Origin of the sequence: Gordonia paraffinivorans (assembly GCF_900683595.1) — a bacterium.
Lineage (GTDB): Bacteria > Actinomycetota > Actinomycetes > Mycobacteriales > Mycobacteriaceae > Gordonia > Gordonia paraffinivorans.
The window spans coordinates 57,672-115,342 of sequence record NZ_CAACYD010000005.1 but is presented as its reverse complement, the minus strand read 5'-3'; the positions used below and the strand labels follow the sequence as shown (position 1 = coordinate 115,342).

The following is a 57,671-nucleotide window of genomic DNA, read 5'->3' as shown; positions in this document are numbered from 1 at the left end:
CGATGGAGTACACGAACTCGCGCTCGCCGAGGAAGCCGAGCGCCTCGAGCATCCGGTTGCAGAAGGTGTGGGTGGTCGCGATGGTCGACGCGTCGAAGTCACTCAGCGCTCGGGACAGGTTGCGCCGGCGGGTCGCCACAGCATCCGAGGGGCCGTCGGCCAGTTGCCGCAGCAGGAGATCGCCGGTCCGCTCCGCCGTGGTGAGTGCGTCGGCGGGGTCGGCGAGGGCACCGACGAGCTCACGCACCCGCGAACGCATGCGCTCGCGCAGCTCGGCGGTCGCCGCACGGCTGAAGGTCACCAGCAGCATCTGGGAGATCGGCACCCCCTCGGCGAGGTGACGCGCGGCGAGACCGACGATCGCGTACGTCTTGCCGGTGCCGGCCGACGCCTCGAGCACGGTGGTGTGTTCGGGCAGGTCGGCGGTGATGTCGAAGGGTTCGGGCTGTCTCATGTCGCCTCCCGATGCGCCCCGACCGGGGCCCAGATGGTGCGCGCCAGCCCGGCGAACAGCGAGTCGCCGTCGGAGAGCGCGAGATCCACGCCGGCGAGGGACCGGCCGGCCGGTGGCGTGACGGCGAGGATCTCGTCGAAGCCGACCTCGGCGAGCACGTCGCCGCCGAAGGCGAACCGGACGTAGGGGCTCGTCCCCGGGCCGAACCGATCCTCGAACGTCCGGCGCGCACTGGTGAGGGCCCACTGGGCGCGGCGGCCCGGACCGTCGTTGTCGGCGAACGCGAGCGCGGGATCGAGCGGCAGCGGGAGCGGGCGGCGCAGCCCCTCGTCGCGGAGTCGCACGAGGTCGTACAACAGCGACAGCGCATCGTCGGGCCGGCGCAGCGTGACCGTCGCGGTCCCGCCTCCCCGCGGCGCCCGGCCGACGAAGACCCCGGCGCCGACCCGCTGGGCCGAGTTGTTCCCCTGGTCGCCCGCGGCCGCGACCGCCAGCAGCGTGATCCACAGTGTCAGTTGCTGTTTGGCCTTGAGACGGGAGTAGGTCGCCCGCACGATCCGGGCACGGCCGTCGTCACCGGTGAACACGTCGCCGACGGTTCCGTGGACGCGACGGCCGTCGGGCAGGGTGACGAGGACGTCGAGCGTCTGCGGCGTTCCCGGACGCAGCGGCGCCACGACACCGTGCAGACGCGTCACCGCCGACGAGATGGCCTGCAGTTCGCGGGTGCCGAAGGCGAAGGGCGGCAACGTGCCCCGGCGCAGCTCCGCGGCCTCGCAGTCGGCGAGCGAGACCCCCGACAGCATGCGGGTGAGGAAGCGGTCGCCGATCCCCCACTTGTCGAGGGGCTCGAGTTCGACGTCGAGCTGGTCGTCGTGGGGGGTCTCGTCGTCCGGGATGCGTGCGCCGAGTCGCTGCCGGACGAAGGCCGCGATCGGATCGACGTGGAAGTCCACGAGGGTCGACAGGTCGATGTCGGCGTCGTCGGGTGCGGTCGCGGGTTCGGGTAGCTCCTGCCGGGCCGCGGGCACGATCGGCTCGACCGGTCCGCGCAGCGCCTTGGCACCGTCGAGCAGGGAGGCGTCGTGGCTGAAGGGACCGGGGATGCCGGGCACACCGCCGTCGACGAAGTTCCGGGCGTCGAAGCCGTGGAGGGTGTGCCGGCGCACGATCGAGGAATCGCCGGTGAGCGCGGTGAGCGTGTCGACGAGTTCGCTGACGACCACGGCCGGCGGGATCGGCCGGCCCGACACCGGATCGGCGCCGCTGTAGAAGACGAGCAGCGCGTCGCGGGCGGCGCCGATCGCGTCGAGGAAGCACTGGCGGTCCTCGTCGCGCGGATTGCGTTCGCCCACGAGCGGATCGACGCCGAGGATGTCGTCGCCGTCGATGCGTTGCACACGCGGGAAGACCTCGGCGTCGATGCCGAGCAGCACGATGACCCGATGGGGCACCGACCGCATCGGCACCATCGTGCACACCGTCAGCTCGCCGGTGCGGAAGTTCGACCGGGTGGGGCGTCCGGCGACGAGCGCCGACAGCAGGTCCCGCACGTCGGCGAGGCGCAGTGTCTCCTCGGCGGCCCCGAAGGCGTCCTCGAGCATGCGGATCGCCTGCGCGCGCTGCCAGTCCTCGGTGGGCGCGGTGGCGGTCAGGGAGTCCACCGCCTCGACCAGGGTCCGCGACCAGTGCTGCGCGGGAGCCGGTGCGTCGAGCGCGGCGAGGGTGCGACCGAGCCGGTCCAGGAACTCGTCGAGGCGTCCGACCAGGTCGATACCCGTGCTCTCGACGCCCGCGAGGGGCAGTGCGGTGCCGAGCCATTCGTCGTCGGTCTCCTCGGCAACGACCCCGAGGGCGATCCGGTCGAGGCCGGCGTCGAAAGTGCCCTGCCGGAAGCGTTCGAGCCCGAAGCGGGCCCGTTCGGCGGTGCCCAGACCCCATCGGACGTTGCTGTTGGCCAGCCACTCCCGCACCAGTTCGAGATCGTCGTCGGTGAAGCCGAACCGGGCACGCACGGGCGGCGCGGAGAGCAGGTTGAGGACGTCGCCCGCGGTGACGCGTCCGGCCGCGAGTTCGACGATCGCGACGATCGTGTCGACGATCGGGTTGACGTGCCGCAGGCCGCGGTCGGCGAGGCGGACCCGCAGCTCGAAGGCGGGATGGGGCAATCCCGTCTGGCCGAACGCGCCCCGGATCAGCGGTGCGAATGTCTCGACGTCCGGGCACATGACGAGCACGTCGCGGGGTTCGAGCGTCGGATCGGCGTCGAACAGGTGCAGCAGCCGGTCGCGCAGCACCTCGACCTGGCGTTCGGGGCCATGGCAGGCGTGGACCTCGACCGAGCCGTCGTCGGCGACCGGTTCGGGCGGACGGCCGGCGGTGTCGTCGCGGATACCGGCCTGCAACGCCCCGAGGAGGGTGTCGGACCGCGGCGGGTCCACCGGCTCGTGGTGGAAGTCGGTGTCGACGATCCCGTCGAGTCGCAGCTGCAGCTCCTGCACGTCACGCGAGAGTGCGGCCAGCAGCGGGTTGTCCGGCTCCGGGGCCGGCCGGTCACGACGCCGCGGCGGCACGCCCGGCCCGGCCGGGGCCGCCTCGAGCGCGCGCAGGTCCGCCCACAGCCGCGGGCTCGGGTGCGGCACGAACAGATGCACGTCGTGATGTGCGGCGACCGCGGCGATGATCCTGCGGAACGACTCGGTGATCCGCGTGGGGCCGAACACCGACAGGCGTTCGGGAAGATCGGCCGCCTCCGGGTCGGCGCGCAGGCGATCACACACCTCGTCGAGCCGTTCCGCCGGATGCGGCCGGCCGATCTCGGCGCGCACGGCGCGCCAGAAGTCCGCCTGCCAGGCGAGGTCCTCGCGCAACGCGTCACCTGCCCCGTCCAGGTCGCGGCCGGCCGCCCAGTCGGCGATCATCGACGGGCGCGAACGGCCGTACCGCTCGAACAACTCGGCGATGAACCGGGCCGTGGCGTAACGCCGCCCGGCGTTCGGGGAGTCCTCCTCGCCGAAGCCGAGGTGCCGGGCGATCACGGTCAGCGCCGGGTCGGCGACCCGCTCGTCGAGCACCCGCAGCACCGGCCAGGTGAGTTCCGCGGCACGCCACGGGTTCTCCGCCGACACCGGGGTGCCGGTGTCGAGACGCCGGCCGTCGAGCACGGCGTCGGCGATCGCGTCGGCGAGTCGGCCCGGGCCGGTGAAGTCGATGTTCGCGGCGATGCCGTCGGCGCCGAGGCGGCCGGCGCCGAGGCGGCAGGCGAGATGCTGGGCGATCCAGCGTTCGACCCCCGCTGCGGGGACCGAGACGATCTCGGTCCGCATCGGGTCACGCAGCGGCGTCGACAGGACCTCGGCCAGGGCGTCGGCGAGGGTGTCGGTCCGTTCCGCCCGGTGCAGGATCAGCATGCGGACCGCTCGGTGTCAGCCCGCGGAGCCCCGCCGGCCGCCGAACTCCACCGGCCGGCCGAGACTGTTGGTGAGGACCTCGCGCAGGGGACTCTGGATCGGGGCGGGACGACCGGCCACCGGGTCGACGACCACCATGGTCGTCTCCGCGGACGCGCAGTGGACCCCTTCCTTGTCGAAGAGTCGCAGTGCCATGGTGAACGACGAGTTCCCGACCCGGCCGACGCACGACGTCACCGTCACCGGGTGTGTCGAGTAGTGGACCGGGGCGTGGAACTCGATGTCCTGACGGACCACCAGGAACGAGAAGTTGCGGGGCGCGTCGGCGATCCACGTGTGGAACGAGCGCACTCGCGCCTCTTCGAAGAGTCGCGCGATCTGCACGTTGTTGATGTGGTTGTTGATGTCCATGTCGCCCCACCGCAGGTGGATGGGGATCTCGAGGGAGTAGTCGGCTGCCGCGGATTCTGATGCCACGGACCAACCTTATCGGCGTGACACGCACGCGCCGAAGCGCGGTCCGCCGCAGGTCGAGACCGTAGACTCGCGACCGGGGAACCGAAGACCACCGGCGAGAACCGGGGTGCGTCGCCGCCATGCGGACGACGCCGACGCGAGCGACCGCAGTGAGGGGCCAGGGGTGAACATCGACACGGCGCGGGCACGGTTGCGCCCGGTGTCCGCGTCCGACATCGACGACCTGGTGCATCTCGACAGCGATCCGGAGGTCATGCGCTATGTCAGCGGCGGCGTGCCGACGCCGCGCGCGGTCATCGAGGAGTGGGTGCTCCCCCGCGCCGAGGCCGAACGACGCCGGTACGGGACGGGCACGTGGGCGCTGTGCGACCCGGCCACCGGCGCATTCCTCGGCTGGGCGTCGCTGCGGACGCCGCGACACAGCAGCCGCACCGAGCTCGAACTCAGTTACCGGTTGCGCCGCACGGTGTGGCGACGCGGCCTGGGCACCGAGGCGGCTCTCGCGCTCGTCGCCTTCGCCTTCGACCACCTCGGGACCGAGCGGGTGTTCGCGAGCACGCTCGCGAGCAACATCCCGTCGCGACGCGTGATGGAGAAGATCGGTATGAGCCTGACCGGCATCCACCTGTGCGACGACTCCGACCTGTGCGGCACCCCCGACGCGCCCGGGCACGCGGTCGACACGCGCACCGCTCCCTACGACCCCGATCGGTACGAGGTCGAGTACGAGATCCTGCAGACGGAATGGCGCCGGCGTTCTCTGCGCTGGTCATCGATGCGGCATCACAGCGCGTGAGGGGTTCGGGACTGCCCGATCGGTCCGCCTGCCGCCTGCTCGATGTGCCGGACAACACCACACTGGCCGCGCCGTGCTCGGAGTCATTGACTACCGTTGTGGGCATGTACGGTTTTCGTCGGCCCGCACGCCGATACGGTGAGACCGTGACGGTCTGATCCGCCGAGGCCGAACCCACTCGGGACCGACGCCGAACCGTCCCCAATCGAGCGAGAAGGAGATGTCTGGAGATGAGCAGCCCCGCCGCCCAGGCCCCCGCACTTGCGGGCAAGGACCGCCGCAAAGTGGTCATCATCGGCTCCGGCTTCGGCGGATTGTTCGCCGCCCAGCGTCTTGCCAAGGCAGACGTCGACGTGACGCTGATCGCCAAGACCACCCACCATCTCTTCCAGCCGATGCTCTACCAGGTCGCGACCGGCATCGTCGCCGAGGGTGAGATCGCGCCGGCCACCCGCGTGGTGCTGCGCAAGCAGAAGAACACCCAGGTGCTCCTCGGCAACGTGTTCGACATCGACCTCGAGGCCAGGACCGTCACCTCGCGCTTCCTCGAGCGCATCACGGTGACCCCGTACGACGACCTGATCGTGGCCGCCGGCGCCGACCAGTCGTACTTCGGCAACGACCACTTCGCCGAGTACGCCCCCGGCATGAAGACCATCGACCACGCCCTCGAGCTCCGCGGCCGCATCCTCGGTGCCTTCGAGCAGGCCGAGCTGTCCCACGACCCGGCCGAGCGCGCCAAGCTGCTGACGTTCGTCGTCGTCGGCGCGGGCCCGACCGGTGTGGAGCTCGCCGGCCAGATCGCGGAGATGAGCGACAAGACGCTCAAGGGCGCCTTCCGCAACATCGACCCGACCGAGGCTCGGGTCATCCTCCTCGACGCGGCGCCGTCGGTGCTGCCGCCGTTCGGCCCGAAGCTCGGGCAGAAGGCCGCGGCCCGCCTGGAGAAGCTGGGCGTGGAGATCCAGCTCAACGCGATGGTCGTCGACGTCGACTACGACGGCCTCGTGGTCAAGGAGAAGGACGGCACCACCCGCCGGATCGAGTCCCAGTGCAAGGTCTGGTCGGCAGGCGTCCAGGCCAGCCCGCTCGGCAAGCTGCTCTCCGACCAGTCCGGCGCCGAACTCGACCGGGCCGGCCGCGTGAAGGTCCTGCCCGACCTGACGATCCCGGGCCACCCGGAGGTCTTCGTGGTCGGCGACATGATGGCGGTCGACGGTGTGCCCGGCGTCGCGCAGGGCGCGATCCAGGGCGGCCGCTACGCCGCGGACGCGATCAAGGCGTCGATGAAGGGCCAGACGCCGGACCAGCGCAAGCCGTTCAGCTACTTCGACAAGGGCTCGATGGCGACCATCTCGCGGTACTCCGCGGTGATGCAGGTCCCGATCCCGGGCACCAAGAAGAAGTTCGAGACCGAGGGCTACTTCGCGTGGCTCGGCTGGCTCGCCCTGCACCTCGTGTACCTGGTCGGCTTCCGCAACCGCCTGAACACGCTGATCAACTGGTTCTTCGCGTTCACCACCCGCGGACGCTCGCAGCTCGCGGTGACCGAGCAGCAGGTCTACGCGCGCACCGCGATGTCGGCGCTGGAGAAGCAGAACGCCGAGATCGAGGAGGCGGCGAGAAAGCGGGCGAAGTCCGGGGCGGCCGCCGCAACCGACCCGGGGACGGTGTCATCGGACGAGACCCCCGCGACCGGATCGGTGCCGACGGAGGGCGACAAGTCCAAGGAGAAGGAGCCCGAGGCCAGTTGACGGCACGACCGACGCCGTAGATTCTCGACCGCAGCCCTGGTCCCTCAGTGGGGGACCAGGGCTGCGGCGTCGAGTGAGTCGGCGAGGCGCCGGGTACCCGCGACCGACGTGCCGAGGGCACTCGTCAGGGTCGCCGCGCCCGCCAGACGCAGCCGGGCGGCGAAGGCCGTCGGGTGGACGTCCTCGGGACGGTCGTCGGGGTGGCGGAAGACACTGCTCATGGCCCGGTGTCCGGCGGTCGCCGCCGGCGTCCGATCGCCGAGCGCCACGCGATGCGCCAGCAGCACCTCCCCCCCGACCTCGACGCGCAGACCGCCCGTCCACCGGCCGGCGCGGTCCCGCCGGTTCCGGTCGGGATCGCCGCTGCTCGACGCGCGGCCGATCTGCACGTGTTCGTGAAGGTCCAGAGTGGCCGTGGGATCGAGGTCGACGACGATGTCCGAGGTGTGGAACGCACCGCCGGCGACGATCGTCGGTTGCGGGTCGACGCGCAGCCGCCCGCCGGCCCCGACCGTGATCTCCCACCGCGCACGCGAGTCGGCGCGATCGTGTGCCGGCAGTGCGATGGCGGCCGCCACGCTACCGAGGTGGAGATATGCGCCGGGTTCCACGGTGACCCGCACGACGATCTCGTCGCCGCCGAGCGGCGTGGCCGCGGTTCCGATCAGTTGCGCGTGGCCGGGCGCGGTCACCCGGACGGCGAGACCGCCTGTCGCCCTGTGCCGCACCCCGCGGCCGGCGGTCGCGACGATCTCGACGAGGGTGTCCACCGCTATCCGGCCGTCACGGGTGCCGCGAGCTGTTCACGCACCCACGCCAGCACGTCGGTGGCGGCCGGATTCTCGGTCAGCGAGATCATCGCGGTCGGCCGGCCCTCGCGCACCTTCTCGGCATCGCGGCGCATGACGTCGAGGTCGGCGCCGACACGCTCGGCGAGATCGGTCTTGTTGATCACCAGCAGATCCGAGAAGGTCACGCCCGGGCCGCCCTTGCGCGGCACCTTGTCCCCGCCCGCGACGTCGATGACGAAGATCTGCACGTCGATGAGGCCGGTCGAGAACGTCGCGGTGAGGTTGTCGCCGCCGGACTCGACGAGGATCAGGTCCAGGGGCGGATTCGCCTCGATGAGGTCGTCGATGGCGTCGAGGTTGGCGGTGATGTCGTCGCGGATCGCGGTGTGCGGGCAGCCGCCGGTCTGCACCGCGGTGATCCGCTCGTCGGGCAGGACCGCGTTGCGGCGCAGGAAGTCCGCGTCCTCGGTGGTGTAGATGTCGTTGGTCAGGACCGCGACCGACAGCTCGTCGCGCAACTGGCGGCAGAGGGCGGCGACGAGCGCGGTCTTGCCGGAGCCGACGGGGCCGCCGACGCCGATCCGCAGCGGCTCGCCCGGTGCACGCTTGCGGCGGGGCCGGTCGTGGTCATGGGCGTGCGGCTGCCCGTCGATGAGATGCGGGGGCATCGGTGACTCCTCTCGGTGGGGCTGTGCTCTCGGTGGGTTCGGCGTCCGGTCGGTGGGGACTGCATCCGAGCGCCGGCGCGCTCAGGACATGAACAGCGGCATCGGTTGCCGCTCGTGGCGTTCGGCGAAGACGTCGAGAATCGGATCCGACAGGTCGGCGAGCCCGACCGCGGCCTGTGCCGCGACGCGTTCGCACTCGGCGCCGAGCTCGGCGATCATGATCGCCACATCGGCCGGGTCGAGCGCGAGCAGTCGCTGCCCTGCGGTCGCCGAGCCGCTCATCGTCGTGTAGACGAGGACCAGCGCGGTATGGAAGCCCGACAACGACGACGCGGCGCCGATCGACCCGCTGATCACCGGCAGGTGCGTCGCCGGGCGGTGCGCCGACCAGTCGTGGTCGGCGAACATCCTCCGGGCGAGGCGGACCATCCCCCTCCCCTGCGCCAGCGAGGCCTTGCGCGCCGCGGCCGACGGGGTGCGTGCATCGGTCTCCCGTTGCGCAGCGGCGACGTCGAGCCTGCCGTCGGCGACGGCGGCCGCGATCGACCCCGTCACCAGACCGCTGGTGGTGACCCGGCGGTAGAGGAAGCCTGCGAGCTCGTCTGCGGTGCGGATGAATCCGTCGGCGATGGCCTGCTCGACGCCGCCCGAGTGGACGTGACCGCCCACCGGCAGCCGGGAGTCGGCCAGCGACAGCATCATCGCCAGCGGGGCATGCGCGGGCGACTGCGTCCCCGGCGCCGGGCCGGCGGGTTCCGGTCGGTCGGACATCAGAACAGGAAGTATCTCTGTGCCATGGGCAGTTCGGCGACCGGCTCGGCGTCCCAGACCTCGCCGTCGACCGTGACCGTGAACGTGTCCGGGTCGACCTCGATGGTCGGGCAGGCGTCGTTGTTCACCATGTCGGCCTTGCCGACCTTCCGCGTGTTCTTGACCGGGACGAGCCGGCGGTCGACGCCGATCCGCCCGGCGAGGTCCGGATCGGCGCCGGGCGCGACGAAGCCGACCGACGTCGCGGACGCGAGTTTCGGCGCGGCGCCGAACATCGGCCGCGGCAGGACCGGCTGCGGCGTGGGGATGGATGCGTTCGCGTCGCCCATCGCCGCCCAGGCGATCGCCCCGCCCTTGATGACGAGGTCGGGACGGACGCCGAAGAACGCGGGGTCCCACACCACGAGGTCGGCCAGCTTGCCGACCTCCACCGAGCCGATCTCGTCGTCGAATCCGTGCGCGACCGCGGGGCAGATCGTGTACTTCGCGACATAGCGCCGGGCGCGGTTGTTGTCGGCCCGCCCATCGCCCGGCAGCGAGCCGCGCTTGCGTTTCATGACGTGGGCGGTCTGCCAGGTCCGGAGCACGACCTCGCCGATGCGGCCCATGGCCTGCGAGTCCGACCCGATCATCGAGATCGCGCCCAGGTCGTGCAGCAGGTCCTCCGCGGCGATCGTCGACGGCCGGATGCGGCTCTCCGCGAAGGCGAGGTCCTCGGGGACCGTCGGGTTGAGGTGGTGGCACACCATGAGCATGTCGAGGTGCTCGTCGAGGGTGTTGACGGTGTGCGGACGCGTCGGATTGGTCGACGAGGGAAGCACATTCGGGTACGCGGCCACGGTGATGATGTCGGGCGCGTGCCCGCCGCCGGCCCCCTCGGTGTGGTACGCGTGGATGCTCCGGCCGCCGATGGCGCCGAGGGTCGACTCGACGAAGCCCGCCTCGTTGAGCGTGTCGGAGTGCAGGGCCACCTGGACGCCGGTCTCGTCGGCGACCCGCAGGCACGCGTCGATCGCCGCCGGGGTGCTCCCCCAGTCCTCGTGGAGTTTGAATCCGGATGCGCCGGCGCGGATCTGCTCGTGCATCGCCTCGGCGCTGACGGTGTTGCCCTTGCCGAGCAGGGCGATGTTCATCGGCCAGTGATCGGTCGCGGCGAGGATCGACGCGAGATGCCAGGCGCCCGGGGTCACGGTCGTGGCCTTGCTGCCCTCGGCCGGTCCGGTGCCGCCGCCGATCAGCGTGGTGACGCCGTTGCCGAGCGCCTCGTCGAGGATCTGCGGGCAGATGAAGTGGACGTGGCAGTCGATGGCGCCGGCGGTGACGATCTTGCCGTTGCCCGCGAGGATCTCGGTGGTCGGCCCGATGACGAGGTCCGGGTGGACGCCGTCCATGGTGTCGGGGTTGCCGGCCTTGCCGAGCGCGACGATGCGTCCGTCGCGAATCCCGAGGTCGGCCTTGACGACTCCCCAGTGGTCGAGCACGACGACACCGGTGATGACGGTGTCGGGGGCGCCGTCGGCGCGGGTCGCGCGGCTCTGCCCCATGGATTCGCGGATCACCTTGCCGCCGCCGAAGACGGCCTCGTCCCCGGCGCGCCCCGGTCCGCCCGAGAGGTCGTCGGTGATCTCGATGAGCAGGTCGGTGTCGGCGAGGCGGATGAGGTCGCCGGTCGTCGGGCCGAAGAGCTGTGCATACCGGTCGCGTCCCAGGATCGCCATCACGGCCTCCCGTCGGCGGCGTCGGCCACCGGGCCGAGCGCGCCCGGCGGGTCCAGCGAGATCCCGTGCACCTCACGGGATCCGCCCAGCGGGACGAGCGCGACGGTCATCTCGATCCCCGGCTCGAACCGCACCGCGGTCCCCGCGGGGATGTCCAGACGCCGCCCGCGCGCGAGTGCGCGATCGAACTCGAGCGCCGCGTTGGCCTGGGGGAAGTGGACGTGGCTGCCCACCTGCACGGGCCGGTCGCCGGAGTTGACCACGGTCACCTCGACGACCTCAGCGCCGGCGTTCAGCTCGATCGTGCCCCCGGCGGCGATGATCTCGCCGGGGACCACGGACGACCTCGTCGATGTGGTTGGCGTTCCCGACATCTCGGCCTTTCTCGGTTGCGTCAGCGGCTTCGGGTGGTGCGGTACTACGAGATCGGGTCGTGGACGGTCACCAGCTTGGTGCCGTCCTGGAAGGTCGCCTCGACCTGCACGTCGTGCAGCATCTCGGGCACCCCGTCCATGACGTCCTCGCGGCGGAGCACCTCACGGCCGGAGGCCATGAGCTCGGCCACCGAACGACCGTCGCGCGCGCCCTCGAGCACGTGGTCGGTGATGATCGCCACCGCCTCGGGGTGATTCAGCTTGAGCCCGCGGGCCTGTCGTCGTCGAGCGAGTTCGGCCGCGTAGGAGATCAACAGCCGTTCCTGTTCATGCGGCGACAGTCGCACCGGGTTCACTCCTCAGCAGTTCGCCGACCGTGGGTCGTATCTGGTGTCGGTGACGGGTCTTTCGGTGACAAGCCGACATCCTGCCACGCACCGGCGTCATCGGCGCGGCGACGACGAGCGCAAGGGCCGAAGACCGAGGTCAGTCCCCGAGGCTCCCGCCGGCCGACCGCAACTCGTCGAGCCACGCCGCGGTGACGAGCGGCGCGATCGCGGCGACCTCGTCGTGGGTGAACGCCCCGGCGTGGACCCCGCGCCGGATGACCAGAGCGAGCGACATCGCGGTGGCCGGTTCGTCCATCACGTCCGAGCCGGTGCGCTCGGCATACGCCTGCAGGCGCCGGGCCGCGACGGGCATCGCCGACCGGTAGAACCCGGCGACCGCGAGCCAGCGCGTGACGAGATGGCCCGGATGCATGTCCCAGCCCTGATAGAACCCCCGCTCGAGGGATCGCACGACCAGGCCGTGGTGGCGCCGGACCGCGGCCTCGACGGCGTCGGGCGGCCCGACGGGCACGACCTGTGTCGAGCCGTCGCTGACCCAGACCCCGGTCTGGGCGGCCGCGCCCTGCATGACGGCCTTCGCGTGGTCGGCGACCGGATGCGCGAGCGACTGTTGCGCCGAGACGATGCCGCACGCCGCGCTGTAGTCGTAGGTTCCGTAGTGCAGTGCGCGCACCCGCGGCCGGCCACGATGGATCGCCTCGGCCACGGTCGCCCGGCCGTCGGCGCCGAGCACCGCCTGTGGGATCTCGACCTGCAGTTCGTAGCCGAGAGCGCCCTCGTCGAGACCGTGGACGCGTTCGAACTCGGCGCAGATGAGGTTGACCGCGTCGACCTGCCGGGCGTCGCGCAGCTTCGGGACGGTGAAGACGAATCCGTCCGGCACGCCGCCGGCCGCGTCGAGGACCAGCTCGAGGGTGCGCAGGCCTCGGCGGCGTTCGCCGGCGCCGAGGCCCTTGGCCCGGACCCCGGCCATGCGCGGGGCGGCCGGACGCATCGACGTCCACGCCGCGAGCACCTCGCCGGCGTGACGAGCGTGACGATCCTCGACGGCGTCGTCGCGCCGGCCGTAGCCGTCCTCGAGGTCGATGCGCAGGTCCTCGATCGGGTTGGTCCGCAACCTGCTCAGCGCGACCGCGAGCGCCTCCTCGCCGCCGAGGTCGGCCAGCACCGGACGGACGTCGGCGGCGAGTTCCAGGGCTCGCCGGCCCCACTGCGCCGGCGTGTCGACCTCGACGTCGGCGGCGCTGACGTAGACGGTGTGCACCGGCTGCGGTTCGGCCCGGTCACCCGGGAACCCCGCGGCGAGGTCGGCGTCGACCGCGCCGAGGATCTCCTCGATCCGTGACGTGGTCTCGGGGTTCACCGACCCCTCACTCGCCCTCGAGGTTCTGGAGGCGGACCTGGGTCTTGGCGACCAGCCGGCCACTCTCGTCGACCATGTCGACCGCCCACAGCTGCTGGCGACGACCACGGTGGATCGGCGTGGAGGTCGCGGTGATCGTGCCGGAGGAGACCGAGCGCAGGAAGTCGGTGTTGTTGTTGACGCCGACCGCGTGACCGCCGATGCCCGTCTCGTGCAGCCAGAGGAATCCACTCATGCTCGCGACGCTCTCCCCGACCGCGCAGTACACGCCGCCGTGGACGATGCCGAACGGCTGGTGGTGCTTCTCGGTGATCTCCATGGTCGCGACGATCCGATCGGGCCCCGCCTCGACGACCTCGAGGCCGAGAACGCCGTCGAGTCCCTTTCCGGCCGAACCCCGGAGGATGTCATCCACACTGTTCGCTGTCATGGCGTCAACATTCGCATGAGCGCCCGCGGTTCGCGATCCCACCCCGGGAACCCCACCCCGGGAACACAGTCGCCGCGCGCGGGAACACAGACGCCGCGCGCGTCGTTGACACCGCACACGAACGAACCGGAAGGCCCCGCACCTCGGGGAGATGCGGGGCCTTCCGTGATGTGGACCGGGGGTCTCTGCAGCCCTCAGGACACTCGCGCGGTCCGACGACAATTAATGTAGGCTAGCCTTACCAACGTGTCAAGGGCGCGAGAAGACGCCACGCGAGAGGCGTGGCCACCCGTGCCGAACCACAACGAGGTGGAGCGCGACGGGCCGGCGGACAGACAGAGGAAGGCACGGCAGTACAATGCGAAAGATGAATGGGCTCGGCGACCTCGAACGCGCGGTCATGGACACGCTGTGGGCGAGCGCGGAACCGCAGACCGTGCGACAGGTGCACGAAACGCTGTCGCGCGATCGCTCCCTCGCGTACACCACGGTGATGACCGTCCTGCAGCGTCTCGCCAAGAAGAATCTGGTCACCCAGATCCGCGACGACCGCGCCCACAAATACGTCCCCACCCACCCGCGTGAGGATCTGGTGGCAAGCCTGATGGTCGACGCCCTCAGCGAGGCCGATGCGCCCGGATCGCGTCACGCCGCGCTGGTCTCCTTCGTCGGCCGCGTCGGCGCAGACGAGGCCGCCGCACTCCGCCACGCACTGGATGAACTCGAAGCAGCACGAGGAACTCGCGAAAAGGGATAGATTCTCCGCACGCCCCCACAGCCGACCCTGAGGAAGACACCGGATGACCGCCCTGCTCTTCGGCATCGTCAGCCTGGTGCTCGCCGGACCCGTACCCGAGGCCTTGTCCCGGGCCAAGTGGCCGATCCGAGCCCCACGCGCGGCGATGACGCTGTGGCAGGCCATCGCACTCGCCGCGGTCCTCTCGGCATTCAGTTGCGGCCTGGCGATCGCGTCCAATCTCCTCGTCATCGGCCCCGACGGCACCCCCTCGGCCAATCCGCTGCGCGAGATCGACCGCCTCGGCCTGCCGCTGTGGCTCACGTGTGTCGCGGTCTTCGTGCTCACGCTGCTGATCGGCGCCCGCCTCTTCTACACCACGATCCGCGTGGGACTGCGCACCCGCGCCCGCCGCAAGGCCCATCGCCAGCTCATCGACATCCTCGACCGCTGCGACCGCAGCGACGCCGACGATCCGCTCTATGCCCGCGACGTCCGGATGATCGACGTCGAGCAGCCCCTCGCCTACTGCCTCCCCGGACTCCGGCAGCGGGTCGTCGTCAGCGAGGGCGTCGTACACCGGCTCACCCGTGACGAACTCGTCGCGGTGCTCGCCCACGAACGGGCCCACCTGCGCGCTCGACACGATCTCGTCCTCGAGGCCTTCATCGCGCTGCACGAGGCCTTCCCGCGTTTCGTGCGCTCGCAGTCGGCGCTCGGCGCCGCGGAGCTGCTCGTCGAGGCACTCGCCGACGACCAGGCCGTCCGCAAGACCACACCCACCACGCTCGGCCGTGCGCTCGTCGCCTGCGCCGACGCGGTGGCCCCGCGCGGGGCGATGGCGGTCGGCGGCCCCACCACCCTCACCCGGGTCCACCGCCTGCGCGACAACCGCCCGGCCCGGTGCATCGCGGCGACCGCCTACACCGCGGCCGCGGCCATCCTCGTCGTGCCGACGCTGGCCGTCGCGATCCCCTGGCTCACCGAGCTCAACCGCCTCATGTCGGCCTTCTGACGCGCGAGCCGCACCCGACCCCCGTCCACAGGGTGATCGCCCGTCGGACAAGTACATCGGGAGAGCCGATCGCGTGATCGGGCCGTCAGGCAATAGGCTGTCCGCATGAACAACGTCGAGGCTTCGTCATCGTCCGGAAAAGCGCAGATCGGTGTCACCGGTCTGGCCGTCATGGGTTCCAACATCGCGCGTAACTTCGCGCGTCACGGGTACACCGTCGCGCTGCACAACCGCAGCATCGCCAAGACCGACGCCCTGATCGCCAACCACGGCGACGAGGGGAACTTCATCCGCACCGAGACGATCGCCGAGTTCGTCGCCGCCCTCGAACGTCCCCGCCGCGTGCTGATCATGGTCAAGGCCGGCGCCCCGACCGACGCGGTCATCGAGGAACTCGCCGATGCGATGGAACCCGGCGACATCATCATCGACGGCGGCAACTCCCTCTACACCGACACCATCCGACGCGAGGCCGCCATGTCGGCCCGCGGACTCAACTTCGTCGGAGCCGGCATCTCCGGCGGCGAAGAGGGCGCCCTCAACGGCCCCGCGATCATGCCCGGCGGCCCAGCCGAGTCGTACGAGTCGCTCGGTCCGATGCTCGAGTCGATCGCCGCGCAGGTCGACGGCGAACCGTGCTGCACGCACATCGGCCCCGACGGCAGCGGCCACTTCGTCAAGATGGTCCACAACGGCATCGAGTACGCCGACATGCAGCTCATCGGCGAGGCCTACGACCTGATGCGCAAGGCACTCGACCTGCCGGTCGCCGAGATCGCCGACGTCTTCCGCGAGTGGAACACCACCGAACTCGAGAGCTACCTGATCGAGATCACCGCCGAGGTCCTCAGCCAGGTCGACGCCGAGACCGGCAAGCCGCTCGTCGACGTCATCGTCGACGCCGCCGGCCAGAAGGGCACCGGCCGCTGGACCGTGAAGTCCGCGCTGGATCTGGGCATCCCCACCACCGGCATCGCCGAGGCCGTCTTCGCACGCGCTCTGTCCAGCTCCACCGACCAGCGCCTCGCCGCCCGCGGGCTGAAGGCCGGCGCGCTCGGCGAGGCCCCCGCCGACAAGGCCCGGTTCATCGAGGACATCAAGGCCGCGCTGTACGCCTCGAAGGTCGTCGCCTACGCCCAGGGCTTCGACCAGATCGCCGCCGGCAGCGCCGAGTACGGCTGGGACGTCGACCGCGGCGCGCTCGCCACCATCTGGCGCGGCGGCTGCATCATCCGCGCGCAGTTCCTCAACCGCATCCGCGAGGCCTACGCCGACGACCCCGCACTGCCCAGCCTGCTGCTGGCCCCCTACTTCCGCGACGCGGTCGAGGCCGGCATCGACAGCTGGCGGCGCGTGGTCTCCACCGCCACCCTGCTCGGCATCCCGGTGCCCGCCTTCGCCTCCTCGCTGTCCTATTACGACGCCCTGCGCGCCGAGCGCCTGCCCGCCGCCCTCACCCAGGGCCTGCGCGACTACTTCGGCGCCCACACCTACCAGCGCGTCGACAAGGAGGGCACCTTCCACACACTGTGGAGCGGCGACCGCTCCGAGGTCGCCGAATAAGGAGCCTGCGAGCAACCGGTGCGATTCATCGAAGGCCATCGGCCGACCCACGATCTGACCTACGACGATGTGTTCATCGTCCCGGGTAGGTCCGATGTCACCTCGCGCTTCGACGTCGACCTGTCGACCGCGGACGGCACGGGATGCACCATCCCGATCGTCGTCGCGAACATGACCGCGGTCGCGGGCAAGCGCATGGCCGAGACGGTCGCACGCCGCGGCGGCCTCGTGGTCCTGCCACAGGACCTGCCCATCGAGGCCGCCGCGGCATCGATCGCCTACGTGAAGTCGCGCCACCTCGTCGCCGACACCCCGGTGACCCTGAGCCCGTCGGACTCGGTGACCGATGCGGTCGCCCTCATCCCCAAACGGGCTCACGGCCTGGCCGTGGTGGTGGAGGACGGCAGGCCCGTCGGGGTCGTCACCGAGCGACGCTGCCGCGACATCGACCGGTTCGCCCGGGTCCGGGAGGTCCTCGACCCCGACATCGTCACCCTGCCGGTCGCCACCCCGCCGCGCGAGGTGTTCGACGCGCTGGGCGACCTCCATCTCGGGCTGGCCATCCTCGTCGACGACGACGGCCGACTGGCCGGCGTCCTCACCCGTCGCGGAGCACTGCGCCACGCCATCTACCGACCCAACGTCGACGCGACGGGCCGGCTCCGCATCGCCGCCGCCGTCGGCATCAACGGCGACGTCGTGGGCAAGGCCCGCGCGCTCGTGGGCGCCGGGGCAGACCTGCTGGTCATCGACACCGCCCACGGGCACCAGGAGAAGATGCTCTCCGTGCTGAGGGCGGTCGCCGACGCCGATCTCGGCGTTCCGATCGCGGCCGGCAACGTGGTGTCGGCGGAGGGCACACTCGACCTGATCGCGGCCGGGGCGTCCATCGTGAAGGTCGGCGTCGGGCCGGGCGCCATGTGCACGACCCGCATGATGACCGGCGTCGGGCGTCCGCAGTTCTCCGCGGTCGCCGAATGTGCCGCCGTGGCAGCAGGTCACGGGGCCTCGGTCTGGGCCGACGGCGGTGTGCGGCATCCCCGCGACGTCGCACTGGCCCTCGCGGCCGGTGCGTCGAACGTCATGATCGGGTCGTGGTTCGCCGGCACGCACGAGTCGCCCGGCGACCTGCTCGAGGACGAGAACGGCCCCTACAAGGTGAGTTTCGGGATGGCGTCCAAGCGCGCGGTGGCCGCCCGGTCGAGCGGCGACAGCGCCTATGACCGGGCCCGCAAGGCCCTGTTCGAGGAAGGGATCTCGAGTTCGCGCATCCGCATCGATCCCGACCGCCCCGGTGTGGAGGACCTCATCGACCACATCTGCTCCGGCGTGCGCAGCACCGCGACCTACACGGGCGCCCGCAACCTCAGGGAACTGCACGACCGGGTGGTTCTCGGCGTCCAATCGTCCGCCGGCTTCGCCGAAGGGCGTCCCCTGCCGGGCGGGTGGTGACGTGGAGGTCTTCCTTCTCGTCGCCGGCCTCGTCGGCTTCGTCGCACTGACCCTCGGCACGGCGCTGTTCGTGGCGGCCGAGTTCTCCCTGACCGCGCTGGAGCGCTCGACGATCGCCGCCGACGTCGCCGCGCGCGGGGACCGCCGGTCCCGCCTGGTCCAGCGGGCGCACTCGACACTGTCGTTCCAGCTCTCCGGTGCCCAGCTCGGCATCACCATCACCACCCTGATCACCGGCTACATCGCCGAACCCGTGCTGGCCCGGATCATCAAGCCGCCGATGACCGCGCTCGGCGTCAGCGAATCGGTGGCCTCGGGGACGTCGCTGGCGCTCGCGCTCATCATCGCGACGTCGTTGTCGATGGTGCTCGGCGAGCTGATACCCAAGAACCTCGCCATCGCCAAGGCCCTCGCCGTCGCCCGGGCCACCGCCGGCCCGATGACGGTCTTCTCGGCCGTGTTCCGCTGGGCGATCAACGGACTCAACGGCACCGCCAACTGGATCGTGCGGCGGTTCGGCATCGAGCCGACCGACGAGCTCGCCTCCGCCCGTTCGCCCCAGGAGCTGGTCTCGCTGGTGCGCAACTCGGCCCGGCGGGGCGCGATGGACGAGCAGACGGCGACCCTGGTCGACCGTTCCCTGCGCTTCGGCGAGCTCACCGCCGAGGATCTGATGACCCCGCGCGTCACCATCGACACCCTCGATCGCGACGACACCGTCCGCGATCTGGTCATCGCCTCGTCGCGCACCGGCCACTCACGGTTCCCGGTGGTCGTCGACGGCGACCTCGACGACCTCGTGGGCGTCGTGCACATCAAGCAGGCGTTCATGATCCCGCCCGAACTGCAGGCGACGACGCCGGTCACCTCGATCGCCCGGGCCGTGCCCCGGGTCCCGGCCAGCCTGGACGGCGACGCGCTCATGGAGCGGATCCGCGCCGACGGCATGGAACTGTGCGTGGTCATCGACGAGTACGGCGGGACCGCGGGGATCGTCACCACCGAGGACCTCATCGAGGAGATCCTCGGCGACGTCACCGACGAACACGACTACGAGCGGGCCGACGTGGCCGTCGACGGCAACGGCTACATGTGCTCGGGGCTGCTGCGGATCGACGAGCTCTACGACGCCACCGGCTACCACGCCCCGGACGGGCCGTACGACACCCTCGGCGGGCTCGTCATGTACTGCCTCGGGCGCATCCCGGAGGTGAACGACGTGGTCGACCTGCCGCACCGCTCCCCGGTCAGCGAGGGCGACGACGACTCGCCGGAGACCCCCGACACCGGACCCGAGGTCACGTGGCGCGCGACGGTGACCCACATGGACGGCCGCCGGGTGGACGTGGTCGCCCTGCGCCCGGCGCCCGCCGACGCCCCCCGACAGCCGGAGGCCCTCGATGGGTGACCTGTGGGCGGTCCTGCTCGCCGTCGTGCTCCTCGCGGGCAACGCCTTCTTCGTCGGCGCGGAGTTCTCGCTCATCTCCGCGCGGCGCGATCGTCTCGAGGCGCTCGCCGACAGCGGCAAGAAGCGTGCCCGCACCGTCATCCACGCGGGCGAGCACCTGTCGCTGATGCTGGCCGGCGCGCAACTGGGCATCACGATCTGCTCGATCCTGCTCGGCCGCGTCGGCGAGCCGGCCGTCGCGCACCTGATCGAGAAGCCGCTCGACCTGCTGCACGTGCCCCACGCCCTGCTGCACCCGATCTCGTTCGCGATCGCGTTGTCGCTGGTCGTCGTGCTCCATATCCTGCTCGGCGAGATGGTCCCGAAGAACATCGCCCTCGCCGGGCCGGAGGCCGCCGCGATGCTGCTGGTGCCGGCGCACCTGGTGTTCATCAAGCTGGTGCGGCCGCTGATCGCGTTCTACAACTGGATCGCCAACATCGGGCTGCGCCTGATGCGGGTCGAGCCCAAGGACGAACTCGAGTCGACCGTGTCGCTGGGCGAACTCGCGCAGATGCTCGGCGAGTCCAAGCAGGAGGGACTCATCGACGCCGAGGAGCACGAGCGCCTGACGCGCGCCCTGCAGTCGGTCGGCCGCAAGGTCACCGAGGTGATGATCCCGCTCGAGGCGATGCGCAGCGTCAAGGTCCAGGTGTCGGCGACCGGCGGCATCGGTCCGACGCTGGGCGCCGTCGAGAAGGCGGTGAGCGAGACCGGGTTCTCGCGGTTCCCCGTCCGTGGGACCGACGGCACCTTCACCGGGTATCTCCACCTGAAGGACGTGCTCGACGAGATCCTCGACGAGCACATCGGACCGGACACCATCATCGGCGTGGACAAGATCCGGCCGCTGCCGGTGATCGCCTCGACCACCCCGCTCGACGAGGCGACGACCATCCTGCGGCGGACGAGTTCGCACCTGGGCGCCGTGGTCGACGAGACCGGTCGTACGATCGGCATCGTCGCGCTGGCCGACCTCGTGGAGGAGTTCGTCGGCAACGTCCGCGACGAGACCCACCGGGTGTGACCACAGTGACCGTTCGACTCGAATCGCCGACCCTGCTGACCGGAGAGCAGTGGCGTGCGCGCCGCGACGCCCACCGCCGCCGCGTCGACGCCCTGATCGGCCCGTACCTCGCCGCGCGTCGTCGCGGACTCAAGCACCCGGTCATCGACTTCCTGTTCACCTACTACTCGTCGCGGCCCTCCCATGTGCTGCGGTGGCATCCGGGTTACGGGGTGACGCTCGCCGACGCCGCCGAGTACCTGCAGCTCCGCGGCTACGAGTCCGCCGACGGCGGCGTACGGGTCGGCGCGGAGTACCTCCGGCGCCGGCTCGACTCCATCGAGTCGACCATCGCGCTGCTGCGGGCGACGGCCTCGCGCCCGGCGCGGCTGGGCTGCTTCGGGCTGCACGAATGGGCGATGGTCTACCGCACCGACGAGACCCGACACGACATCCCGCTGCGGCTCGGACGGGAGGGGACCGACCGCGTCGTCGAACAGATGCCGCTGCGCTGCACCCACTTCGACGCCTTCCGCTTCTTCACCGGGCCGGCGCGTCCGCTCAACGAGAACCAGCTCACCCGCGACACCCAGATCGACCACGAGCAGCCCGGGTGCCTGCACGCAACGATGGATCTGTACCGCCACTGCTTCGGTCTCGCACCGCTGCTTCCGGCCGAGCTGACCGTCGACTGCTTCGAGCTCGCGCTCCGCGCCCGCGACCTCGACATGCGGGCGAGTCCCTACGACCTCCGCGACCTCGGCTACGAGCCCGTCGCCATCGAGACCCCGGCGGGGCGAGCCGAATACGTGCGGCGGCAATCGGCCATCGCGGAGGCCGGAACAGAACTCCGCGCGCAGGTGTTGGAGAGGTGCGCGCACCTGGCCGAGATCGCGCGCCGCGCCTAAACAGGACGCCTGTACGGTTCAGTCTTACCGGCTAGTAGCATAGGGGCGTCTTCATTCGCTCGAGAAAGGCAATCATGTCGGACCGGATCACCGTCAACGGGTTGCAGGTCGCTTCCGTCCTGTACGACTTCATCAACAACGAGGCGCTGCCCGGCACCGGTGTAGAGGCCGACGCCTTCTGGTCCGGTGCGGCATCGGTGATCGCCGACCTCGCGCCGCGCAACCGCGAGCTGCTGAGGGTTCGCGACGAGCTGCAGGCCAAGATCGATGCCTGGCACCGTGACCACAAGGGCGCCGACCTCACCCCTGGCACCGCGGACTTCGACGCCTACAAGTCCTTCCTCACCGAGATCGGCTACCTCGCCGAGGTCCCCGCCGACTTCCAGATCACCACCGACAACGTCGACCGCGAGATCTCCGAGACCGCCGGTCCGCAGCTGGTGGTGCCCGTCCTCAACGCCCGCTTCGCGCTCAACGCGGCGAACGCCCGCTGGGGTTCGCTCTACGACGCGCTGTACGGCACCGACGCCATCCCGGAGACCGACGGCGCCGAGAAGGGCTCGTCGTACAACAAGGTCCGCGGCGACAAGGTCATCGCCTACGCCAAGGACTTCCTGGACAAGGCCGTCCCGCTCGAGGGCGGCAGCTACACCGACGCCCGCGGTTTCGCCGTGGTCGACGGCGCCCTGCAGGTGACCCTCGACGGTGGCGCGACCACCACGCTCGCCGACCCGTCGGCCTTCGTCGGCTACCGCGGCGACGCCTCCGCGCCGTCGAGCGTGCTGCTGCGCCACAACGGCCTGCACCTCGACATCGAGATCGACCCGTCCTCGCCGATCGGTTCGACCGACCCGGCCGGCATCAAGGACGTCGTCGTCGAGTCCGCGATCACCACGATCATGGACTTCGAGGACTCGGTCGCCGCGGTCGACGCCGACGACAAGGTCGTCGGGTACCGCAACTGGCTGGGCCTCAACAAGGGCGATCTGGCCGAAGAGGTCAGCAAGAACGGCAAGACCTTCACCCGCGTGCTCAACGGCGACCGCGAGTACACCGCTCCGGACGGCTCGACCTTCGCGCTGCACGGCCGCTCCCTGCTGTTCGTTCGCAACGTCGGCCACCTGATGACCAACGACGCGGTCCTCGACGCCGATGGCAACGAGGTCCCCGAGGGCATCCTCGACGGCCTGGTCACCTCGCTGATCGGCATCCACGGACTCAGCACCGAGGGTCTGCAGAACTCCCGCACCGGCTCGATCTACATCGTGAAGCCGAAGATGCACGGACCCGAGGAGGTCGCCTTCACCGTCGAGCTGTTCGGCCGTGTCGAGCAGGTCCTCGGACTCCCGAAGAACACCCTCAAGGTCGGCATCATGGACGAGGAGCGCCGCACCACGGTCAACCTCAAGGCCTGCATCAAGGCCGCCTCCGAGCGCGTGGTCTTCATCAACACCGGCTTCCTCGACCGCACCGGCGACGAGATCCACACCTCGATGGAGGCCGGCGCGATGGTGCGCAAGGCCGAGATGAAGAAGCAGAAGTGGATCGCGGCGTACGAGGACTTCAACGTCGACACCGGCCTGCACGCGGGTCTGCAGCACAAGGCCCAGATCGGCAAGGGCATGTGGGCCATGCCCGACCTGATGGCAGACATGCTCGAGCAGAAGATCGGCCACCCGAAGTCCGGCGCCACCACCGCGTGGGTCCCGTCGCCGACCGCCGCGACCCTGCATGCGCTGCACTACCACTACGTCGACGTGTTCGAGCGTCAGGACGAGATCGCCAAGCGCGAGCCGGCCTCGGTCGACGACATCCTGACCATCCCGCTGGCCAAGAACACCGACTGGTCCGACGAGGAGAAGCAGGAAGAGCTCGACAACAACTGCCAGTCGATCCTGGGCTACGTCGTCCGCTGGATCGATCAGGGCGTCGGCTGCTCGAAGGTGCCCGACATCCACGACGTCGCGCTGATGGAGGACCGCGCCACCCTGCGCATCTCCAGCCAGCTGCTGGCCAACTGGCTGCGCCACGGCATCGTCTCCGAGGCCGACATCGTCGCCTCGCTCGAGCGGATGGCGCCGGTCGTCGACCGCCAGAACGCCGGTGACGCGAAGTACCGTCCGATGGCGCCCGACTTCGACTCCAGCATCGCCTTCCAGGCGGCCAAGGAGCTCATCCTCGAGGGCGGCAAGCAGCCGAACGGCTACACCGAGCCGATCCTGCACCGCCGTCGCCGCGAGTTCAAGGCCGCCAACCCGGCCGGCTGACCGACCGCAAGACACGCTCTGATACGACCGTGCCGGACCTTCGTGGTCCGGCACGGCGTATCGTCGTACCCTGCGCCGCACCACACGCGACGTGGCGCGGCGTGTTGTTTTGCGCACCAGTGCAGGGAGGGCAACGGCGTTGGCACATCATCGCAGTGGCGGCGGGCAGAGCATCCGCAACCGAGGCGTCAGCCGTGGAGTCGTGGCCGCCCTCCTGTCGGCCGTGCTGATCGCAGCCGTCGTGGTCGTCTGGTTCGATCTCGGCGACACCATCGACAGGCAGGCCGACGACGCCGCGGCGCAGTGCGTCGAGGGGCCGGCGACCGTGCCGATCATCGCCGACCCGGACATCGCCCCGGGCCTCACCGCGATCGCCGAGGCGTTCGCCGCGACGAAACCCGTGATCCGCGATCACTGCGTCACCATCGCGGTCCGCCCGGGTGACGCGAAGATCACCCTCGACGGCCTCACCGGCACATGGGAGACCGAGTCGATGGGCGACTACCCGGCCGCGTGGGTCCCGCAGTCGTCGGTGTGGTCGGCCGACCTCGCCGCGGCCGAGCCGGGTCTGATCGAGGGCAACCCGCGCTCGCTGGTCTCGACCCCGGTCGTCCTCGCCGTCTCCCCCGACCTCGCGCGCGCCGTCGGCGACCGCCTCGACTGGTCTGCGGTCCCGACACTGCAGCGGCGCGACGCGTCGCTGACCGACTTCGACCTGCAGGGTTGGGGCTCGCTGCGCATGGCGATGCCGGTCGGCGCCCAGTCGGACGCCAGTGCCCTCGCCGCCCAGGCGGTCGCCACCAGCGTCACCCGCACGACCGGTCCACTCACCACCGCCGACGCCGAGTCCCCGCGCGTCACCTCGACCGTGCGAGCGATGCTCGAGGGGGCGCCGGTTTCGCCCGACGGCACGCCGCAGGGCGCGGCGACGGTCATCGCCGACGCACCCGATCCCGCGCGCTCCCGAATCCACGTCGTGCCGATCACCGAACAGCGGCTTTACCAGATGACCAAGTCGGACACGACGGCACGCCTCGCCGAACTGGTGCCGGGAGGGCCGACGCCGATCGCCGACTACCCGATCATCCGGCTCTCCGGCGAGCAGGTCAGCGACGTCGCCGCCGACGCGGTGTCGGAGTTCACCGCCTTCGCCTCCGAACCCGATCAGCTGCAGCGGCTGACCGAGCTCGGGTTCCGCGGCGACGCCCCGCTGCCGGAGCCGACCGCGACCGTCGCCTTCCCGCGGACCCCGAGTCCGATGCCCACCCCGGAGAACGGCGCGATCGTGGCGATCAACCGCGTCGTGTACGGAACCGCCGCCGCGCCCACCGGTCCGACCGGAGCACCGGCGCCGTCGGGGGCCGGAGGCTAGGACCCGCCGAGCCCGCGAAGACAGCCGCGACGACGAAGGCGCCCCTCGACCCCGACACACCGGGCGAGGGGCGCCTGTCATGAGGCTGCCGGGCTCGTCAGCTGCTGTAGGCCTCGATCGGCGCGCAGCTGCACACCAGGTTGCGGTCGCCGTACGCGCCGTCGATGCGACGCACGGCCGGCCACACCTTGGTGCGGCCACCGGCCGACGGCAGGCCCGTCGGGTACACCGCGACCTCCCGCGAGTACGGGTGGTCCCACTCGCCCACCAGGCACTCCGGGGTGTGCGGGGCGCCGCGCAGCGGGTTGTCGTCCACCGGCCACTCACCGCGTCCGACGCGGTCGATCTCCTCGCGGATGGCGATCATGGCGTCGCAGAAGGCGTCGATCTCGTCGAGGTTCTCGCTCTCGGTGGGTTCGACCATCAGGGTGCCGGCCACCGGGAAGCTCATCGTCGGCGCGTGGAAGCCGTAGTCCGCGAGACGCTTCGCCACGTCGTCGACGGTCACGCCGGTCTCCTTGGTGATGGCGCGCAGGTCGAGGATGCACTCGTGCGCGACGAACCCGCCCTCGCCGGTGTACAGCACCGGGTAGTGGTCGCCGAGCCGCTTGGCGACGTAGTTGGCGGCGGTGATCGCCGACAGGGTCGCCTTCCGCAGGCCGTCGGCCCCCATCATCGCGATGTAGGCGTAGGTGATCGGCAGGATGGTCGCCGAACCGTACGGCGCCGCGGAGACGGTCACGGGTCCCGGCAGCTCGTCGGCGAGCGGATGGCCCGGCAGGAACGGCGCCAGGTGCTCGCGCACCGCGACCGGCCCCACGCCGGGACCGCCGCCGCCGTGCGGGATGCAGAAGGTCTTGTGCAGGTTCAGGTGGCTGACGTCGCCGCCGAAGTGGCCGGGGCGGGCGACGCCCACCAGCGCGTTGAGGTTCGCCCCGTCGACGTAGACCTGGCCGCCGGCCTCGTGGACGGCCGCGCAGATCTCGGCGATGTCGTGCTCGAACACGCCGTGCGTCGACGGGTAGGTGATCATGATCGCCGCGATCCGACCGGGGTTCGCCTCGATCTTGGCGCGCAGGTCCTCGAGGTCGACGTCGCCGTTCTCGCGGCAACCGACCACGACGACGCGCATGCCGGCCATCACCGCCGACGCGGCGTTGGTTCCGTGGGCGCTCGACGGGATGAGGCACACGTCGCGGTCGTGCTCGCCGCGGCTGCGGTGGTAACCGCGAATCGCGAGCAGGCCGGCGAACTCACCCTGGGATCCGGCGTTGGGCTGCAAGCTGATCCGGTCGTAGCCGGTGACCGCGACCAGCCACTCCTCCAGCGTCGAGATCAGCTCGCGGAACCCGATCGAGTCCTCCGCCGGCGCGAACGGGTGCAGTTCGGCGAACCCCGGCCAGGTGATGGGCTCCATCTCGGTGGTGGCGTTGAGCTTCATCGTGCACGAGCCCAGCGGGATCATGCTGCGGTCGAGCGCGATGTCCTTGTCCGACAGCGCACGCAGGTAGCGCAGCATCGCGGTCTCGGTGCGGTAGCGGTTGAACGCCGGGTGCGTCAGGTACTCGCTGGTGCGGTTCTCGATCGGCTGCGCGAAGTCGGCCGGTTCCACGTCGGCGACGCCGAATGCCCCCAGCACGGTGCGGACGTCGGCGTCGGTGGTGGTCTCGTCGCAGGCGATGGAGACGGTGTCGGCGTCGACGCGGCGGAGGTTGACGCCCTCCTGCCGCGCCGCGGCGACGATCTCGTCGGCCCGGCCGGGCGCCGCGACCTCCACGGTGTCGAAGAACGACGCGTGCGCGACGGCGAGGCCAGCGGCGACCAGGGAGTTCGCGAGTGTCACGGCGGCGTCGTGGGTGCGGCGCGCGATCGCGCGCAGGCCCTCGGGACCGTGGTACGAGGCGTACATCGCCGCCATCACGGCCAACAGGACCTGGGCGGTGCAGATGTTGCTGGTGGCCTTCTCACGCCGGATGTGCTGCTCGCGTGTCTGCAGGGCGAGACGGTACGCCAGGTTGCCGTCCGCATCCTTGGAGACGCCGACCAGGCGTCCGGGCAGCTGACGGGTGTGCTTGGTGTTGACCGCGAGGTACCCGGCGTGCGGCCCGCCGAAGCCCATCGGGACCCCGAACCGCTGCGTGGTGCCGAAGCAGGCGTCGGCACCCTGCTCACCGGGCGGGGTGATCAGGGTGAGTGCGAGTAGGTCGGCACCGACCGCGACCAGTGCGCCGCGCTCGTGCGCGGCCTCGATGATCGGCGCGACGTCGACGATCCGTCCCGAGGCGCCGGGCACCTGGACAATCACGCCGAAGAACTCGCCGTCGGGCAGGCCGTGCCCCGGCGCAGCCGGGTCCAGGGTCGCCTCGACCACCTCGATCCCGAGCGGCTCCGCCCGGGTCTCGATGACGGCGTGGGTCTGCGGGAAGAGGTCGGTGTCGACGACGACGCGCGGCGACTTCGACTTGCCCGCGCGGCGCAGGAGGGTCATCGCCTCGGCGGCGGCGGTGGCCTCGTCGAGCATCGACGCGTTGGCCACCTCCATGCCGGTGAGGTCGGCGACCATGGTCTGGAAGTTGAGGAGCGCCTCGAGGCGTCCCTGGCTGATCTCCGGCTGGTAGGGCGTGTACGCGGTGTACCAGGCCGGGTTCTCGAGCACGTTGCGCAGGATGACGCCGGGCGTGTGGGTGCCGTAGTAGCCGAGGCCGATCATCGACCGCTTGACCGAGTTCTTCGCGGCGAGTCCGGCCAGCCGGTCGAGCACCTCGCGCTCGCCGATCGGCTCGGGCAACGCTCCGAGCACGTCCGAGTCGAGTTCGTCGGCGATGACCGCGGGGATGACGCGGTGCGCGAGCTCGTCGAGTGAGGACACCCCGATCACCGACAGCATGCGCTGCAGTTCTTCGGGATCGGGACCGATGTGACGGTCCACGAAGCCGGCGGGGGCGGGCGACCGATCGGCTGAGGACATGGAGGGCACCTCTCGCAGGCGCCGGCTGCGTGAGCCGGCGGGCGGGCCTCCCCCTCTGTCATGTCACCGGCGGATGCCGGCAGACGCCTGAGAGATTCGGTTGCCGCGCGGCCTCGCGTGGCGACCTTTCACCGTGGGCGGACGAACGGTTCGTCACTTTCCAGAGACGTCGTCACCACCACGGTCCCGGGTGCCTGAGAGTTTGGCGGAGAGGTGTTGCTCCTTCGGCGGCCGCCGTGAGGCGGCTCTCTCCCGTGGCGTAGCGACGCGCGTGCCAGTGTACGCAGGTCACCGGCCCGATGGGACCGGTGACGCGGCGAGAGTCATGAGGATCACGTGCGGGCCGACCCGCACGTGGCTATCCGGTGCGGCGGGCGCGGTTCTTGCGGCGGGCGGCCAGTTCGTCCTCGGGCGCCGCCTCGCTCACGCCGCCGTCGGCCCGTTCACCCGGGAAGTCGGCGATGGTGCCGGTCAGTTCCCGCATCGCTCCGCTGACGGCGATTCCGAACACGCCCTGGCCGCCCTGCAGGAGGTCGACGACCTCTTCGGCGGAGGTGCACTCGTAGACGGTGGTGCCGTCGGAGAACAGGGTGATCCTGGCGAGGTCCTCGACGCCGCGCTTGCGGAGGTGGTCCACCGCGACGCGGATGTTCTGCAGCGAGATGCCGGTGTCGAGCAGGCGCTTGACGATCTTGAGGACGAGGATGTCCTTGAAGGAGTAGAGACGCTGGCTGCCCGAACCCGCGGCGCCGCGGATCGACGGGACCACCAGTCCGGTGCGGGCCCAGTAGTCGAGCTGACGGTAGGTGATGCCGGCGATCTGGCAGGCGCTCGGCACGCGGTAGCCGATCAGTTCGTCGGGGACGGTGTCGTCCGGGAACAGGCCCGGCTCGATGTCCTCGAGGCTCCCCTGGACCGGTGCCGCAGGACGCTCGGTCGGATGATCAGCCGACGGGTCGTTCGACGTCACTTCGCTGTCGACCGGACGATCGCCCACTTCAGACTCCCTCGCAAAGCTCGGACCGGATGCGCGTCAGGTGCCTGACATCCACGTCCACAGTACGCGGTCCAGGCCCGGCCGGGTCACCCGATCATCATCTTCATCGGCCCGGTGGTGGAGCGCGATGTCGTGGATGACGCTATGCCGACGCGGAGGGCCGATCAACGCGACGCGCCCATATCTCAACCTCAAGTTGAGATTGAGACCTTCGGTGACCTTCTGGTTGCCGATCCGTGACCGAAGGCTCCGGGGTCAGGCGCCGCTGGCCTTGAAGTCGTCGGGCGAGACATTGTCGAGGAATTCCTTGAACTTCTCGACCTCGTCCTCGGCGGATTCGGCGGTCGCCTCCGCCCCGGCCTCGTCGGGTTCCTCTTCGGGGATGAGAAGGCCCGCCTCGGCGAGAACCTCCTCGTCGGCGATGATCGGGACCCCGGCGCGCATGGCGACCGCGATCGAGTCCGACGGACGCGCCGAGACGCGCAGGTCGCCGGCGAAGACCATCTCCGCGTAGAAGGTGCCCTCTTGCATGTCGACGATCCGGACCTCGACAAGGGTCTGACCGAACTCTCGGATCAGGTTGACGATCAGATCATGGGTCAACGGCCGCGGGGGCTCGATCCCCTTCTGCCGCAAGGCGATCGACGCCGCCTCGCTCTGCCCGATCCAGATCGGCAGGTATCGCTCACCGTCGACCTCGCGGAGCAGGAGCACCGGCTGGCTCTGCGGGGGCTCGACCCTGATGCCCACCACACGCATCTCGCTCATCTCGCACCTCCCAGACGCCTTGTACGGCGATCGATGTGATGATCTCGACGCTACACCGGTCCGGACCGCAGCGACGGCCGACGCGCGGCGGGTCGGTCACGTATTCGCAGCTCGGCGGGTGGATCCGCCGAGAGCGATCAGCGGGGCAGGTCAGTCCAGCACGTCGCGGACGGCGGCCTTGACCAGCTGGGTGTGCAGGGTCACCGACAGCGCGGCGATCTCGCGGACCAGTTCCTCGGCACGGTCGCGCGCACCGGTCCCCTTGCCCTTGGCGATCGGGCTGGCGATCTGGGCGACCAGGCCCGCCTCGCGGTCCGCGGACACCTTGAACGCACGGAGATGCCGGGTCTCGAGCCCGTAACTCGCCAGTGCCGCAGCGGCTTCGACGAGCCGGACGGCGTCTTCGTCGAAGAAGCCCGCCGGTCCCGCGGTGAGGAGGCCGTTGCGCTGCAGCTCGGTCACGAACGCCGAGTCGACGCCCGTCCGCTCGATGAGCTGCTCCCGCGAGACGCGGCCGCCGCGGGAACCGAAATCGGTCGCCGGGGCGACGGCGCCGCGGGCGGTGGACAGCGCCACCGTGCCCCCGGTGCCGAAACCGCCCTCGCCCTTGTCGATCGCGTCGAGCTGCTCCTTGATCACCTTCAGCGGGAGATAGCGATCCCGCTGGGCGGTCAGCACGAAGCGCAGTCGCTCACAATCGGCCTCGCTGAAACGGCGATAGCCGGACGGCGCCCGCTCCGGGGTCACCAGACCCTCCGACTCCAGGAATCGGATCTTCGAGATCGTGATGTCGGGAAAATCATCCCGCAACCGGGCGAGGACCGCGCCGATCGACATCGATCCTTCGCCGCGAGGGGCCGCAGACGCCGTCACGGCTGTCAGGCGTCTGCTTCGTCGCGCGGACCGCTCAGGAAGACCAGACGGAACTTTCCGATCTGGACCTCGTCGCCGTTGGACAGCGTGGCGGTGTCGACGGGCTCACGGTTGACGTAGGTGCCGTTCAGGCTGCCCACGTCGACGACCTGGAACTCGTTGTCGCCGAGGCGGAATTCGGCGTGACGACGACTGACGGTCACGTCGTCGAGGAAGATGTCGCTGTCGGGATGACGACCCGCAGAGGTCGTCGGCTGGTCGAGGAGGAACCGCGATCCCGCGTTGGGTCCCCGCTTCACGACAAGCAGCGCGGTCCCGGGAGCGAGTCGCTCGACTCCCGTGTCGGCCGGCTCACTCGAGGTGCTCGTTCCGGAATCGAGTTCATTGATGAACTCCTCCCGGAACACCGAGGTGGTCTCCACCGGCGCCTCGAAGTCCCTGTCGTTATCGCTCACCACTTCTCCTTCGTCGTCGTCAGTGCAATCGCACTGTCAGTGCGCAGTCGCACTGGTCGGCCAACCGCCCTCTCCCGGCCACCGTGTCGGCGTCCCCGACCACGTGCGCGTCGGGTCGGCGTCGGCTCTCACCGAGTCGGCCGGTCGAATCTACATGACAGTGCGGACGGGTAGATCCCGGTGCGTGATCCGCGAGAACGGTCTCCCGCGTCACGCCTCGTTGCCTATGCCGTAACCGTACCGGTCACACCGATCGCACCGGCGAGCGAGTCGACTCCGGCAACGTCGATCATATCGTCACCGGGGCGATCAGCCGGGTCGATCAGGGCCACCGGGTGGCAACGGCGTGAGACCTACCCTTCGATGACGGCGCGGTAACCCGCGGCGTCCAGGACGGCTCCCAACTGCTCGTCGAGAGACGCCTCGTCGGAGACCTCGATCTCCACCAGCCAACCCTCGCCGTACGGGTCGGAGTTGACCAGTTCGGGCGACGCGTCGAGTGCGTCGTTGACCGCACTGACCGTACCCGTCACGGGACCGTAGATGTCGGAGACACTCTTGGTCGACTCGACCTCGGCGAAGGACTCGCCGGAGGTCACCTCGGCCCCGGTGTCGGGCAGCTGCACGAACACCACGTCGCCGAGCGCGTCCTGCGCGAAGTCGGTGATGCCCACCCGCACGGTGGTCGGCCCGATCTTCTCGATCCACTCGTGCTCTGCGGTGTAGCGCAGGGTGTCTGGCACTTTGCTGTCGGTCACGGAGGCCCCTTTCGTCTTCGGATCAGACTCTACTGTCTGCCGGGGTGTGCGCTGCACGACGTGGCGGCATGTGTCGGATCACCAGCACGGTCTGATACCAGTACAGGACGAAAGACCACAGGTACAGGCCCACACCCCAGATGAGGAACGCCCATCCGACCGGGTAGGCGATGGTTCCCACGATCGAATCGAGTTGTCCGGCGAGCAACCACGGGAACGCGCTCATCAGCGCGAACGTGGCGGCCTTGCCGATGTAGAGCACCGGCAGGGCGAGCACGCCCCGGGTCTGCAGCAACGGCGCGGTCGCGAACAACAGCACGTCGCGGCCGATGATGACGCCGATGAGCCACCACGGGATGAACTCACGGAGGCCGAACGCCACCGGGATGATGACGATGTAGAGCCGGTCGGCCAGCGGATCGAGCAGCGCGCCGATCCGCGACGACTGGTTCAGGAGCCGGGCCAGTTTGCCGTCGGCCCAGTCGGAGACACCGGAGAAGAACAGAATCGCGAACGCCCACCCGTCGGCCTTCTCGACCAGGAGCAACCAGACGAAGACCGGGACGAGGACGAGGCGCAGCACGCTCAGCGCGTTGGGGACGGTGACGATCCGGCCGGGAGCCGGCCCGGCCGCGGCCTCCTGATCGGTCACCGGAAGATCCCGATGATGCCCTGCAGCGTCTTCGCCCCGCCCGAGGCGAAGAGGTTGTCGTGGACCATGTAGGTCCAGGTCGTCGTCGACCGGTGCATGTCGGCGGTGTCGAGGTCGACGCCGTCGGCGGTGATCTTGGCCTCCCGGAACGTCTTGCGCGCGTTCTCCAGCGCCTCGCCGGGCAGATCGGCGAACTCGGAGACGATCATCCGGTGGAACTCGTCGAGCGGACTCTCCTTGCCGAGTGCCCGCAGGTGGATGCTCGAGCGGGCGTCGGCGACGAAGGCGAGATGGTCGGCCCAGGCGCGGTCGAGGTGGTAGAGCATGATCTCGCGGGCGGCCTGCGACAGGACCTCGCGCGGCACCGGCGCGACATCGGTCGTCGTCGCTTCGGCTGCGGCGTCCTCCGCCGGGTCGGAGGACTTCTCCCCCGCTTCCGCGTCGACCTTCGCCGGGCTCTTCTCGCCGGTCAGCTCGGCGTACCGCTCGGGTTCGAGCTCGGCGAGCTCCTCCAGCGCCAGGTCGGTCGTGAGGATCTTCATCCGTCGCTCGACGACGATCTCGCGCTGCTGGTTGACGAGCTTGTTGTAGCGCCAGGTGTTGGCGTGCAGCTCGAGGCGGACGCCCTCGGCGATGCGCTGGGCCTGCTCGATCAGGTCGATGCCCTTGCTGCCCATCGAGCCGTCCTCGTTGGGCGAGACCGGGTCGCGCTTGAACGCCATGTTCTTGGTGACGAGCGGGTCCTCGAGGCTGGAGAAGAACACCGAGGTGCCGGGGTCACCCTGGCGCCCGGCCCGGCCACGCAGCTGATCGTCGAGGCGTGCGGTGTCGTATCGACCGGTGCCGACGACGCAGAGGCCGCCGAGCTCGACGACCTCCTCGCGCGCCTTCGGGTCGTCGGCGGAGCCGCCGAGGCGGATGTCGGTGCCGCGTCCGGCCATCTGGGTGGAAACGGTGACCGCGCCCTTCTTGCCGGCCTCGGCGATGATCTTCGCCTCCTCGGCGTCGTTCTTCGCGTTGAGCACGACCGACTTCACGCCCGCCTTGTCGAGGAAATAGGCCAGCTCCTCGGACTCGGCGACGTCGTGGGTGCCGATGAGGACCGGCTGGCCGGTCTCGTGCACGGACTTTACGTACTCGACGATCGCCTCGACCTTGTTGGCCTTGGTGTCGTAGACGCGGTCGGGCAGGTCGGTGCGACCGTTCGGGGTGTTCGGCGGGATCTGCGAGATCCGCAGGTCGTAGAACTGGCGGAACTGCTCGCCGGCCGGCAGGGCGGTGCCGGTCATGCCGCACACCTTCGGGTAGCGGCCGATCAGCGCCTGGACGGTGATGGTGTCGATGACCTCGCCGGAGTCGGTCTGCGCGAGACCCTCCTTGAGTTCGACGGCCGCCTGCACGCCGTCGGGCCACCGCTGCAGCTGCGCCACCCGCCCGCGGGAGGCGTTGATCAGGTGCACGCCGCCGTCGCGGACGATGTAGTGGATGTCGCGCTCGAGCAGGAAGTGGGCGTGCATGGCCACGTTGAGGTGCACCAGGGTGGTGCCGACGTGTTCCTCGCTGTAGAGGTTGATGCCGCCGAGCTCCTCCTCGACGAAGGCCGCACCCTCGTCGGTGAGGGTGACGTTGCGCCCCTCGGGGTCGATCTCGTAGTGCTTCTTCTTCATCCGCGACACGACGTCGTGGATGGCCTGGTCGGGCACCTCGGTCTCGGTGGAGCCGGCGAGCACGAGCGGAACGAGCGCCTCGTCGACCAGCACGGAGTCGGCCTCGTCGATGATCGCGACATCGGGCTTCGGGGAGACGAGGTCGTCCTCGGACAGCGCGAGCTGGTCGCGCAGGACGTCGAAGCCGATCTCGTTGACCGACGCATAGGTGACGTCGCCGGCGTAACCCGCGCGGCGCTCGTCGCGGCTGGAGTTCTCCGACAGCGCGTGGACCGCGATGCCGAAGACCTCGAACAGCGGCCCCATCCACTCGGCGTCGCGGCCGGCGAGGTAGTCGTTGACGGAGATGACGTGCACCTGGTGCCCCTGCAGCACGTAGCCGATCGCGGCGATCGCGCCGGCGAGGGTCTTGCCCTCACCGGTCGCCATCTCGACGATGTCGCCCTCGAGCAGGCGCAGCGCGCCCTGCAGCTGGACGTCGAAGGGGCGCAGCCCGATCGAGCGGTCGGCGGCCTCGCGGACCAGGGCGAGGAACTTGGCGCGGTCACCGGGCCGGGCACCGATGTCGAGCTTCTCGGCCTCGGTGACAAAGGCGTCGTCGGCCAGATCCGCGGCCCAGTCGGTGTGGTTGCCGGCCTCCTTGATCAACGCCAGCGACTTCGACTGGTTACGAGTCGACTGGGCGCCCAGAAGTCGCCACATGCTGTTGGTCAGCTTTCCCACCGAAACACTTCTCCTGATCGTTTACCGGCCAACTACCCGACCCGACGGGCCCCGCGGGCCGTCAGGTCAGCAACAACGGTACGCGGACCCTGGTAGAGCGGGGTCGGCGACATTATGATCAGTCCACCGATTTTCCCGCAGATCTCGACCCACCTTCGCCTCCCGGCACCGGACGGTGTCACCGACCCCGAGGACGGCCGATGCCCGCGACGCCCGAGTCCAGACGCAGGATGCGGTTCGTGCGGGCCGTGGCGGCCGGCCTCGTGATCGCGACCGGGATCGGTCTCGGAGCGTTCAACGCCTGGTGGGTCGCCCTGGTCGTCGGCGTCCCGCTCGTCTTCGTCGGACTCCTGATCAGCCCACGCCCGTCGCGGGTGTCAGAACTGCCCGAGTTCCGCCGAGGTGTGACCCGCGACGCACCGCAGGCCGACGTGGAGGCCCTCACCCGCAGCAGCCTCACCGCCGAGGACCTGCAGCCGACGATGGTCTCGGCGACCATCCACCTGCCCAACGACACGTCCTATCGCGCGCGGTGGCTGACCGCCATGGGCAAGGGGCATTTCGAGGCCCTGTCGTCGAACCCGCGCACGACGCTCGGCCCGGCGCAGGTGCCGCCCCGCGACCCGTCGGCCACCCCGCGGTTCGACGACCATCCCGGCCGCTGGGCGGTGATCTATCCCGCGGTGACGTTCCTGTCGACCTGCGCGCTGCTCTTCGGCGTCGCGGAGAACTGGGAGGTCTCACTGCCGTCGTTTCCGTCCATCGACTCGGTGGTCGGCGGCGTCGGCGGGGGCGACGACGCCGCGCCGGCCTCGCTCGCCGCCCGCCACCAGCGCCTGCTCGACGCGATCGTCGAGTACGAGGGGCCGTCGGCGGTGCGAAACGTGTTGCGGCTCAACTACAGTCTCGGATCGGGTTCCGACCAGGCGGTCGTCTTCGACCCGTCGAACGGACGCGCCACGAGCATCAACGTCTACAGCGGCGGCTCCAACTCCTCGGCGGTGCCGAACCTGGACCGCGCGGACAAGACCTTCGACGCCGCGGAGATCGACCCGACGTCACTCGGCGAGATCGCCGGGGCGATGGTGCCGGAGGTGGCCGGCATGCTCCCGGAGGCAACGCTGGAGCGCCTGTCCATCCAGCGCCCGCAGGCGAACGCCCCGGTGACGCTGACCGGCACCCTCGATCCGGGGGACGCGTTCATCCGAGACGTGGACATCCAGGCCCACACCGACGGCACGGTCGCCAAATTCTTCGATCCGGGCGACTTCGCGGTCGCGTTCGCGGTGGGGCGCGAGGCGCTCGCCGCCGCGCGCATCGCGCCGAACGCCCCCGTTCTCGACGGCTTCGTGCTGCGCGGCATCGCCGACAACACCCCCATCATCAGCGCCAGCAGCATCCAGAACAGCGGCGGCGTGCTGTTCCGGTACACCACGCCCGACCGGACGGGCCAGATCGTGGTCGCGCCGGGCAGGTTCCCCGAGATCAGCACGACCACCGGTCGCTTCCGCAACGACCACGGGTTCGCGTTCGACGCGCTGTCGCCGCAACTGTTCGATCGCATCCGCGACGACTCGATGCGACGCGGCTCGATCCCGGCGTACGACCGCAACGCGGTCACCATCGACGTCACCGATGTCCCGACGACCGACGCCGACCACGTCATCCGCATCGAGATGGCCCGGGTCGACGCGTCGAAGGGCATGTACACCCTCGACGGACGGTTCATCAAGCCTGCGCACTACTGAAGCGGACACGGACCGTGCCGAGTGGACCCGAGCCCGCAGCGGCCGGTGTCGGCTATGCCGGACCCGCCTCCAGCGCGCGCCTGGTCACGTTCTCCAGCTCGGACAGCGCGGCCTGCGGCGGGTGCAGAACCCCTCGATCGGTCATGGTGGAGACGATGTCGCGGACGCGTCCGTAGTAGGAGGCCTGCTCGGTCGGCGTGCTGCTGGCCGCGGCGTGGTTGTACAGCTTCAGCGCGGTGTCCAGCGAGTTCCGGTCGGCCGGGTCCAGATAGCCGGTGCCGACACGCCGACCGTGCTTCTCGCACGCGATCCATGCTCGACGCAGCCGGCGGACGGACTGCTGGTAGGCGTCGGCGATCCCGCGGTCGCCCGGGTAGGCGTCGGTGCGCAACGCGCCCGCCTCGTCGAGGGCGTGGTGGAAGTCCTGCGTCTGCTCGACGGTCACGTCGGTGACCGCCGGGTACCGCAGCAGCATGGCCGGATCGAGTTCATAGCCAGCGTAGGCACGCAGGATCTCGTCGTGGCGGCGGACGGATTCCTCCCACAGGCGCCGCGCGGCCTCCTCGGTGCCGGCGTCGGCGATGCGCGGGCGGCGCAGGTCCACGTCCGGCTCGCCCCTGGGCAGCGGTCCGTCGTCCTCCGGTTCGGGGGCCGAGCCCACCGAGACGCTCACCGTGGAGCGGGCGACGTCCGCGGCCGCCGCCTGCTTGCGCGTCGACACCCGCTCCGGGGCGTGGGCCCGGAGCCGATCGACGATCGCCGTCACGGCCGGGTCCCCCTCGACGATCGCGACGCGCCACCGGTCGGTGTCGAGATCGTCGTCGACGTGCGAGCCCACCTTCAGGACGTCGCGCGCGAACGTGAGCGCGAGGTACTTCTGGCCGAAGACGGTGAGGTGTTGCGACCGACCGGTCGACGCCGAGGTCTCGTCGGCCGATCCCCCGACCGCGAACGACCGCAGCGACTCCAGCGGATACGAGACCAGTTCACGGCGCTCGTCCCCGAAGTAGACGGTCTCGTCGTCGACGGTCAGCAACACCGCGCCGCGCCGGCCGAGCCGACCGTGGGCGGCGATCGCCATCGAGCATCCGAGCAGCCCCGCGACCACCGCGGCGGTCGTCATCCCGCCGACGCCGGCGACGCGCAGGCCGACGAGTGCCACGAGCGCTGTCACCGTCAGCAACCCGGCCGCGGCCGCAGAGTTGTGGTGCCGACCCGTCAGATACTCGGTCCGACATGTAATCGAGACCACAGCCCCACCTCCGCTCGGCATATCGCTTCGCCCGTCCGGTCGGCTACCGTGGTGGACGTGAGTCTCGGGGATCGCGCTCAGTCGTCACACCGCCGCCACCCAACCCGTGGACGTCGCATCAGCTTACGCACTGTCGCACTGGTCAGCGCGCTGTTCGCGGCCGCTGTCGTCGGTGCCGTGAACGACGCCCCGGGCCGGGCGGCCCCCGCCGACCCGCACTTCGTCGGCAGGTCCTACACGTCGACCGTCGTGAACAGCGCGCAGATCCCCGGCGGAGGACCGTTGCAGGTGAGCTTCCCGGCCGCCAATCGCATCTCCCTGACCGCCGGCTGCAACCGGCACATCGGCGAGCTGCAGGTCGACGGACCGTTGCTCCGCCTGGGCGCCCTGGCGTCGACGATGATGGCCTGCCCCGGCCCGCGTGCACAGGCCGACGACTGGATCACCTCGTTCACGTCCGAACCCCTCACCTGGTACTCGGTCGGTCAGGCGCTCGTCCTGGTCGGCCCCGACGCCCAGGTGCTCTTGACGGAGAAGTACTCATGAGCAGCCCAGCACCCGCTGTCGTCACCGTGACCGGAGCGGCAGGCAGCATCGGTTACGCCAGTGTCTTCCGCATCGCGGCGGGCGAGATGCTCGGGCCCGATCAACCGGTCGCCCTCCGCCTGCTCGAACTCCCGCAGGCGATCCCCGCGGCCGTGGGCACGGCCATGGAACTCGACGACGGCGCCTTCGGCCTGCTCAAGTCCGTCGAGGTCCTCGACGACCCCCGCAAGGCGTTCGACGGCGCGAACTTCGGTCTCCTGATCGGAGCGCGACCGCGCACGAAGGGCATGGAGCGGGCGGACCTGCTCGCGGCCAACTCGAGCATCTTCGCCTCGCAGGGCGAGGTGATCAACGAGGTCGCCGCCGACGACATCCGGGTGATCGTGGTGGGAAATCCCGCCAACACCAATGCCGCGGTCGCCGCCGCGCACGCCCCCGACGTCCCGGCGGAGCGGTTCACCGCGCTGACCCGGCTCGACCACAACCGCGCCGTCGCCCAACTCGCCCACCGCGCCAGCGTCGACGTCGGCGAGATCAGCCGCGTGACGATCTGGGGCAACCATTCGGCGACCCAGTATCCCGACATCTTCCACGCCCGGGTCGGTCGTCGCAGCGGCGCGGAGTACGCGGCCGACCGCGAGTGGCTCGTCGACGACTTCATCCCGACCGTCGCCAAGCGCGGCACCGCCATCCTGGAGGCCCGCGGGGCGTCGTCGGCCGCGTCGGCGGCCAACGCGACGATCGACCACGTCCGCGACTGGGTGCTGGGCACCCCGACGGACGAGTGGACCTCGGCGGCGCTGCCGTCCACGGGCGCCTACGGTATCCCCGAGGGCCTGGTCAGCAGCTTCCCGGTCCGGTCGGTCGACGGCCGCTGGGAGATCGTGGAGGGACTCGAGATCAACGAGTTCTCGCGTGCCCGCATCGACGCATCCGTCGCAGAATTGCAGGCCGAGCGGGACGCGGCCTTCAACCGCTGAGCGCCTTCGGATCGTAGGCTTCCCACCATGGCCAAGAAGGACAAGGGCAGGCACGGGAAGATCCCCAACAAGGTCTACGAGGCGGAGTTGTTCCGCCTGCAGACCGAGCTGGTCAAGCTCCAGGAGTGGGTGCGCGCGACCGGCGCCCGTATCGTGGTGGTCTTCGAGGGCCGGGACGCGGCCGGCAAGGGCGGGACGATCAAGCGCATCACCCAGTATCTGAGTCCCCGCGTCGTGCGGGTCGCGGCGCTGCCGGTCCCGACCGAGCGCGAACGCGGACAGTGGTACTACCAGCGCTATGTCGCGCATCTGCCCGCTCCCGGCGAGATCGTGCTGTTCGACCGTTCCTGGTACAACCGTGCCGGAGTCGAGAAGGTCATGGGCTTCTGCACCCCCGAGGAGCACACCCGGTTCCTGCGGCAGACCCCGATCTTCGAGCAGATGCTGATCGACGACGGGATCATCTTGCGCAAGTACTGGTTCTCGGTCTCGGTGGAGGAACAACTGCGGCGGTTTCGCGCCCGCATGGAGGACCCGGTGCGCCAGTGGAAGCTGAGCCCGATGGATCTCGAGTCGGTGTACCGCTGGGAGGACTACTCGCGCGCCAAGGACGAGATGATGGTGCACACCGACACGCCCCAGAGTCCTTGGTACGTCGTCGAATCCGACGTGAAGAAGCACGCCCGCCTCAACATGATCGCGCACTTCCTCGACAGCATCGAGTACCACGAGGTGCCGCGGCCGAAGGTGAAGCTGCCCAAACGTCCGATCGAGTCCGGCAACTATCAGCGTCCGGCGCGCGAGCTGTCGAAGTACGTCCCGGACCACGTCGCGACGCTGATCCGCACCGACCACTGAGGACCGGATGTGGATCGGGTTCTGCGAGTTCGACTACCGGCTCGGTGACGTCCACTCGCTGAAGCAGAAGCGATCGGTCGTCCGGCCGATCGTCGCCGACATCCGGCGCCGCCACCAGGTCTCGGTGGCCGAGGTCGGACACCTCGACGTCCATCGGCGCGCTTCGATCGGCGTGAGCGTGGTCGCCGCCGATCGCGGACACGTGGTGGACCTGCTCGACGCGATCGAGCGGACCGCCGCCGATCACCCCGAGGTGGAGCTGCTCTCGGCCCGCCGGCGCATCATCAGCGCCGACGATCTGTGACCACGCCGGCGGCGACCGCCGCCTGCCGATACGCCGCGGCGAGCGAGTCGACGGTCTCGTGCGCGTTGAGTCCGCTCGGATTCGCCACGACCCAGAGCTCGGCCCCGTCCCACGTCTCCTCCTGACGACCGGGCACCGCGTCGCGGCGCCCGAATGCCGTTCGGTAGGCGGTGATCCCGGCGACCGCGACGACGCGCGGGCGCACCCGCGCCACGCGTTCGCGCAGTCGCCGTCCGCCTTCGCGCAGTTCCTCGGCGGTCAACTCCGCCGCGGTCGCGGTGGCCCTCGGCACGACGTTGGTGATGCCGACGCCCCGCGCGGTCAGCATCGCGGCGTCCTCCGGCGACATCCCCTGCGACGCATCGATCACGCGGTCGACGATGCCCGCGCGGGCCAGGGCCGGGTAAAAGCGGTTACCCGGCCGGGCGAAATGCGCCCCGGTCGCCGCCGTCCACAGGCCCGGGTTGATCCCGACGAACAGCAGGCGGCAGTCGTCGCCGATGAGGTCGTCGACCGTGCGGTCCCGGTGGGCGAGCAGCTCCTCCTTCGTGAACCCCATCCGCGCGGGCCGTCTCAGCCCTCGTGTCCCGGCGCCACGCAGAACTGGTTGCCGTCGGGGTCGGCCAGGGTCACCCAGGAGAAGCCGGGCATCTCGTGCTCGGCGACCCTCGTGGCCCCGGCCGCGACGAGCCGATCGACCTCCGCCTCGACGTCGTCGGCGGTCAGGTCCAGGTGGATGCGGTTCTTGCCCGGTGTCGGGTCGCCGACCTTCTGGAAACCGAGCCTCGGTGCCGCCTCGCCGAGCGAGACGACGACGAAGAACCCGTCGTTCTCCTGAATGATGTTTCCCCCGAGCTGTTCGGCCCACCACCGGGCCAGCGGAACCGGGTCGGTGGAGTCGATCGAGACCATTCCCACTGTAAGAGCCATGGAAACAACCTATCGCCGGGCCGCCGGCGGTGGGGCCGGAACCCGTGCCACGGACGCCGCAACCGGTTTCGCAGTCCGTCCCGCTGTGTGGCGACGCCCACTACACTCACGCTGATGCGCGGATTGTCCTACACGCTGCTCGGCGGTCTCGGGGCCCAGATCGGTTCGGAACCCGTCGAACTCGGCACCCGCAAGCAGCGGGCCACCCTCGCGCAGCTCCTGCTCGCCGAGGGCGCTCCGTTGCGTGCCGACCGGCTGATCGAGGGCATCTGGGCCGACGAGCCGCCCGAACGGGCCGAGGTGTCGTTGCAGTCCTACATCTCCGGGTTGCGCAAGGCTCTCGAACCCGATCGTCGGCCGCGCAGCCCGTCGACGGTGCTGCTGACCCACGGCACCGGTTACAGCCTGCCGACCACACCCGAGCAGGTCGATCTCCGGCGCCTGTCCGCGGATGTCGCCTCGGCGCGAACCCTGATGCAGGAGGGCGACACCGCGGCGGCCGCGCCGCTCCTGCAGAACGTCCTCGACTCCTATCGCCCGCTGCTCCCCGAGTTCGAGGGTCTCGCCTTCCGGGACGAGGCCGCCGACCGTCTCGATCGCATGGTCGGCGCCGCTCGCGAGCTGTCGTTCGAGGCGCGGATGGCCGCCGGCGACCATCGGCTGCTGGTCACCGAACTCGAAAGTGCCGTCGGGCAATCCCCGCTCGACGAGGGGCTGTGGGTCCTGCTGGCCACGGCGCTCTACCGCGTCGGCCGGCAGTCCGACGCGCTCGGGGCCATCGCGAACGCACGCCGGATCCTTGCCGAGGAGATCGGGGTCGATCCGGGCCCACGACTGCGCGACCTCGAACGCGACATCCTCGACCAGGCCGCGCATCTCGACGCGCCGGCCGCGCCCCGCGACACGGCGAGGGTCGGCCGGGACGGCGGCCCGTCGTCGGCGGGCACCGGCGACGGACCCGGGGCCGACTCCGACGCCGGCTCCACCGGGCCGGTCGGCGCCGAGCCCGACGACGGGCCCGCACTCGTCGGCAGGGTCGACGAGCTCGCCGCCCTGCACCGGTCGGTGCTCGCCTCGATGACCGGTCCCGGCGGTGTGGTGGTCGTCGAGGGCGAGCCCGGGGCGGGCAAGACCGCGCTGATCGACGAGGCCGGGCGGCGAGCGGCCGGGGCCGCGGACCTGTTCGTGCTGTGGGGGCGCTGCGTCGACGATCCCGCCGCGCCGTCGATGTGGCCGTGGGTACAGATCCTCGGCGCGGTCCTCCCCCGCCTCGATCCCGCCGACCGCGAGCACCTGCTCGACAGCCCGCTCGGGCGCATGGTGACCGAGGGCGTCAACGTCATCCCGCCGCCGCGCCAGATGTCCGACGCCGCAGCGCGTTTCCAGTTCTACGACCAGGCCGCGGACCTGCTGGACGGGGTGGCCGGGCGCCACAAGCTGATCATCGTCCTCGACGACCTGCAGTGGGCCGACGGGGCATCCCTGGAACTGTTCGCGCACATGGCATCCCGACGGACGCCCGGAGTCACGTTCTTCGCGTCGGTGCGCACCCCCGTCCACCGGCGGATCGTCGCGTCGACACTCGCCCGGCTCGCTCGGCTGCCCGAACACCGGCGTCTCACGGTCGGCCCGCTCGGCGGCGACGACATCTCCGAGCTGATCCGCCGCGAGACCCTGCAGTGGCCCGAGGTCGCCACCGTCTCGTCGATCGAGCGGCGCACCGGCGGCAACGCGTTCTTCGTCCGGGAGCTCGCACGCATCCTGGCCGCACAGGGGTCGATCGCCGCCAACGCGGTCCCGTCAGGAGTCCGGGACGTCGTCCGGCAGCGTCTCCTCGGCATGTCGCCGCAGACGTCCGAACTCCTCGACGTCGCGGCGCTCATCGGCACGCGCGTGGACCTCGTCCTGCTGGCGTCGGCCACCGGGACAGCCGTCGACGAGACACTCGAGCTGCTCGATTCGGCAGCGGCCGCGGGCGTCGTCGACCTCGGTCCCGAGGACCCGTTCGGCTTCAGCTTCAGCCACGACATCATCCGCGAGGCCATCGCCGACGGCATACCGTCTACGCGCGCCCGACGCATCCACCTGGCGATCGCCGACGCGCTCGCGTCGAACACCTCACCGCACGCGGTCACCCGCATGGCGCGACATCTCTGGTCCGCAGGTCCGCTGGCCGATCGCGAACGGACCATCGAGGCGCTGCTGGCCGCCGGCGACATCGCCCTGCGCACCTACGATTTCGACGGCGCGAGCCGTCATCTCGGTGACGCCGCGACGCTGGCGCGGGCCACCGGAGACCAGGAGGCCGAGTTGCGGGCGATCGCCGCCCAGCACGCGAGCGAGGTGTCGGCGCACGGCTACTTCGCCGTGGAGGCAGATCTGCGGGAGCGTGCACGTTCCCTTGCGTCGGCTCTCGGTGACACCCGGTTGCTCGCCGACCTCGACTACGCCCGCTGTGCCGCGTACATCCAGGTCTCCGACACCGACACCGGGCATCGGCTCGCCACCGAGCTGAGGGCACGGGCGGAACGGTCCGACGATCCGGTGGTCGTGCATCTGGGCATGCAGATAGCGGGCTTCGACGAGTTCAGCCGCGGAGACTTCGGCGCGGCGTACCGCATCCTCGACCGGTACGCCCCCATCGAGCCCGTGCCGGGCCTGCGCGACGACCAGCTGGCGATGGCGCGCGGATACCGCGCCTGGGCGACCACGATCCATCTCGGCCGAGACGCCGGACGGTCCCTGTTCGGCACGCTCGCCGACACTCTCGGGGATCCGCGGTCGCGCCTGGGTACGGCGATCTTCGCGGTGGGGGCGGCGGCGATGATCGGCGACGCCCGGTGGGCTCTGGAGGCCGGGCAGATCATCGACTCCGACCGGCCCGGCCCGCTCGCCTACCTGCGCCGCAGCGGCGAGCGCATGTCCTGGTGGGCACGGGCGATGACCGGCGACGTCGACGACGCCCTGACCCGTATCGACCAGCTCGAGGCCGTCGAGCGCAACGGGGACGACCGCAGCGGGGGCGACGCCGGGGAGGACAGCAGCGCCGGTCACGTCCGGCAGCGCACCGGAGAGGGTTTCTGGCTCGGCCTCCACGCCGAGGTCCTCATCGCCGCCGGCGAGCTGACCGGCGCCGCCGCACTCCTCGACCTGGCCGCGCGGACCGGGGAGCGCTACGGGGACGCCCATCGCATGCTGGTGCGCGCCCGGTACGAGTACGTCGGCGGCCGCACCCCCGGGGTGGTCGCCGACACCCTGGCCCGTGCCCGTCGGACGGCCCTCGACCAGGACGCGCAGGCGCTCGTGCAACGGGTCGACGCGCTCGCCGACGAGTGGGGGCTGTCGTCGGGTTGATCCCCGACGGGCGCGGGTGAGCGGATAGGCGGTGCGGGTAGGCCGTGTGGGTAGGAGAGCCGCAGGCCCAAGCCTGCCCCAAGTCGTCGTCAAGAGTCCTCGGACAGGCTGATCGGCACACCGGGAGGGTCCTGCCGCCCGGTGTCACCGACCCGGCCCCGGCATCCACGCCGGCAGACACCAGAGGACGCCCTGCATGACCGCAACCCCTGCCTCCCCGACCGGCGGGCCCGAGAACCTGACCGTCCGGACCCGCAGTTCTGTACTCGCGCAGTTGCGCGCGCGCATCGCCGGCGAGGTGTTCGGTCCCGGCGACCCCGGCTACCGCGAGGCGTGCGCCGGCTTCAACCGGATGGTCACGCACCGGCCCGCCGTGGTCGCCCTCCCGGAGAATCCCTTCGACGTCGTGGAGGCCGTCCGGTTCGCCGCCGAGGAGGGCCTGCGGGTCACCGTGCAGGCGACCGGTCACGGCACCGGCGTGCCAATCGACGGCGGCCTGCTCGTCAACACCTCCCGGCTCGACGGGGTCACCGTCGACCCGATCGCCCGGACCGCCCGGATCTCCGCGGGCGCCACCTGGAAGACCGTTCTCACCGCCGCGGCCCCGTTCGGCCTGGCGCCGCTGATGGGCTCGTCGAGCGGTGTCGGTGCGGTCGGCTACACGCTCGGCGGCGGGTTCGGCTGGCTCGGGCGTCGCTTCGGGCTGGCGTCGGACGCGGTCCGCTCCTTCGATCTCGTCACCCCGGACGGCACCCCACGCCGGATCACCGATTCGAGCTCCCCCGAACTGTTCTGGGCGCTGAGGGGCGCCGGCGCCGGGAGCCTGGGGGTCGTCACCGCGATGGAGATCGGCCTCGTGGCGGTGTCGACGGTGTACGCGGGCAACCTCTTCTACCCCGTCGACGACGCCGAGGAGATCTTCGCCCGGTTCCGCGACTGGGCGCCCACGCGACCCGAGGAGTTGACGTCGGCGGTCGCGATCCTCAACCTCCCGCCCACCGACGACGTGCCGGAGCCGTTGCGCGGCGGCAGCTTCGCCGTGGTGCGGGGCTGTTGGTCGGGAGACGTCGACGCGGGCCGACGCCTCGTCGACGAGTGGCGTGAGTGGAGGACCCCGCTGATCGACATGTGGGACGAGCGGCCGTTCACCGACGCCGACGCGATCAGCATGGACCCGGTGGAGCCGATGCCGCACCTGGTCACCACGGAGTGGTTCGAGGACCTGCCCGACGACGCGATCGACGTCATCGCCCGCCGGGTCCGGCCCGCCGCCGGGTCCGCGCCGCTCGTCGTCGGGGAGATCCGCCACGCCGGCGGCGCCGTCGCCCGTGCCGCGGCGACGGCCGCCAACGACCGCGCGCGGTCCGGTGAGTTCCTCCTCGAACTGATCGCCGCTGTCCCCGATCCCCAGGTCGCACTCGCCGTCGAGTCCGCTCTGCGCGTCACGCGACAGGAGTTGGCCCCCTTCGTGACCGGTGCCGCCTACCTCAACCTCGTCTCCGGCCCCGAGCGTGCGGCTCGCGCCTACGCCGCGTTCGGCGCCGAGAACCGGCGGCGTCTGGCCGAGATCAAGGCCGCCGTCGACCCGTCGAGGCGGTTCAGCCGCGGCGACATCGTGTGAGCGGTCGTCGCACGGTTGCGTCACCCGCCGCGTTGTGGGCTGATGTCAGTTGTGAGCGACCAACCCACTCCCCTCGCCCCCGTGCTCATCGTGGACGCGGCGAACGTCGTCGGTTCGGTCCCGGACGGGTGGTGGCGCGATCGTCGGGGCGCCGCGGAGCGGTTGCGGGATCGCCTCGAACCCCTGGCCGTGACGGGTCTCGACTCGCTGCCGGGGCCGCTGGAGATCGTCCTGGTCGTCGAGGGCAGGGCCCGCGGCGTCCGCTCCTCCGGGAACGTCGAGGTCGTCGAGGCGCCCGGGTCAGGTGACGACGCCATCGTCGACGAGGTACGCGCACGGCCGGATCGGCGACGGGTCGTCGTGACCGCCGATCGCGGTCTGCGTGCCCGGGTGACCGAGCTGGGGGCGGAGGTCCTCGGCCCCTCGGCGATCCCGCGCTGACCGGTCCCGCGCTGACCGGTCCCGCGCTGACCGAAACCCGCCCGGGCGAGGAAGACCCCGGACCGGATTTCCCGAGCGGTCACGCCCGATGGCGGATCGCGATGATAATCCTCTTGCGACAACACCGTCCGAGAGGAAGCCTCCGCATGAACGACTTCGACGTTCTGATCGCGGGCGCCGGCCCCGTCGGCCTCACCGCCGCCGTCGAACTGCGGCGACGAGGGGTCGGGGTACGGATCGTGGACCCGATCACCGAGCCGCCGCAATACGCGAAAGCCGTTGGCATCCAACCCCGAACACTCGAGGTGTTCGAGAGCATGGGTGTCGTCGAACCCGTGCTCGACGCCGGGCTCGAGATGCGCGGCCAGCTCATCTACGTCAACGGCACCCAGGTGTCGCGCTTCCACCTGTTCGTGCCCGACGACGTCCCCTACCGCTTCCACCTGATGCCGCAGTACGCCACCGAGCAGGTGCTGCGCGACCGGTTGCTCGATTTCGGCACCAGCGTCGAACGCGGGGTCCGCGTGTCGGCGTTCGAGCAGGACGACGACGCCGTCACCGTCACGCTGACCGACCTCGACGGAGGGTCGAGCACCGTGCGCGCGTCGTACCTGATCGGTGCGGACGGGGCGCACAGCACGGTCCGAAAAACTCTCGGCCTGACGTTCGAGGGCGGGGCGTTCCCCGAGCAGTACATGCTCGCCGACGTCGCGGTGGACTGGTCCATGCCGCGCGGATACGCGGTCCGGACGATGCACCAGCGGGACGACGGCACCACCGACGACCTTCTCGTGGCCATCCCGCTGCCCGGTCGCGGGCGGTACCGCATGTCGATGTTCGTGCCCGACGAGCTGGCCGTCGCGCCCGGCGGGCAGGATGTCGCGCACGGCTTCGAGGGAACCCGGGCACCCGAGCTGTCCCACATCCAGGCCGTCGTCGACCGCCTTGCGCCCGAACCCGCGACGGTCTCGGATCTGCGCTGGTCGTCGGTCTTCCGCATCAGCCACCGGATCGTCGACTCCTACTCGCGCGGCAGGGTGTTCGTCGCCGGCGATGCCGCCCATATCCACCCGCCGACCGGCGCGCAGGGCATGAACACCGGGATCCAGGACGCACACAACCTGGCGTGGAAGCTGGCCCTCGCCGTCCACGGGGACGCCGCGCCGGAACTGTTGCAGACCTATGACCTCGAACGGCGGCCGGTCGGTGAAGAGGTCGTCGGCCGCACCGTACGCGATGCGCGGGAGGGCATCGGCGCCGACTCGGACGACATCGGCTTCATCATGCGGCGCGAGGCGCAGCTGTTGATCTCCTACGCCGACAGCCCGCTCGCCGCCGGCTCGGCGCTCCCGTCCGCGGCGGCCGCGCCGCGCGCCGGTGAGCGGGCCCCCGACGCATCGGGCCTGAGCCGCGAATCGGTCAACCACCCGTTGCGGTTGTTCTCGCTGCTCGACGGGGTCGACCACGCGCTGATCCTCTATGCCGACGCGACCGCGGGACCCGCGCAGGTGCCGTGTCTCGAAGCGCTCGCCGACGACGCAGTCGCCACCGCGCGCGGCCGCATGACCGCGCATGTGGTCGCCGCCCCGACGGCCCAGGTCGGCAGCATCGAGATCCCGCTGCTGCGCGACACCGAAGGCCACTTCGCCGCGGGGTACCGCCCCGACGGCTCGACGATCTTCGTGATCCGGCCCGACGGCCACATCGGATACCGCGGTCCCATGGGCGACACGCACGCCGCGCTGTCCTATCTCGAGTCGACCTTCCGTTAGTCGCCCGAGCGAGCCGTGTCGTCGCCCGCGTCACACCCCGGCAGACCGACGGCGTGCTCGTCACCCGGCCACCGTAGGCTCACCCCATGACCAGATGGGGGCAGGTGGAGCGGGTTCGGTCCCTGGCCGGCCGTGTCAACTCGTCGGCTCGGCGCCGGGTCGACGACTCGTACGTGGGCCGGTCGCTGGGCGCTCGCGAGGTGATCTACCTCGTCGCCCCCACCGGGTATCCGAACTACGGCGACGAGATCATCGCCCGGACCTGGCTGCGGCATCTCGCCCGCGTCCGACCCCAGGCCACCGTGGTCCTGGACTGTCACAGCCCGGGATCGGCGAACGTCCTGCTCCGCGACGCGCATCCGCGGATGAGCGTGGTCGACACCCTGTGGCAGCTCACCAATCACGCGCGCGACGCCGAACCGTCGAACCCGTGGGAGTGGGTGTCGCGCGCGGCCGTCGACTCGGGCCTCGCGCCGCGACTGGCGGTCGGACTGGATCTGCTCGCCTCGTCAACCACCATCCACCTCCTCGGCGGCGGATACGTCAACACCGTGTGGCCGCACCACGTCTCGCTGTGCGTGGCGGCCGAGGCGGTCGCGCAGCGCAGCGGGGCACGACTGGTCGCGACCGGCCAGGGCCTGGTCCCCACGGTCGAGGAGCCCGCCTGGTCGGCTCTGACCGCGGCGCTCGGTTCGTTCGACGTGATCGATGTCCGCGACTCGGCGTCGGAGAAGGCGCTCGCGGGCCTCGACCACGTGCGCCTCTCGGGCGACGACGCGTGGCTCGCGCTTCATCGGCCGATGCCCCCGCTCTACCGCGAAGAGCCACCCTCCGCGGAGTCCGCACGCGATCCGGGCGTGGTGCTGTGTCTGCAGTCGGATCTCACCGAGAAGTTCCGGGGGCCGGGCGGATCGGGGCTGGAGGCGCTCACCGACCTGGTCCGCGCGACCCTCGACGCCTGGGACGTCCCTGGTTCGGCGGTGACCGTCGTCGAGGGAATCCCCGGCCACGACTACGAGATCCCCCACCGCCTGGGATCGCGGCTCGACGGCGCACGCGTCCTGAGCTTCCGAGACATCTGGTACCACGGGCTGCCCGCGGGGCGCGGCGACACCTGGATCAGCACGCGCTTCCACCCCCATCTACTCGCCGCGGCCGCCGGCGACCCGGGAGTCGCGATCGTGCCGATGCCGGAGTACTACTCCACCAAGCACCGATCCCTCATCGACGCCGGATCCGCCTGGACCGTCGTCGAATCCGGCGACGCCGTTCCCGAGCGTCCGACGGCGGGCGGGTTCGGCGACGCGGGCCGGGCGCGTGCGATCGAGACGAAAGTCGCGTCCGCACATGACATCTACCCGGTGGCCCCGCTGCTCGCCCATCGCGCGTAAGGTCGGCGGCATGGCGAGAACCGTTGCGAGAGCCGATGCCGTCGACCATGCGGGACTGCTGGAGTTCGTCCGGCCGCGCCACCAGATGATCCTCAGCACCATCCGTTCCGACGGTCGGCCGCAGATGTCGCCGGTGACCGGCGGTGTCGACGATCAGGGCCGCATCGTGATCTCCACCTACCCGGCCCGCGCCAAGGCCGCGAACCTCCGCCGCACGCCGGTCGCGAGTGTGGTCGTGCTCTCCGACGAGTTCGCCGGGGCATGGGTGCAGATCGACGGCGACGCCGAGGTCATCGACATGCCCGACGCCGAGGACGCCCTCGTCGACTACTACCGCTCGATCGCCGGGGAGCACCCCGATTGGGACGAGTACCGGGCGGCGATGCGCCTGCAGGGCAAGTCGCTGATCCGCATCACCCCGACGCAGTGGGCTCCGATCGCGACGGGTGGTTTCCCCGCCGACGTCGCGGCGCGCCTCGACGAACAGGACGGCTGACCGGCCGCCTGCCGTCCCCCCAACAGATGACACTCATTTGTGTCATCTCGGAGATGCGCGCACACTGTGACAGGTGTCACTCGATGCGCAGCTGACCTTCGCCGGCCACATGGCCCGATTCTGCGCGCGCCGCTACAGCTATCCGCCGATGGTCGGGCGCGTGCTCGGATACCTCGCCGTCTGCGACTCCCCCGCACCCACCATCGCCGACCTGAGCAACGCGCTGCTCGCGAGCCGCACGGCGATCACCAACGCGATCGCGACGCTCGAGTCGGTCGGCCAGGTGGTCCGCACCCGGGCCGCCGGCGAACGCATGGACCGGGTGTCCATCGACATCACGTCGGCCCGCGGGCTCGGCATGGACAACACCGAATACGCCGAGCTCGGCGCCCTCGCCCGCGAGGGCCTCGAGTTGCTGCGCGACGCCCCGCCGGAGCGTCGCGCGGTCCTCGGCGAGATCGCCGCGTTCACCGACTTCCTCTGCAGCCGGATTCCCGCCCTGTACGAGGAATGGCGGAAGGAACGGGAAGCACTCATCGCCGCGGGTGAGATCCCCTCGCCCCAGACGGAAGGGCGACGCCCATGACCCACCGGCCGAACACCGCCGGCGCCGACATCGTCATCCGCGGCCTCACGAAGAGCTATGGCGCGCATCGAGTCCTGGACGGCATCGATCTCACCGTCCCGGCCGGTTCGGTGACCGCGCTGCTCGGGCCCAACGGTTCCGGCAAGACGACCACGGTGAGCATCGCGTCGACCCTGTTCCCCGCCGACGCCGGCTCGGTGACGATCGCCGGCCACGACACGGTCCGCGACGCACGCAAGGTGCGCTCGCTCATCGGGGTCACCGGGCAGTCCGTCGCGATCGACGACCTGTTCACCGGCCGCGAGAACCTCCGCCTGATGGGCGATCTCCGCCATCTCGGGCGCGGAGAGAGCCGACGCCGCGCGGACGAATTGCTCGAACGCTTCGACCTCGTCGGCGCCGCGGATCGCCCGGTGTCGACGTACTCCGGCGGGATGCGACGACGTCTGGACCTGGCGATGACACTCGTCTCCACGCCACGGGTGATCTTCCTCGACGAACCGACGACGGGACTCGACCCGCGCAGCCGCCGGGTGCTGTGGGACATCATCGGCGGCCTGACGGCGAGCGGCGTCACCATCTTCCTCACCACGCAGTATCTGGAGGAGGCCGACCAGCTCGCCGACCGCATCGCCGTCCTCGACCACGGGCACATCGTCGCCGAGGGCACTGCGCAGGACCTCAAGCGACGAGTCCACGAGTCCGAGATACGCCTGTCCTTCGACGACGACGAGTCCTTCGACGCGGCGCGCACACTGCTGCCGTCGGCGCGTCCGGTCGCCGACGCGCGTCGTCTCGACCTGCCGACCGACGACACCGTGACGGCGATGCGCACGACCCTCAACCTCCTCGACGCCGCGTCGATCGACGTCGCGGACGTCGAGGTGCACACGCCGACACTCGACGACGTGTTCTTCGCACTCACCGGATCGGCGTCGGCCGGCGCGGACGCAACCGGCTACGTCGACGCCGACGACGAATCGGGGGCAGCGTGATGCCGACACTCGCCTACGCCGTGACGGATTCGCGGATCATGCTGCGCCGCAACCTCCGACGGCTCGTCAAGTACCCGATGCTGACCGTGATGCTGCTCGGCCTGCCGGTCGTGTTCCTGCTGCTGTTCGTGTTCGTCTTCGGCGGACAGCTCGGCGCAGGCATGACGACCGCGTCGGGGATCACGGGGCGAGAGGCCTATCTCGACTACGTGGTGCCGGGGATCATCCTGGTCACGGTCGCCTCCGCGGTCCAGGGTTCGGCGATCGTCGTCGCCATGGACATGACGTCGGGAATCATCAACCGCTTCCGGACCATGGACATCGGACGATCCTCGGTGCTCGTCGGCCACGTGCTCGCGAGTCTCATCCAGGCGCTGATCTCGATCGCGATCGTCCTGCTCGTCGCATTGGCGCTCGGCTACCGGCCGACCGCGAATCCCTTCGGCTGGCTCGGCGCCCTCGGCGTCACCGTCATGTTCTCGATCGCCCTGATCTGGCTGGCCATCTACCTCGGACTCGCCGCCGACAGCGTGGAGACCGCCAGCAACTCCCCGATGTTCCTGACGATCATGCCGTTCCTCAGCACAGGTTTCGTCCCCGCGGATTCCCTTCCGGTGGGGGTGAGGCAGTTTGCCGAGCATCAGCCTTTCACCCCGGTCATCGAGGTGCTCCGCGGCACTCTCGGCGACACGCCGGTTCCTGCCGGAAGCGTCATCGCGTCGATCGCCTGGAGCGTCGGGATCGGCGGCGTGTCGTACCTGCTCGCGCTGCGCACATACGAACGCCGGGCGATCACCGCCTGACCGGCACAGCGCCCTCAGCGGTAGGGGTCGGTGATCTCGCGGAGCCGGGTCATCGTCTTCTCGAGCAAGTCGAAGTCGTCGTCGCCGAGGTATTCCCGCCAGTCGTCCTCGATCGACTCGACCTCGCGGGCCGCGATCGCGCAGAGCTCCTCGCCACGCTCGCTGAGAGTGACGAGGCGCGCCCGGCGATCCGTCGGGTCGGACACCCGTCGCAGGTACCCGGCCGCCTCCAGCTGATCGACGATCCCTCCGGCCGTCTGCTTGGTGACCCCGGCCTGTTCGGCGAGGTCGGTCAGCCGCATCGGCTCCGGCGCGAGACGTTGCATGACCCGCGCCTGCGCGAGGGTGATGTCGTCGGCGCCTTCCTCCGCGAGGCGCGCCATCACCCGCCGTTCCATGTGGCGGTGCGCCACGAACATCAGCACGCCCAGAGGCGGTCGCTCATCGGCCATACCGTTGATTTTAGTACGGATGCCTGACTATTATAGTCAGGCATCCTGACCAATTGCGACGGGAGCCGGCCATGGACAGCGACACCCTCTGGCGCCACATCGACCACGAACGCCTCTCGCTGGCCGATCTCATCGAGTCCCTCACCCCCGAACAGCTCGCGACCCCGTCGTCGTGTGAGGGGTGGACCGTCCGGGACGTCGCGGTTCACCTCACCCAGTCGCATGCGGGCGCACGCGAGGTCCTCTCTGCCGCCGCGCGTCACGGCTTTCGCTTCAACACGATGATCCGAGAGATGGCGATCCGGGATCGAACACCTGCGGATGAGGTCGCCGACAAGCTCCGACGGATGGTCGGCTCGCGCCGCCACCCGTTCGGAACCAACGAGCGGGCGCCGCTCATCGACTCGCTCCTCCACGGCCAGGACATCGCGGTGCCGCTGGGGATCGACCGCCCCATGCCCGTCGACGCCGCGGCCGCCGCGGCACGCGAGATCTGGGATGTCGCCTTCCCCTTCTTCGCCCGCCGTCACAACCGGGGACTGCGCTTCGTGGCCACCGACGTCGACTTCGACGCCGGTACCGGCCGCGTGGTCGAGGCGCCGATCCGCGACATCCTGATGCACGTCAGCGGGCGCACCCCGGTCAGGGGACTCCGGTGGCCCGACGACGTGGGCTCCCGCCACCGGGCGGGCTGACCCGACGCCGAGAGACCGTTTCCTCGACGATGCGACCGGTGGCCGGCCGCATCGTCGAGGCATGATCACCGAGCGCCTCAGCCGGCCGGCGCCGGTTCCCACTCGTCGGTGGCGCGATTGTAGGAGACCCGGACGATGTCACCGGTCTCGAGTTGCGCTGCGAGCAGCAGATTCGGCAACAGGAGCTCTATCGCGCAGACCGTGACCGGTTCGGGCGCATCCGGTTTCGCGTCCAGCCTCAGATAGCGAGCCCATCCCGCCGCCTCCAGGTAGGCGATGGCGGCGCTCACGAGATCCTCGACCGTCAGATCGAGGTCACGGACCATCATCGTCGTCGTCGCGCGGCGAGAACCGAGTCCGCCGAACGCGCGGTCGCACCCGCACGTCGGACATTCGCAGACCACCGACGGCAGCACGATCTCGCCCTCGACGGCATGACAGAAGTCATCGTCGCGGGTGGCGCCGGACGAGGTGGCGGTGAGGATCTTCATGAGCGACTCCTTGTGTCGGGCTGCCCCGCCGTTCTCGCGGGGACCACGCCGCCCGGCGTGGCGCGACCCACGTTGTCGACAACCCCCGACACCAAGCGGCGTCACCGCCTCCACCATCCACAACCGACGAAATCCTCCACAGGCGAACATCCGCACCCGGACGCCCCGGGATTCGAGCGGGCGGACTGCGAAGCGGGTCACCGAGACGTCGAGCGCGTCTATAGTCGGCAACACAACCCGGACCCGACGGAACGGATCGCCATGTCGACAACTGTGGCCGAGAGGATCGTCGAAGAACTCGAACGTGCGGGGGTCCGGCGGGCGTACGGGATTCCCGGCGACTCGCTCAACGGTCTGACCGACGCCCTGCGCACCACCGAGGCCATCGCGTGGCAGCACGTCCGCCACGAAGAGGCCGCCGCCTTCGCCGCCTCCGCCGAGGCCGCCCTCACCGGCGAGCTCGCCGTGTGCGTCGGGAGTTGCGGCCCGGGCAATCTCCACCTGGTCAACGGCCTGTTCGACGCCCATCGCAGCCGCGTCCCGGTGTTGGCGATCGCCGCGCACATCCCCGGCGCCGAGATCGGCAGCGGATACTTCCAGGAGACCCACCCGGAACAGCTGTTCCGCGAATGCAGCTCGTTCTGCGAGATGGTGAACACCCCCGATCAGCTGCCCCGCCTGCTCGACGTCGCGCTGCGCACGGCCGTCGAGCAACGCGCGGTGGCGGTCCTGGTGATCCCCGGCGAGCTGTTTCTCCAGGCCTGCCCGAAACGTCGCGCGGGTGCCCCGATCCGGCGGGTGCCGCGCGTCGTGCGGCCGGCCGACGACGAGCTGGCGCGTGCGGCCGACACCCTCAACGGTTCCGAGCGCGTCACGATCCTCGCCGGTGCCGGCGTGCAGGGCGCCCACGACGAGGTCGTCGAACTCGCCCGGGCGCTGCGGGCGCCGATCGTCCATGCGCTGCGCGGCAAGGAGTTCATCGAGTACGACAATCCGTACGACGTGGGAATGACCGGCCTGCTGGGCTTTTCGTCGGGCTACCGCGCGATCGAGAAGTGCGACACCCTGCTGATGCTGGGCACCGACTTCCCCTATCAGCAGTTCTATCCGTCGAAGGCGACGATCGTCCAGGTCGACATCCGCGGCGAGCAGATCGGCCGACGCTGCCCGGTCGACGTCCCGCTGGTGGGCGACGTCGGCGACACGGTCCGCGCACTGTTGCCCCTCATCACCGGCGGCCGCGATCCCGAACACCTCGAGGCGTCGCTCGCGCACTACCGCAAAGCGCGGCGGCGCCTCGACGAACTCGCCGACAACGACCGCAACCGGACCCCGATCCACCCGCAGTACCTGACGAGGCTGATCAGCGAGAAGGCAAGTGACGATGCCGTTTTCATCCCCGATGTCGGCTCCCCCGTCGTCTGGGCCGCGCGCTACCTCACCATGAACGGCCGGCGCCGCCTCATCGGGTCGTTCACGCACGGCTCGATGGCCAACGCGGTGTCGCAGGCCATCGGCGCCCAGTCGGCGTTCCCCGGCCGTCAGGTGATCGCCCTGGCCGGCGACGGCGGCCTCGCGATGCTCGTCGGCGAGTTGCTGACGATCACCCAGAACAGGTTGCCGGTGAAGATCGTCGTGTTCGACAACTCGTCGCTGAACTTCGTCGAGGTCGAGATGAAGGCCGCCGGATTCGTCAACTACGGAACCGATCTGGAGAACCCCGATTTCGCGCGGCTCGCCGAAGCCGTGGGCATCCACGGACGCAGGGTGGAACGCCCCGACGACCTGCCCTCGGCGATCGACGACCTCCTCGCACACGACGGGCCGGCACTGCTCGACGTGACGACCGCGCGCCAGGAGCTGTCGATCCCTCCGACGGTCACGGCCGCACAGGCCAAGGGTTTCACGCTCTACACGCTGCGGACCGTGCTGTCCGGGCGCGGCGACGAGATCATCGACCTGGCCGAGACCAACGTGTTCCGCCGGTTGTTCGACTGATCGCGGTCGAAGAGACGCTCGCACGAGCCCGATGGGTGGGTGCGCACCCCATGCGGTAGTGATACGCATGAAGCAATTCGTCTCATTCCACCGACGGGGTGGATGTCACCGATGGGGGTAACCGTGTCCAGCACGCTGTCGAGTCAGGACGGCACGGGTTCCGGCGCACCCGCGTTCCCCACGGCCGTCGCCTACGACGCCGCGATGTCGAGCCGCACACTGACAGCCGTGCGCGCCGCGGCCCGAAAGATCACCGGCAAGGATCTGTTCCCGGAGCCGGAACATCTGCGCACCTTCGCCGAGGACATGTTCCGCACCGACCCGGTCGCCGAGCGGTTCGTCGACGAGGTCTACGGCTCGCTCGGACCCGAAGCGGCCCGGGCGCTGCTGGACAAGGCGCTGACCGACGGTCTGGACAGCATCGAGAACCCGCCGCCGGCGCTGGTCGAGCTGTTCCGGGAGTTCGAGACGGTGCCGGACTGGGTGGACCCGCAACTGATCGCCGAGGGCGAGGAGATCTGGCGTCGCTGGGGAACCTTCCTGTTCAGCGTGGCCGGCGGGGAGACGCTGGAGATGTACACCGAGGCCGCCGTCGCCAAGCCCCTGTCGCTGGCCGGCGGCTATGCCGGGGACAACGCGCTGCGCCGCTTCCTGGAGACCGCCAGGTTCTGGATCGACGTCTCGCAGCCGGGTGCGCTGCTCACACCCGGGTCGGAAGGGCGGGCCACCGCGATGCGTGTGCGCGTGATGCACGTGTGGGTTCGTCGCACCGTGGCCGGACATCCCGAATGGGATCGCGAACGCTGGGGCGAACCGATCAGCCAGTCGTACCAGCTCCTGACACTGCTCGGCGGGAGCATCGTCCCGGCCCTGGCGCTGTGGCTCACCGGCGTCCAGACGACACCCCGCGAGATCCGGGTGCTGTTCCACTACCAGAAGTACCTCGGGTATCTGCTCGGCGTCCGGACCCAGTGG

At 70.4% G+C, this 57,671-nt stretch carries 52 protein-coding genes and 1 riboswitch (2 of these 53 cut by a window edge); of the genes, 28 read left to right on the top strand and 24 right to left on the bottom strand.

The window, feature by feature from the left end; all coding sequences use genetic code 11:
* The 3 genes in view from E1P53_RS02750 to E1P53_RS02740 are tightly spaced (at most 15 nt apart) and all read right to left on the bottom strand, a layout consistent with a single transcriptional unit that may run on beyond the window.
* On the bottom strand, window positions 1–454 hold the 5' portion of the coding sequence (locus E1P53_RS02750; protein WP_131733399.1) for a UvrD-helicase domain-containing protein. Its footprint begins 2,993 nt before the window's first position; only the first 454 of its 3,447 coding nucleotides appear in the window; it begins with the start codon at window positions 452–454; its stop codon lies beyond the left edge, outside the window.
* Window positions 451–3,864 (bottom strand): exodeoxyribonuclease V subunit gamma, encoded by a 3,414-nt coding sequence (gene recC / locus E1P53_RS02745; RefSeq protein ID WP_131733398.1) that lies wholly within the window; start codon window positions 3,862–3,864, stop codon window positions 451–453. The genes E1P53_RS02750 and recC overlap by 4 nt, the downstream gene beginning before the upstream one ends.
* A gap of 15 nt (window positions 3,865–3,879) precedes the next feature.
* Window positions 3,880–4,341, bottom strand: a complete 462-nt coding sequence (locus E1P53_RS02740) for an acyl-CoA thioesterase (protein WP_109239455.1) — start codon at window positions 4,339–4,341, stop codon at window positions 3,880–3,882.
* Window positions 4,342–4,504: 163 nt separating this feature from the next.
* Here E1P53_RS02740 and E1P53_RS02735 point away from each other — a divergent pair, with 163 nt between their 5' ends.
* Together E1P53_RS02735 and E1P53_RS02730 are read left to right on the top strand one after the other, a co-directional pair.
* On the top strand, window positions 4,505–5,137 hold the full coding sequence (locus E1P53_RS02735) for a GNAT family N-acetyltransferase (RefSeq protein ID WP_131733397.1): 633 nt from the start codon (window positions 4,505–4,507) through the stop codon (window positions 5,135–5,137).
* 230 nt (window positions 5,138–5,367) lie between these two features.
* Window positions 5,368–6,891, top strand: coding sequence for an NAD(P)/FAD-dependent oxidoreductase (locus E1P53_RS02730; RefSeq protein ID WP_006900567.1), 1,524 nt, complete (start codon window positions 5,368–5,370; stop codon window positions 6,889–6,891).
* Between the two features lie 44 nt (window positions 6,892–6,935).
* On the opposite strand, the gene E1P53_RS02725 is transcribed toward E1P53_RS02730, so the two are convergent.
* From E1P53_RS02725 to E1P53_RS02690, 8 genes are all read right to left on the bottom strand, one after another.
* Window positions 6,936–7,661: an urease accessory protein UreD gene (locus E1P53_RS02725; RefSeq protein ID WP_131733396.1), complete on the bottom strand. Its 726-nt coding sequence runs from the start codon at window positions 7,659–7,661 to the stop codon at window positions 6,936–6,938.
* A gap of 2 nt (window positions 7,662–7,663) precedes the next feature.
* Window positions 7,664–8,350 carry an urease accessory protein UreG gene (gene ureG / locus E1P53_RS02720; RefSeq protein WP_131733395.1) on the bottom strand — a complete coding sequence of 229 codons (687 nt, stop codon included), beginning with the start codon at window positions 8,348–8,350 and terminating at the stop codon, window positions 7,664–7,666.
* A gap of 81 nt (window positions 8,351–8,431) precedes the next feature.
* Window positions 8,432–9,121, bottom strand: coding sequence for an urease accessory protein UreF (locus E1P53_RS02715; protein WP_131733394.1), 690 nt, complete (start codon window positions 9,119–9,121; stop codon window positions 8,432–8,434).
* Window positions 9,121–10,839 carry an urease subunit alpha gene (locus E1P53_RS02710; protein WP_131733393.1) on the bottom strand — a complete coding sequence of 573 codons (1,719 nt, stop codon included), beginning with the start codon at window positions 10,837–10,839 and terminating at the stop codon, window positions 9,121–9,123. The genes E1P53_RS02715 and E1P53_RS02710 overlap by 1 nt, the downstream gene beginning before the upstream one ends.
* Window positions 10,839–11,213, bottom strand: coding sequence for an urease subunit beta (locus E1P53_RS02705; protein ID WP_040526798.1), 375 nt, complete (start codon window positions 11,211–11,213; stop codon window positions 10,839–10,841). Before E1P53_RS02705 ends, E1P53_RS02710 begins: the two co-directional genes overlap by 1 nt.
* Before the next feature lie 44 nt (window positions 11,214–11,257).
* Window positions 11,258–11,560: an urease subunit gamma gene (locus tag E1P53_RS02700; protein WP_131733392.1), complete on the bottom strand. Its 303-nt coding sequence runs from the start codon at window positions 11,558–11,560 to the stop codon at window positions 11,258–11,260.
* Window positions 11,561–11,699: 139 nt separating this feature from the next.
* Complete coding sequence (locus E1P53_RS02695; RefSeq protein ID WP_131733391.1) at window positions 11,700–12,926, bottom strand: DUF6986 family protein; 1,227 nt, start codon at window positions 12,924–12,926, stop codon at window positions 11,700–11,702.
* 7 nt (window positions 12,927–12,933) lie between these two features.
* Window positions 12,934–13,356 (bottom strand): PaaI family thioesterase, encoded by a 423-nt coding sequence (locus E1P53_RS02690; RefSeq protein WP_040526797.1) that lies wholly within the window; start codon window positions 13,354–13,356, stop codon window positions 12,934–12,936.
* A 358-nt stretch (window positions 13,357–13,714) separates the two neighbouring features.
* Between E1P53_RS02690 and E1P53_RS02685 the strand changes: the two genes are divergently transcribed.
* The 9 genes from E1P53_RS02685 to E1P53_RS02645 all read left to right on the top strand — a co-directional run bounded on the left by E1P53_RS02685 (window position 13,715) and on the right by E1P53_RS02645 (window position 25,122).
* A complete protein-coding gene (locus tag E1P53_RS02685; RefSeq protein ID WP_006900558.1) occupies window positions 13,715–14,113 on the top strand; it encodes a BlaI/MecI/CopY family transcriptional regulator in 399 nt (132 codons plus the stop codon).
* Between the two features lie 43 nt (window positions 14,114–14,156).
* Window positions 14,157–15,107: a M56 family metallopeptidase gene (locus E1P53_RS02680; protein WP_006900557.1), complete on the top strand. Its 951-nt coding sequence runs from the start codon at window positions 14,157–14,159 to the stop codon at window positions 15,105–15,107.
* Between the two features lie 105 nt (window positions 15,108–15,212).
* The gene (gene gnd / locus E1P53_RS02675) at window positions 15,213–16,670 is read left to right on the top strand and encodes an NADP-dependent phosphogluconate dehydrogenase (protein WP_006900556.1); all 1,458 of its coding nucleotides are present in this window, start codon (window positions 15,213–15,215) and stop codon (window positions 16,668–16,670) included.
* Window positions 16,671–16,688: 18 nt separating this feature from the next.
* A complete protein-coding gene (gene guaB1 / locus E1P53_RS02670) occupies window positions 16,689–18,122 on the top strand; it encodes a GMP reductase (protein WP_131733390.1) in 1,434 nt (477 codons plus the stop codon).
* 1 nt (window position 18,123) lies between these two features.
* Complete coding sequence (locus tag E1P53_RS02665) at window positions 18,124–19,530, top strand: hemolysin family protein (protein ID WP_131733389.1); 1,407 nt, start codon at window positions 18,124–18,126, stop codon at window positions 19,528–19,530.
* Window positions 19,523–20,596, top strand: coding sequence for a hemolysin family protein (locus tag E1P53_RS02660; protein ID WP_006900553.1), 1,074 nt, complete (start codon window positions 19,523–19,525; stop codon window positions 20,594–20,596). The genes E1P53_RS02665 and E1P53_RS02660 overlap by 8 nt, the downstream gene beginning before the upstream one ends.
* Window positions 20,593–21,483, top strand: a complete 891-nt coding sequence (locus E1P53_RS02655) for a 3-methyladenine DNA glycosylase (RefSeq protein WP_131733388.1) — start codon at window positions 20,593–20,595, stop codon at window positions 21,481–21,483. Before E1P53_RS02660 ends, E1P53_RS02655 begins: the two co-directional genes overlap by 4 nt.
* A 74-nt stretch (window positions 21,484–21,557) precedes the next feature.
* Window positions 21,558–23,750: a malate synthase G gene (locus E1P53_RS02650; protein WP_131733387.1), complete on the top strand. Its 2,193-nt coding sequence runs from the start codon at window positions 21,558–21,560 to the stop codon at window positions 23,748–23,750.
* Between the two features lie 139 nt (window positions 23,751–23,889).
* Window positions 23,890–25,122: a hypothetical protein gene (locus E1P53_RS02645; protein WP_131733386.1), complete on the top strand. Its 1,233-nt coding sequence runs from the start codon at window positions 23,890–23,892 to the stop codon at window positions 25,120–25,122.
* Window positions 25,123–25,219: 97 nt separating this feature from the next.
* On the opposite strand, the gene gcvP is transcribed toward E1P53_RS02645, so the two are convergent.
* The 8 genes from gcvP to secA2 all read right to left on the bottom strand — a co-directional run bounded on the left by gcvP (window position 25,220) and on the right by secA2 (window position 34,983).
* Window positions 25,220–28,090 carry an aminomethyl-transferring glycine dehydrogenase gene (gene gcvP, locus E1P53_RS02640; protein WP_006900549.1) on the bottom strand — a complete coding sequence of 957 codons (2,871 nt, stop codon included), beginning with the start codon at window positions 28,088–28,090 and terminating at the stop codon, window positions 25,220–25,222.
* A 171-nt stretch (window positions 28,091–28,261) separates the two neighbouring features.
* Window positions 28,262–28,355, bottom strand: a riboswitch (glycine riboswitch).
* Window positions 28,356–28,448: 93 nt separating this feature from the next.
* Complete coding sequence (locus tag E1P53_RS02635; RefSeq protein ID WP_006900548.1) at window positions 28,449–29,087, bottom strand: MerR family transcriptional regulator; 639 nt, start codon at window positions 29,085–29,087, stop codon at window positions 28,449–28,451.
* 255 nt (window positions 29,088–29,342) lie between these two features.
* Window positions 29,343–29,855 carry a bifunctional nuclease family protein gene (locus tag E1P53_RS02630; protein ID WP_006900547.1) on the bottom strand — a complete coding sequence of 171 codons (513 nt, stop codon included), beginning with the start codon at window positions 29,853–29,855 and terminating at the stop codon, window positions 29,343–29,345.
* A gap of 150 nt (window positions 29,856–30,005) precedes the next feature.
* On the bottom strand, window positions 30,006–30,692 hold the full coding sequence (gene ftsR, locus E1P53_RS02625; RefSeq protein WP_109239438.1) for a transcriptional regulator FtsR: 687 nt from the start codon (window positions 30,690–30,692) through the stop codon (window positions 30,006–30,008).
* Window positions 30,693–30,733: 41 nt separating this feature from the next.
* A complete protein-coding gene (garA, locus tag E1P53_RS02620) occupies window positions 30,734–31,186 on the bottom strand; it encodes a glycogen accumulation regulator GarA (protein ID WP_006900545.1) in 453 nt (150 codons plus the stop codon).
* Window positions 31,187–31,536: 350 nt separating this feature from the next.
* On the bottom strand, window positions 31,537–31,941 hold the full coding sequence (gcvH, locus tag E1P53_RS02615) for a glycine cleavage system protein GcvH (RefSeq protein ID WP_109239437.1): 405 nt from the start codon (window positions 31,939–31,941) through the stop codon (window positions 31,537–31,539).
* A gap of 22 nt (window positions 31,942–31,963) precedes the next feature.
* Window positions 31,964–32,593, bottom strand: coding sequence for a CDP-alcohol phosphatidyltransferase family protein (locus E1P53_RS02610; protein WP_131733385.1), 630 nt, complete (start codon window positions 32,591–32,593; stop codon window positions 31,964–31,966).
* Entirely contained in the window at window positions 32,590–34,983 is a 2,394-nt protein-coding gene (secA2, locus tag E1P53_RS02605) for an accessory Sec system translocase SecA2 (RefSeq protein ID WP_131733384.1), read from the bottom strand. The genes E1P53_RS02610 and secA2 overlap by 4 nt, the downstream gene beginning before the upstream one ends.
* A 200-nt stretch (window positions 34,984–35,183) precedes the next feature.
* Here secA2 and E1P53_RS02600 point away from each other — a divergent pair, with 200 nt between their 5' ends.
* A complete protein-coding gene (locus E1P53_RS02600; protein WP_006900541.1) occupies window positions 35,184–36,731 on the top strand; it encodes a hypothetical protein in 1,548 nt (515 codons plus the stop codon).
* Between the two features lie 52 nt (window positions 36,732–36,783).
* On the opposite strand, the gene E1P53_RS02595 is transcribed toward E1P53_RS02600, so the two are convergent.
* Window positions 36,784–37,983, bottom strand: coding sequence for a hypothetical protein (locus E1P53_RS02595; protein WP_131733383.1), 1,200 nt, complete (start codon window positions 37,981–37,983; stop codon window positions 36,784–36,786).
* A 177-nt stretch (window positions 37,984–38,160) separates the two neighbouring features.
* Between E1P53_RS02595 and E1P53_RS02590 the strand changes: the two genes are divergently transcribed.
* The 4 genes from E1P53_RS02590 to E1P53_RS02575 are packed head-to-tail and all read left to right on the top strand — an operon-like array spanning window position 38,161 to window position 40,671.
* A complete protein-coding gene (locus E1P53_RS02590) occupies window positions 38,161–38,529 on the top strand; it encodes an META domain-containing protein (RefSeq protein ID WP_371830985.1) in 369 nt (122 codons plus the stop codon).
* Window positions 38,526–39,509, top strand: a complete 984-nt coding sequence (locus E1P53_RS02585; RefSeq protein WP_131733381.1) for a malate dehydrogenase — start codon at window positions 38,526–38,528, stop codon at window positions 39,507–39,509. The genes E1P53_RS02590 and E1P53_RS02585 overlap by 4 nt, the downstream gene beginning before the upstream one ends.
* A gap of 27 nt (window positions 39,510–39,536) precedes the next feature.
* Entirely contained in the window at window positions 39,537–40,367 is an 831-nt protein-coding gene (ppk2, locus tag E1P53_RS02580) for a polyphosphate kinase 2 (RefSeq protein WP_131733380.1), read from the top strand.
* Window positions 40,368–40,374: 7 nt separating this feature from the next.
* Complete coding sequence (locus E1P53_RS02575; RefSeq protein WP_006900536.1) at window positions 40,375–40,671, top strand: DUF503 domain-containing protein; 297 nt, start codon at window positions 40,375–40,377, stop codon at window positions 40,669–40,671.
* On the opposite strand, the gene E1P53_RS02570 is transcribed toward E1P53_RS02575, so the two are convergent.
* Window positions 40,652–41,230, bottom strand: coding sequence for a mismatch-specific DNA-glycosylase (locus E1P53_RS02570; protein WP_131733379.1), 579 nt, complete (start codon window positions 41,228–41,230; stop codon window positions 40,652–40,654). The two genes, E1P53_RS02575 and E1P53_RS02570, sit on opposite strands and share 20 nt — an antisense overlap.
* A 14-nt stretch (window positions 41,231–41,244) precedes the next feature.
* The gene (locus E1P53_RS02565) at window positions 41,245–41,601 is read right to left on the bottom strand and encodes a VOC family protein (protein ID WP_109239429.1); all 357 of its coding nucleotides are present in this window, start codon (window positions 41,599–41,601) and stop codon (window positions 41,245–41,247) included.
* Window positions 41,602–41,715: 114 nt separating this feature from the next.
* Here E1P53_RS02565 and E1P53_RS02560 point away from each other — a divergent pair, with 114 nt between their 5' ends.
* The 9 genes from E1P53_RS02560 to E1P53_RS02520 all read left to right on the top strand — a co-directional run bounded on the left by E1P53_RS02560 (window position 41,716) and on the right by E1P53_RS02520 (window position 53,060).
* Window positions 41,716–44,955, top strand: a complete 3,240-nt coding sequence (locus E1P53_RS02560) for an ATP-binding protein (protein WP_131733378.1) — start codon at window positions 41,716–41,718, stop codon at window positions 44,953–44,955.
* Window positions 44,956–45,151: 196 nt separating this feature from the next.
* On the top strand, window positions 45,152–46,576 hold the full coding sequence (locus E1P53_RS02555; protein ID WP_131733377.1) for an FAD-binding oxidoreductase: 1,425 nt from the start codon (window positions 45,152–45,154) through the stop codon (window positions 46,574–46,576).
* Window positions 46,577–46,618: 42 nt separating this feature from the next.
* A complete protein-coding gene (locus tag E1P53_RS02550) occupies window positions 46,619–47,017 on the top strand; it encodes a PIN domain-containing protein (RefSeq protein WP_131733376.1) in 399 nt (132 codons plus the stop codon).
* Window positions 47,018–47,163: 146 nt separating this feature from the next.
* Window positions 47,164–48,789 (top strand): FAD-dependent monooxygenase, encoded by a 1,626-nt coding sequence (locus E1P53_RS02545; protein WP_131733375.1) that lies wholly within the window; start codon window positions 47,164–47,166, stop codon window positions 48,787–48,789.
* 86 nt (window positions 48,790–48,875) lie between these two features.
* Window positions 48,876–50,180: a polysaccharide pyruvyl transferase family protein gene (locus E1P53_RS02540; protein ID WP_131733374.1), complete on the top strand. Its 1,305-nt coding sequence runs from the start codon at window positions 48,876–48,878 to the stop codon at window positions 50,178–50,180.
* A gap of 10 nt (window positions 50,181–50,190) precedes the next feature.
* Window positions 50,191–50,676 (top strand): PPOX class F420-dependent oxidoreductase, encoded by a 486-nt coding sequence (locus tag E1P53_RS02535; protein ID WP_131733373.1) that lies wholly within the window; start codon window positions 50,191–50,193, stop codon window positions 50,674–50,676.
* A 73-nt stretch (window positions 50,677–50,749) separates the two neighbouring features.
* Complete coding sequence (locus tag E1P53_RS02530; RefSeq protein ID WP_131733372.1) at window positions 50,750–51,262, top strand: GbsR/MarR family transcriptional regulator; 513 nt, start codon at window positions 50,750–50,752, stop codon at window positions 51,260–51,262.
* Window positions 51,259–52,257, top strand: coding sequence for an efflux ABC transporter ATPase subunit, DrrA-related (locus tag E1P53_RS02525; RefSeq protein WP_131733371.1), 999 nt, complete (start codon window positions 51,259–51,261; stop codon window positions 52,255–52,257). The genes E1P53_RS02530 and E1P53_RS02525 overlap by 4 nt, the downstream gene beginning before the upstream one ends.
* A complete protein-coding gene (locus tag E1P53_RS02520; protein ID WP_131733370.1) occupies window positions 52,257–53,060 on the top strand; it encodes an ABC transporter permease in 804 nt (267 codons plus the stop codon). The genes E1P53_RS02525 and E1P53_RS02520 overlap by 1 nt, the downstream gene beginning before the upstream one ends.
* 14 nt (window positions 53,061–53,074) lie before the next feature.
* On the opposite strand, the gene E1P53_RS02515 is transcribed toward E1P53_RS02520, so the two are convergent.
* Entirely contained in the window at window positions 53,075–53,512 is a 438-nt protein-coding gene (locus E1P53_RS02515) for a MarR family winged helix-turn-helix transcriptional regulator (RefSeq protein ID WP_131733369.1), read from the bottom strand.
* A gap of 71 nt (window positions 53,513–53,583) precedes the next feature.
* Here E1P53_RS02515 and E1P53_RS02510 point away from each other — a divergent pair, with 71 nt between their 5' ends.
* Window positions 53,584–54,207, top strand: coding sequence for a maleylpyruvate isomerase family mycothiol-dependent enzyme (locus E1P53_RS02510; protein WP_006900523.1), 624 nt, complete (start codon window positions 53,584–53,586; stop codon window positions 54,205–54,207).
* Window positions 54,208–54,284: 77 nt separating this feature from the next.
* Here the strand turns inward: E1P53_RS02510 and E1P53_RS02505 are convergent, their stop codons facing one another.
* A complete protein-coding gene (locus E1P53_RS02505) occupies window positions 54,285–54,698 on the bottom strand; it encodes a DUF7715 family protein (protein WP_006900522.1) in 414 nt (137 codons plus the stop codon).
* Between the two features lie 261 nt (window positions 54,699–54,959).
* Between E1P53_RS02505 and poxB the strand changes: the two genes are divergently transcribed.
* Window positions 54,960–56,696, top strand: a complete 1,737-nt coding sequence (gene poxB, locus E1P53_RS02500) for a ubiquinone-dependent pyruvate dehydrogenase (protein ID WP_131733368.1) — start codon at window positions 54,960–54,962, stop codon at window positions 56,694–56,696.
* A gap of 111 nt (window positions 56,697–56,807) precedes the next feature.
* A protein-coding gene (locus E1P53_RS02495; protein WP_131733367.1) for an oxygenase MpaB family protein crosses the window boundary here: on the top strand, window positions 56,808–57,671 show its 5' portion. 426 nt of this gene lie beyond the right edge of the window; 864 of the gene's 1,290 nt are visible here — the first part of the coding sequence; it begins with the start codon at window positions 56,808–56,810; its stop codon lies off the right edge, out of view.

Bases quoted from the DNA above. Each gene is read 5' to 3' on its own strand.
- E1P53_RS02505 (WP_006900522.1), bottom strand. From the start codon at position 54,698: ATGAAGATCCTCACCGCCACCTCGTCCGGCGCCACCCGCGACGATGAC.
- E1P53_RS02685 (WP_006900558.1), top strand. From the start codon at position 13,715: ATGCGAAAGATGAATGGGCTCGGCGACCTCGAACGCGCGGTCATGGAC.
- E1P53_RS02525 (WP_131733371.1), top strand. From the start codon at position 51,259: ATGACCCACCGGCCGAACACCGCCGGCGCCGACATCGTCATCCGCGGC.
- poxB (WP_131733368.1), top strand. From the start codon at position 54,960: ATGTCGACAACTGTGGCCGAGAGGATCGTCGAAGAACTCGAACGTGCG.
- E1P53_RS02575 (WP_006900536.1), top strand. From the start codon at position 40,375: ATGTGGATCGGGTTCTGCGAGTTCGACTACCGGCTCGGTGACGTCCAC.
- E1P53_RS02705 (WP_040526798.1), bottom strand. From the start codon at position 11,213: ATGTCGGGAACGCCAACCACATCGACGAGGTCGTCCGTGGTCCCCGGC.
- gnd (WP_006900556.1), top strand. From the start codon at position 15,213: ATGAACAACGTCGAGGCTTCGTCATCGTCCGGAAAAGCGCAGATCGGT.
- E1P53_RS02690 (WP_040526797.1), bottom strand. From the start codon at position 13,356: ATGACAGCGAACAGTGTGGATGACATCCTCCGGGGTTCGGCCGGAAAG.
- E1P53_RS02680 (WP_006900557.1), top strand. From the start codon at position 14,157: ATGACCGCCCTGCTCTTCGGCATCGTCAGCCTGGTGCTCGCCGGACCC.
- ureG (WP_131733395.1), bottom strand. From the start codon at position 8,350: ATGCCCCCGCATCTCATCGACGGGCAGCCGCACGCCCATGACCACGAC.
- E1P53_RS02660 (WP_006900553.1), top strand. From the start codon at position 19,523: ATGGGTGACCTGTGGGCGGTCCTGCTCGCCGTCGTGCTCCTCGCGGGC.
- ppk2 (WP_131733380.1), top strand. From the start codon at position 39,537: ATGGCCAAGAAGGACAAGGGCAGGCACGGGAAGATCCCCAACAAGGTC.
- E1P53_RS02510 (WP_006900523.1), top strand. From the start codon at position 53,584: ATGGACAGCGACACCCTCTGGCGCCACATCGACCACGAACGCCTCTCG.
- E1P53_RS02555 (WP_131733377.1), top strand. From the start codon at position 45,152: ATGACCGCAACCCCTGCCTCCCCGACCGGCGGGCCCGAGAACCTGACC.
- E1P53_RS02730 (WP_006900567.1), top strand. From the start codon at position 5,368: ATGAGCAGCCCCGCCGCCCAGGCCCCCGCACTTGCGGGCAAGGACCGC.
- E1P53_RS02570 (WP_131733379.1), bottom strand. From the start codon at position 41,230: ATGGGGTTCACGAAGGAGGAGCTGCTCGCCCACCGGGACCGCACGGTC.
- E1P53_RS02565 (WP_109239429.1), bottom strand. From the start codon at position 41,601: ATGGCTCTTACAGTGGGAATGGTCTCGATCGACTCCACCGACCCGGTT.
- E1P53_RS02600 (WP_006900541.1), top strand. From the start codon at position 35,184: ATGCCCGCGACGCCCGAGTCCAGACGCAGGATGCGGTTCGTGCGGGCC.
- E1P53_RS02540 (WP_131733374.1), top strand. From the start codon at position 48,876: ATGACCAGATGGGGGCAGGTGGAGCGGGTTCGGTCCCTGGCCGGCCGT.
- gcvP (WP_006900549.1), bottom strand. From the start codon at position 28,090: ATGTCCTCAGCCGATCGGTCGCCCGCCCCCGCCGGCTTCGTGGACCGT.
- E1P53_RS02715 (WP_131733394.1), bottom strand. From the start codon at position 9,121: ATGTCCGACCGACCGGAACCCGCCGGCCCGGCGCCGGGGACGCAGTCG.
- E1P53_RS02545 (WP_131733375.1), top strand. From the start codon at position 47,164: ATGAACGACTTCGACGTTCTGATCGCGGGCGCCGGCCCCGTCGGCCTC.
- E1P53_RS02630 (WP_006900547.1), bottom strand. From the start codon at position 29,855: ATGAGCGAGATGCGTGTGGTGGGCATCAGGGTCGAGCCCCCGCAGAGC.
- E1P53_RS02710 (WP_131733393.1), bottom strand. From the start codon at position 10,839: ATGGCGATCCTGGGACGCGACCGGTATGCACAGCTCTTCGGCCCGACG.
- E1P53_RS02650 (WP_131733387.1), top strand. From the start codon at position 21,558: ATGTCGGACCGGATCACCGTCAACGGGTTGCAGGTCGCTTCCGTCCTG.
- E1P53_RS02560 (WP_131733378.1), top strand. From the start codon at position 41,716: ATGCGCGGATTGTCCTACACGCTGCTCGGCGGTCTCGGGGCCCAGATC.
- E1P53_RS02515 (WP_131733369.1), bottom strand. From the start codon at position 53,512: ATGGCCGATGAGCGACCGCCTCTGGGCGTGCTGATGTTCGTGGCGCAC.
- ftsR (WP_109239438.1), bottom strand. From the start codon at position 30,692: ATGTCGATCGGCGCGGTCCTCGCCCGGTTGCGGGATGATTTTCCCGAC.
- E1P53_RS02585 (WP_131733381.1), top strand. From the start codon at position 38,526: ATGAGCAGCCCAGCACCCGCTGTCGTCACCGTGACCGGAGCGGCAGGC.
- E1P53_RS02550 (WP_131733376.1), top strand. From the start codon at position 46,619: ATGTCAGTTGTGAGCGACCAACCCACTCCCCTCGCCCCCGTGCTCATC.
- E1P53_RS02535 (WP_131733373.1), top strand. From the start codon at position 50,191: ATGGCGAGAACCGTTGCGAGAGCCGATGCCGTCGACCATGCGGGACTG.
- recC (WP_131733398.1), bottom strand. From the start codon at position 3,864: ATGCTGATCCTGCACCGGGCGGAACGGACCGACACCCTCGCCGACGCC.
- E1P53_RS02520 (WP_131733370.1), top strand. From the start codon at position 52,257: ATGCCGACACTCGCCTACGCCGTGACGGATTCGCGGATCATGCTGCGC.